The 56,967-nt window shown below is 70.1% G+C and carries 43 protein-coding genes and 2 pseudogenes; 29 read left to right on the plus strand and 16 right to left on the minus strand.

What is annotated here, in order from left to right; genetic code table 11:
• Positions 1-49: 49 nt before the first annotated feature.
• Positions 50-2,293 carry a transglycosylase domain-containing protein gene (locus ACFCV8_RS08725; protein ID WP_376684569.1) on the minus strand — a complete coding sequence of 748 codons (2,244 nt, stop codon included), beginning with the start codon at positions 2,291-2,293 and terminating at the stop codon, positions 50-52.
• A 331-nt stretch (positions 2,294-2,624) separates the two neighbouring features.
• Here ACFCV8_RS08725 and ACFCV8_RS08730 point away from each other — a divergent pair.
• Positions 2,625-3,164, plus strand: a pseudogene (locus ACFCV8_RS08730) (IS110 family transposase); the annotation flags it as partial.
• On the opposite strand, the gene ACFCV8_RS08735 reads toward ACFCV8_RS08730, so the two are convergent.
• On the minus strand, positions 3,151-3,504 hold the full coding sequence (locus tag ACFCV8_RS08735) for a hypothetical protein (RefSeq protein WP_376684570.1): 354 nt from the start codon (positions 3,502-3,504) through the stop codon (positions 3,151-3,153). The pseudogene ACFCV8_RS08730 and the gene ACFCV8_RS08735 sit on opposite strands and share 14 nt — an antisense overlap.
• 456 nt (positions 3,505-3,960) lie before the next feature.
• On the opposite strand from ACFCV8_RS08735, the gene ACFCV8_RS08740 reads away from it, so the two are divergent.
• Positions 3,961-4,311, plus strand: coding sequence for a WhiB family transcriptional regulator (locus tag ACFCV8_RS08740; RefSeq protein WP_366299087.1), 351 nt, complete (start codon positions 3,961-3,963; stop codon positions 4,309-4,311).
• A gap of 13 nt (positions 4,312-4,324) precedes the next feature.
• Here ACFCV8_RS08740 and ACFCV8_RS08745 read toward each other — a convergent pair whose 3' ends face one another.
• Both ACFCV8_RS08745 and ACFCV8_RS08750 read right to left on the minus strand, forming a co-directional pair.
• Positions 4,325-5,797 carry an ArsA family ATPase gene (locus ACFCV8_RS08745; RefSeq protein ID WP_376684571.1) on the minus strand — a complete coding sequence of 491 codons (1,473 nt, stop codon included), beginning with the start codon at positions 5,795-5,797 and terminating at the stop codon, positions 4,325-4,327.
• Positions 5,794-6,780, minus strand: coding sequence for an ArsA family ATPase (locus ACFCV8_RS08750; RefSeq protein ID WP_376684572.1), 987 nt, complete (start codon positions 6,778-6,780; stop codon positions 5,794-5,796). The genes ACFCV8_RS08745 and ACFCV8_RS08750 overlap by 4 nt, the downstream gene beginning before the upstream one ends.
• Positions 6,781-6,851: 71 nt before the next feature.
• Here ACFCV8_RS08750 and ACFCV8_RS08755 point away from each other — a divergent pair, with 71 nt between their 5' ends.
• The 4 genes from ACFCV8_RS08755 (at position 6,852) to ACFCV8_RS08770 (ending at position 9,396) form a co-directional block, all read left to right on the plus strand.
• Positions 6,852-7,010 carry a DUF4177 domain-containing protein gene (locus ACFCV8_RS08755; protein WP_003967454.1) on the plus strand — a complete coding sequence of 53 codons (159 nt, stop codon included), beginning with the start codon at positions 6,852-6,854 and terminating at the stop codon, positions 7,008-7,010.
• On the plus strand, positions 7,010-7,480 hold the full coding sequence (locus ACFCV8_RS08760; RefSeq protein ID WP_376684573.1) for a RidA family protein: 471 nt from the start codon (positions 7,010-7,012) through the stop codon (positions 7,478-7,480). The genes ACFCV8_RS08755 and ACFCV8_RS08760 overlap by 1 nt, the downstream gene beginning before the upstream one ends.
• Positions 7,481-7,621: 141 nt before the next feature.
• A complete protein-coding gene (locus ACFCV8_RS08765) occupies positions 7,622-8,569 on the plus strand; it encodes an NUDIX hydrolase (protein ID WP_376684574.1) in 948 nt (315 codons plus the stop codon).
• Positions 8,566-9,396: an MBL fold metallo-hydrolase gene (locus tag ACFCV8_RS08770; protein WP_376684575.1), complete on the plus strand. Its 831-nt coding sequence runs from the start codon at positions 8,566-8,568 to the stop codon at positions 9,394-9,396. The genes ACFCV8_RS08765 and ACFCV8_RS08770 overlap by 4 nt, the downstream gene beginning before the upstream one ends.
• Before the next feature lie 129 nt (positions 9,397-9,525).
• Here the strand turns inward: ACFCV8_RS08770 and ACFCV8_RS08775 are convergent, their stop codons facing one another.
• A complete protein-coding gene (locus ACFCV8_RS08775) occupies positions 9,526-10,200 on the minus strand; it encodes a Crp/Fnr family transcriptional regulator (protein ID WP_014046869.1) in 675 nt (224 codons plus the stop codon).
• Positions 10,201-10,453: 253 nt separating this feature from the next.
• On the opposite strand from ACFCV8_RS08775, the gene nth reads away from it, so the two are divergent.
• From nth to ACFCV8_RS08790, 3 genes are all read left to right on the plus strand, one after another.
• Complete coding sequence (gene nth, locus ACFCV8_RS08780) at positions 10,454-11,434, plus strand: endonuclease III (protein ID WP_376684576.1); 981 nt, start codon at positions 10,454-10,456, stop codon at positions 11,432-11,434.
• Positions 11,435-11,530: 96 nt separating this feature from the next.
• Positions 11,531-12,286, plus strand: coding sequence for an NUDIX hydrolase (locus tag ACFCV8_RS08785; RefSeq protein WP_376684577.1), 756 nt, complete (start codon positions 11,531-11,533; stop codon positions 12,284-12,286).
• A gap of 88 nt (positions 12,287-12,374) precedes the next feature.
• The gene (locus ACFCV8_RS08790; protein ID WP_376684578.1) at positions 12,375-13,580 is read left to right on the plus strand and encodes a MarP family serine protease; all 1,206 of its coding nucleotides are present in this window, start codon (positions 12,375-12,377) and stop codon (positions 13,578-13,580) included.
• A gap of 87 nt (positions 13,581-13,667) precedes the next feature.
• Here the strand turns inward: ACFCV8_RS08790 and ACFCV8_RS08795 are convergent, their stop codons facing one another.
• The 6 genes from ACFCV8_RS08795 to ACFCV8_RS08820 form a co-directional block, all read right to left on the minus strand.
• Complete coding sequence (locus ACFCV8_RS08795) at positions 13,668-13,871, minus strand: hypothetical protein (RefSeq protein ID WP_376684579.1); 204 nt, start codon at positions 13,869-13,871, stop codon at positions 13,668-13,670.
• A 106-nt stretch (positions 13,872-13,977) separates the two neighbouring features.
• The gene (locus ACFCV8_RS08800; protein WP_376684580.1) at positions 13,978-15,030 is read right to left on the minus strand and encodes an alpha/beta fold hydrolase; all 1,053 of its coding nucleotides are present in this window, start codon (positions 15,028-15,030) and stop codon (positions 13,978-13,980) included.
• Complete coding sequence (locus ACFCV8_RS08805) at positions 15,027-15,560, minus strand: phage holin family protein (protein ID WP_376684581.1); 534 nt, start codon at positions 15,558-15,560, stop codon at positions 15,027-15,029. The genes ACFCV8_RS08800 and ACFCV8_RS08805 overlap by 4 nt, the downstream gene beginning before the upstream one ends.
• 47 nt (positions 15,561-15,607) lie before the next feature.
• Entirely contained in the window at positions 15,608-17,002 is a 1,395-nt protein-coding gene (gene nhaA, locus ACFCV8_RS08810; RefSeq protein ID WP_376684582.1) for a Na+/H+ antiporter NhaA, read from the minus strand.
• 330 nt (positions 17,003-17,332) lie between these two features.
• Entirely contained in the window at positions 17,333-19,297 is a 1,965-nt protein-coding gene (acs, locus tag ACFCV8_RS08815; protein WP_376684583.1) for an acetate--CoA ligase, read from the minus strand.
• A 261-nt stretch (positions 19,298-19,558) separates the two neighbouring features.
• The gene (locus tag ACFCV8_RS08820) at positions 19,559-22,426 is read right to left on the minus strand and encodes a SulP family inorganic anion transporter (RefSeq protein ID WP_376684584.1); all 2,868 of its coding nucleotides are present in this window, start codon (positions 22,424-22,426) and stop codon (positions 19,559-19,561) included.
• A gap of 281 nt (positions 22,427-22,707) precedes the next feature.
• Here ACFCV8_RS08820 and ACFCV8_RS08825 point away from each other — a divergent pair, with 281 nt between their 5' ends.
• Positions 22,708-24,042, plus strand: coding sequence for a hypothetical protein (locus tag ACFCV8_RS08825; protein ID WP_376684585.1), 1,335 nt, complete (start codon positions 22,708-22,710; stop codon positions 24,040-24,042).
• Positions 24,043-24,192: 150 nt separating this feature from the next.
• Here the strand turns inward: ACFCV8_RS08825 and ACFCV8_RS08830 are convergent, their stop codons facing one another.
• Positions 24,193-25,188: an ATP-binding protein gene (locus tag ACFCV8_RS08830; RefSeq protein ID WP_376684586.1), complete on the minus strand. Its 996-nt coding sequence runs from the start codon at positions 25,186-25,188 to the stop codon at positions 24,193-24,195.
• A 102-nt stretch (positions 25,189-25,290) separates the two neighbouring features.
• Here ACFCV8_RS08830 and ACFCV8_RS08835 point away from each other — a divergent pair, with 102 nt between their 5' ends.
• Positions 25,291-26,115 (plus strand): oxidoreductase, encoded by an 825-nt coding sequence (locus ACFCV8_RS08835; RefSeq protein ID WP_376684587.1) that lies wholly within the window; start codon positions 25,291-25,293, stop codon positions 26,113-26,115.
• 727 nt (positions 26,116-26,842) lie between these two features.
• Here ACFCV8_RS08835 and ACFCV8_RS08840 read toward each other — a convergent pair.
• Positions 26,843-27,682 (minus strand): HAD family hydrolase, encoded by an 840-nt coding sequence (locus ACFCV8_RS08840; protein ID WP_376684588.1) that lies wholly within the window; start codon positions 27,680-27,682, stop codon positions 26,843-26,845.
• A gap of 564 nt (positions 27,683-28,246) precedes the next feature.
• Between ACFCV8_RS08840 and ssd the strand changes: the two genes are divergently transcribed.
• The 7 genes from ssd to ACFCV8_RS08875 all read left to right on the plus strand — a co-directional run bounded on the left by ssd (position 28,247) and on the right by ACFCV8_RS08875 (position 36,671).
• The gene (gene ssd / locus ACFCV8_RS08845; protein ID WP_376684589.1) at positions 28,247-29,308 is read left to right on the plus strand and encodes a septum site-determining protein Ssd; all 1,062 of its coding nucleotides are present in this window, start codon (positions 28,247-28,249) and stop codon (positions 29,306-29,308) included.
• On the plus strand, positions 29,305-30,453 hold the full coding sequence (locus tag ACFCV8_RS08850) for a TadA family conjugal transfer-associated ATPase (protein ID WP_376684590.1): 1,149 nt from the start codon (positions 29,305-29,307) through the stop codon (positions 30,451-30,453). Before ssd ends, ACFCV8_RS08850 begins: the two co-directional genes overlap by 4 nt.
• Complete coding sequence (locus tag ACFCV8_RS08855) at positions 30,450-31,325, plus strand: type II secretion system F family protein (protein WP_376684591.1); 876 nt, start codon at positions 30,450-30,452, stop codon at positions 31,323-31,325. Before ACFCV8_RS08850 ends, ACFCV8_RS08855 begins: the two co-directional genes overlap by 4 nt.
• Positions 31,322-32,137 carry a type II secretion system F family protein gene (locus ACFCV8_RS08860; protein ID WP_376684592.1) on the plus strand — a complete coding sequence of 272 codons (816 nt, stop codon included), beginning with the start codon at positions 31,322-31,324 and terminating at the stop codon, positions 32,135-32,137. The genes ACFCV8_RS08855 and ACFCV8_RS08860 overlap by 4 nt, the downstream gene beginning before the upstream one ends.
• 327 nt (positions 32,138-32,464) lie before the next feature.
• On the plus strand, positions 32,465-33,556 hold the full coding sequence (locus ACFCV8_RS08865) for a tyrosine-type recombinase/integrase (RefSeq protein WP_376684593.1): 1,092 nt from the start codon (positions 32,465-32,467) through the stop codon (positions 33,554-33,556).
• On the plus strand, positions 33,553-36,090 hold the full coding sequence (locus ACFCV8_RS08870; protein ID WP_376684594.1) for a tyrosine-type recombinase/integrase: 2,538 nt from the start codon (positions 33,553-33,555) through the stop codon (positions 36,088-36,090). Before ACFCV8_RS08865 ends, ACFCV8_RS08870 begins: the two co-directional genes overlap by 4 nt.
• Positions 36,087-36,671 carry a DUF6262 family protein gene (locus tag ACFCV8_RS08875; RefSeq protein WP_376684595.1) on the plus strand — a complete coding sequence of 195 codons (585 nt, stop codon included), beginning with the start codon at positions 36,087-36,089 and terminating at the stop codon, positions 36,669-36,671. Before ACFCV8_RS08870 ends, ACFCV8_RS08875 begins: the two co-directional genes overlap by 4 nt.
• Before the next feature lie 491 nt (positions 36,672-37,162).
• Here ACFCV8_RS08875 and ACFCV8_RS08880 read toward each other — a convergent pair whose 3' ends face one another.
• Positions 37,163-38,821 (minus strand): caspase family protein, encoded by a 1,659-nt coding sequence (locus ACFCV8_RS08880; RefSeq protein WP_376684596.1) that lies wholly within the window; start codon positions 38,819-38,821, stop codon positions 37,163-37,165.
• A complete protein-coding gene (locus tag ACFCV8_RS08885) occupies positions 38,818-39,204 on the minus strand; it encodes a hypothetical protein (RefSeq protein WP_376684597.1) in 387 nt (128 codons plus the stop codon). The genes ACFCV8_RS08880 and ACFCV8_RS08885 overlap by 4 nt, the downstream gene beginning before the upstream one ends.
• Before the next feature lie 364 nt (positions 39,205-39,568).
• Here ACFCV8_RS08885 and ACFCV8_RS08890 point away from each other — a divergent pair.
• The 3 genes and pseudogenes from ACFCV8_RS08890 to ACFCV8_RS08900 form a co-directional block, all read left to right on the plus strand.
• Positions 39,569-39,679 (plus strand): annotated as a pseudogene (locus tag ACFCV8_RS08890) (DUF4244 domain-containing protein); the annotation flags it as partial.
• Positions 39,666-40,025 (plus strand): TadE family type IV pilus minor pilin, encoded by a 360-nt coding sequence (locus tag ACFCV8_RS08895; RefSeq protein ID WP_376684598.1) that lies wholly within the window; start codon positions 39,666-39,668, stop codon positions 40,023-40,025. The pseudogene ACFCV8_RS08890 and the gene ACFCV8_RS08895, both read left to right, overlap by 14 nt.
• Before the next feature lie 269 nt (positions 40,026-40,294).
• A complete protein-coding gene (locus tag ACFCV8_RS08900; protein ID WP_376684607.1) occupies positions 40,295-40,672 on the plus strand; it encodes an Rv3654c family TadE-like protein in 378 nt (125 codons plus the stop codon).
• Here ACFCV8_RS08900 and ACFCV8_RS08905 read toward each other — a convergent pair.
• Positions 40,557-43,091 carry a DEAD/DEAH box helicase gene (locus tag ACFCV8_RS08905; protein WP_376684599.1) on the minus strand — a complete coding sequence of 845 codons (2,535 nt, stop codon included), beginning with the start codon at positions 43,089-43,091 and terminating at the stop codon, positions 40,557-40,559. The genes ACFCV8_RS08900 and ACFCV8_RS08905 overlap by 116 nt on opposite strands.
• 78 nt (positions 43,092-43,169) lie before the next feature.
• On the opposite strand from ACFCV8_RS08905, the gene ACFCV8_RS08910 reads away from it, so the two are divergent.
• From ACFCV8_RS08910 to tmk, 8 genes are all read left to right on the plus strand, one after another.
• Positions 43,170-43,523 (plus strand): STAS domain-containing protein, encoded by a 354-nt coding sequence (locus ACFCV8_RS08910; RefSeq protein WP_328318827.1) that lies wholly within the window; start codon positions 43,170-43,172, stop codon positions 43,521-43,523.
• 350 nt (positions 43,524-43,873) lie between these two features.
• Positions 43,874-44,353, plus strand: a complete 480-nt coding sequence (locus tag ACFCV8_RS08915; protein WP_376684600.1) for an ATP-binding protein — start codon at positions 43,874-43,876, stop codon at positions 44,351-44,353.
• 342 nt (positions 44,354-44,695) lie between these two features.
• Entirely contained in the window at positions 44,696-47,083 is a 2,388-nt protein-coding gene (locus ACFCV8_RS08920) for a sodium-translocating pyrophosphatase (protein WP_376684601.1), read from the plus strand.
• Positions 47,084-47,446: 363 nt separating this feature from the next.
• Positions 47,447-48,082 carry a small secreted protein gene (locus ACFCV8_RS08925; protein ID WP_376684602.1) on the plus strand — a complete coding sequence of 212 codons (636 nt, stop codon included), beginning with the start codon at positions 47,447-47,449 and terminating at the stop codon, positions 48,080-48,082.
• Positions 48,083-48,196: 114 nt separating this feature from the next.
• The gene (locus ACFCV8_RS08930) at positions 48,197-49,711 is read left to right on the plus strand and encodes a methyltransferase (protein WP_376684603.1); all 1,515 of its coding nucleotides are present in this window, start codon (positions 48,197-48,199) and stop codon (positions 49,709-49,711) included.
• 469 nt (positions 49,712-50,180) lie between these two features.
• Complete coding sequence (locus ACFCV8_RS08935; RefSeq protein WP_376684604.1) at positions 50,181-50,378, plus strand: hypothetical protein; 198 nt, start codon at positions 50,181-50,183, stop codon at positions 50,376-50,378.
• Between the two features lie 408 nt (positions 50,379-50,786).
• Positions 50,787-53,675 carry a type I DNA topoisomerase gene (gene topA / locus ACFCV8_RS08940; RefSeq protein WP_376684605.1) on the plus strand — a complete coding sequence of 963 codons (2,889 nt, stop codon included), beginning with the start codon at positions 50,787-50,789 and terminating at the stop codon, positions 53,673-53,675.
• Between the two features lie 156 nt (positions 53,676-53,831).
• On the plus strand, positions 53,832-56,967 hold a 3,136-nt coding region (gene tmk / locus ACFCV8_RS08945; RefSeq protein WP_376684606.1), incomplete at its 3' end, for a dTMP kinase.

The following is a 56,967-nucleotide window of genomic DNA, read 5'->3' on the forward strand; positions in this document are numbered from 1 at the left end:
CCGCCGGAAGGCCCCTGATTCCGTTCTACGGAGGTGCGGGCCGGGTGGCTCAGGGGCCCTGCGAGCCGCCGTCGGTCTGGCCGTGGCGGCCGCCGCCGTTGGCGCCGCCGTCCAGGTTCGGCGGGATGGTCATGCCCGGGAACGGATTCCCGTTGCCGGGCTTGCCGCCCCCGTTGCCGGGCCGGTTGTGGTCGCGGCCCCCGTTCCCGCCCTTGCCCTTGTCCGGGGTGTTCTTCTGCGGGTCGGGGATGTTCACCGTGTTGAAGGGCGGGGCGGCCACTCCGGAGAGGGCGCCCGTCATCGCGTCGCGCCAGATCGGTCCGGGGACCTGTCCGCCGTAGACCTTCTCCTGGTAGACGCCGCCGATGGTGATGTTCTCCATCCTGACGCCCTGGGTCGGGCTGCCGACCCAGACGGCGCCGGACATGTTCGGCGTGTACCCGACGAACCAGGCGTTCTTGCGGAAGTCGGTGGTACCCGTCTTGCCCGCGCTGTCGCGGCTCTGGAGCCCGGCCTGCTTACCCGTACCGGAGTCGATCACGCCGCGCAGCAGGGTGTTGACCGTGTCGGCGGTCGTCGGGGACATGGCCTGCGAGCAGGAGGTCTTGGGGACCGGGAGCGAGCGGCCGTTCGCCTTGCGGACCGACTGCACGGCGATCGGCGTGCAGTACGTGCCGCGGTTGGCGAACGTGGCGTACGCGCTGGCCATCGTCAGCGGGGACATGCCTTCCGTGCCGAGCGCGATGGCGGGGGTCTGCGGCAGCTTCGCGCCGTTGCCCTGGATCACGCCGAGCTTGTCCGTCAGCTGCGTCACCGGGCAGAGGCCGATGTCCTGCACCATCTGGATGAAGTAGGTGTTGACGGACTTCGCCATCGCCTCCTTCAGCGCGTACGGGCCGCGCTCCGACTCGTCCTCGTTCGGCACCGTCTCGCCGGTCGTGTTCACGTACGGCTTGTCGCAGGTCTGCACCGACGGGTACGGCATCTCGTACGGCGAGGAGTAGACCTGGGTGGCGGGCTTTCCCCGCTCGATGGCGGCCGCGGCGACGAACGGCTTGAACGTCGAACCGCTCGGGAAGCCGTAGTTCGAACCGCCCATGTCCTTGTTGACCGAGTAGTTGTACTGGGTCTCGTCGTTCCCGAAGCCGTACGGCTTGGACTGGCCCATGCCCATGATCCGGCCGGTTCCCGGCTGGACCAGGGTCACGGCCGTGGCGACCTTGTCCGACTTGTAGACGTGCTGGGCGATCGAGTCCTGCACCGACTGCTGGGACTGCGGGTCGAGCGTCGTGCGGATCGTGAGACCGCCCTGGTTCCAGAGCTTGGCCCGTTCCTCCTTGGTCTTGCCGTAGACCGGGTCGGTGAGGAAGACGTGGCGTACGTAGTCGCAGAAGAAACCGGCGCCGCTGGTCGCGGTGATGCAGCCGTTCTTCGGCTTCTTGATGTGCAGCTTGATCGGGGTCGCCTTCGCCTTGTCGGCGGCCTTCTGCGAGATGTTCCCGACGTCGGCCATGCGCTGGAGCACGATGTTGCGACGCTTGGTCGCCTCGGCCGCGTCATTGACCGGGTCGAAACGGCTCGGCGACTGCACCACACCGGCCAGCAGCGCGGACTCCTCCAGCGTCAGGTCCTTCGCCTGCTTGGAGAAGTAGCGCTGGGAGGCGGCCTCGATGCCGTAGGCCTGCTGCCCGAAGAAGGTGATGTTGAGGTAGTTCTCCAGGATCTTCTTCTTGCCGAGCTCCTCCTCGACCTGGATCGCGTACTTCAGCTCCTGGATCTTGCGGCCCATCGTCTGCTGGGTGGCCTGCGCGACCTTGTCTGGGTCGTCGCCCGCCTCCTCGACGAAGACGTTCTTCACGTACTGCTGGGTCAGCGTCGACGCGCCCTGCGCGGTGCCGCCCGACTGCACGTTGCGGTTCATCGCGCGCAGGATGCCCTTGAGGTCCACGGCCCCGTGCTTGTAGAAACGGGCGTCCTCGATCGCGACGATCGCCTGCTGCATGTACGGCGAGATGTCCTTCAGCGGGACCACCGTGCGGTCGCGCGAGTACACCGAGGCGATCAGGCCGCCCTTGCTGTCCAGGATCGTGGTGCGCTGGCTCAGCGGCGGAGTCTTCAGATTGGAGGGGATCTCGTCGAATCCCTCGACCGTCCCCTTGGTCGCGAGACCGAGTGCTCCGGCGGCCGGCAGCGCGATGCCCGCGAGGACAACTCCGGAGAGTGCGGCGACACCGAGGAACTTGGCGGCCTGCTGGGTCGTAGAGAGACCCCCGCCCGAGCGCTTCTTTGGCATGGGGGCAGCCTAATCCGTAGTTATGAGCGTTCCGTAGGAGCGGGTGCTTCTTGGAGCGTTCGAGTACCAGACCGTGACATCCAGGTGCAGCCGGGCCGTGGAGGCCTCAACGTAGATCGGTGCGCGGTCTGGCGCGAGTGGTGGCGATCACATGGGCGCCGGGCGGATGCCTTTTGAACACCAGTCGTCGATGTCTCCATGTAGAGCGGTGGCGTCCGGTGTCTCCGTGGTCGCCACCACAAGCAGTGTTGGCGCCCGTCGGCGCTGGACGTATGCCCAAAACTCACCTGGCATCGATGCCCTATTAAGAGAGCGGCGGCGTCCAGGGCCGCCGCTGGTCGAGGACGCGCTCGGCAAGCAGATGCTCGCCCTCCTCATCCAACTGGACGCGGCCTGCACCGCCGCCGACCAGCTCGCCGAAGCGGTGGAAGAGGCCTTCCCTCAGTACCCGGACGCCGAGATCCTGCTGAGCTTCCCCGGCCTCGGCACCCAGCTCGCCGCTCGCGTCCTGGCCGAGATCGGCGACGACCGCACCCGCTTCGCCGACGCCTGCGGCCTGAAGGCCTACGCCGGCTCCTCACCCATCACCCGTGCCTCCGGCAAGAAGTCCGCCATCACCAGACGCTGGGTGAAGAACGACCGGCTCAACCATGCCGGCTGCCTCTGGGCCTTCGCCTCCCTACGGGCATCCACCGGGGCCAACGCCCACTACCGGCGCCGCCGCGAACAAGGCGACTGGCATGCAGCCGCCCGGCGCAACCTCTTCAACCGCATGATCGGACAGCTCTGCCACTGCCTTCAGCAGGGCGAGCTTTTCGACGAGGAATCCCCGTTCCCAGGACTGCCTGAGCTCGCGGTCAGCGCGGCTTGACCGGCAGCAGCTCGTTCACCCAGGACGGCAGCTCGGGGTCATCCCGCCAGGCTGCCGTGATCGTGAGGAGGGCATCCCAAGACGCATCGGCAATGGGGCCAGGAACGCCGTTCTCAAACTCGTCATACAGCCGTCGGCACAGGTGGGACGTCACTTCGTAGAGGGCGCCGTTGACCTCCGCCACACGCGCCAGATCGGAACCCGGAGCGTGAGGCGGCTCCCCATTGAGACGGATGGTCGGAGCCGCGGCCGCATACGTCCGTCCGTGGACGAAGTCCCACAGCGCGACTACCTGCTCCCACGTCGGCAAGAAGCGCTGGGCAGGAGCCGATTCAGTCATGCCGCAAAGGCTATCCGCGAGGTCGTCGTTGTTCGAGGCCCCGACCCCGTCGACTTGACGGCATAGCAACGTGAGGTGTCTACGTTCTCATTCGCCGGACACACGTATATGCCTTGGCCTAAGCTGCTCCCAACTGTCACAGCAGTCCGGTCCCGCATCAACCCCCGTGCACAGCCCGGCCACGAACCAAGGCGCACCCGAATTCGCCTTGTGTGTCACCGAACGTCCGTTCTGAACCGGTGGAAGTGTCCCGGTTCGATCGGAGTCTTCTTATATGCCCTCGCCTCACTCCTCTGGGTGATCTGCCGTATACGCATAGTCCGTTCGGGCCATTCAAGATTGGGCCCGAAGGGGGTGTTGTGCTGTCGCCACCTTCCGTAACGTCCTCAACTGGCAGCGGTGAATATGCCGCTGCCGCCGTGGGGGAGCCTCGATTCGGGAGAGGACGGCGCCGTGATGGGCTGGGTAACCGACTGGAGTGCGCAGGCAGCCTGCCGCACTACCGATCCGGATGAACTGTTCGTACAAGGGGCAGCGCAGAACAGGGCCAAGGCGGTGTGCACCGGATGCCCGGTGCGGACCGAGTGCCTGGCCGATGCGCTGGACAATCGCGTCGAATTCGGCGTGTGGGGCGGGATGACCGAGCGGGAGCGCCGCGCACTGCTGCGCAGGCGTCCCACCGTCACGTCCTGGCGCCGGCTGCTGGAGACCGCGCGCAGCGAGTACGAGCAGTCGACGGGCATCCTGCCCGTGGCGATCGGGCTGGACGACGACGAACTGCACGCGAGGTACGCCGCGGTGGGATAGGACGAGCGGGCGGTTAAACAGCTCCGGCCGACGCGGAAGCGGAACCGGTCGCGAGCCGGTCGCCCACGGCCCGGAGTCCCTCCAGGTCGTGTACATCACCGGGAAGCGCGGCGACGTGGACGACCGCGACCTCGGGGTGCAGTGCGGTGAAGCGGTCACGCGTACGTTGTTCGCGCGCGACCACCTGCATGCGCTCGGCGTGCAGGCGCAGCAGGCCCGCGGTCAACTCCTCGATGCTCTCCGTGGTGTCGACGTTCTCCGCGTTCTCGTCGTGCTCGCTGTTGTCGGCGTGCTGGGTGTTCTTGGTGTGTTTGCTGTGCTTGTGGTTCTTGGTGTTCGCGTGCTCGGCGGGCTCAGGGGTCTCGGACGTGACTGTGGGGGCGACGGCGGCTTCGGGGGAGTGGGCCGACCGATCAGCCCGGTCACGATGTCCAGCCTTCCCGGCCGTCTGATCCACAATGCCGAATCCGTCAAGATTTTCTGCGGCGGCGAGGGCCTGCTCCGCGGAGAGCCGGGAGGCTTCGCTGCCCTGGACCCGGTTGAGCACCAGGCCGGCCAGCGGCATCTCCTCCGCGGCCAGCCGTTCCACGAAGTACGCCGCCTCGCGCAGCGCGTCCCGCTCGGGCGTCGCGACGACCAGGAACGCCGTACCGGGCGCCTGGAGCAGTCGGTAGGTGGCATCGGCCCGGGTGCGGAATCCGCCGAACATGGTGTCCATCGCCGCGACGAAGGTCTGTACGTCACGCAGGAACTGCCCGCCGAGCAGCTTGCCCAGGGTGCCCGTCATCATCGACATGCCGACGTTCAGGAACTTCATCCCGGCCCGGCCGCCCATCTTCGCCGGGGCCATCAGCAGCTTGATGAACTTCCCGTCGAGGAACGAGCCCAACCGTTTCGGCGCGTCCAGGAAGTCCAGTGCGGAGCGCGACGGAGGGGTGTCGACGATGATCAGGTCCCACTCGTTGCGCGCGCGCAGCTGCCCGAGCTTCTCCATCGCCATGTACTCCTGGGTGCCCGCGAAGCCGGCCGACAGCGACTGGTAGAAGGGGTTCTCCAGGATCGCGCGGGCCCGCTCGGCGTCCGCGTGCGCCTCGACGATCTCGTCGAAGGTCCGCTTCATGTCGAGCATCATGGCGTGGAGCTCTCCGGGGCCCGCGTCCTCGTCTCCGCCCCCGCCCCCGCTTCCGCCCCTGCCCTCGCCCGCATCCTCGCCCTTGATGCCCGGCACCCGGCGCGGGACGTTGTCCAGCGAATCGATGCCCATGGACTGCGCGAGCCTGCGGGCCGGGTCGATGGTCAGGACGACGACCTTGCGGCCGCGCTCGGCCGCCCGTACGCCGAGGGCCGCGGCGGTCGTGGTCTTGCCGACGCCGCCCGAGCCGCAGCAGACGACGATCCGGATGTCCGGATCGTCGAGCAGCGCGTCGGTGTCCAGGGCGGGAGCGGGGACGGGGGCGGCGGTGTCCGTGTCCTCGTGCTGTGTCATGCGTCCACCGCCTGTGCCGATTCGTCGGCCACGCCCTGTTTGCGGAGCTCGATCGCCAGTTCGTAGAGACCGGCCGGGTCCATCCCCTCGCCGATCAGCGGGAGTTCGTACCCGGGCAGCCCCAGCTCCCTGAGCACGGCGCGTTGTTCGCGTTCCAGCTCCACGCGCTGGGCGTGCTCGGCGGCCTGCTCGACCAGGGGACGTACGAGCGCGGCGGAGCCGGTCACTCCGGCCCGCGTCAGCGCCTTGGCGATCTCCTTGCGGCGGCCGGCCGCGGCGGTGCGCAGGGTTTCCTCGTCCATCAGATGGGGCCGCACCATGTTCACGATGACCCGGCCCACCGGCAGCTCGGCGGCGCGCAGCTCGGCGATGCCGTCGGCGGTCTCCTGGACCGGCATCTCCTCCAGCAGCGTCACCAGGTGGACGGCGGTCTCGGGGGACTTCAGCACCCGCATCACGGCCTGGGCCTGGTTGTGTATCGGGCCGATCCGGGCCAGCCCGGCCACCTCGTCGTTCACGTTGAGGAAGCGGGTGACGCGGCCGGTGGGCGGGGCGTCCATGATCACGTGGTCGTAGACGTACCGGTTCTGCTTGTCCTTGCGGCGTACGGCTTCGCAGGCCTTGCCGGTCAGCAGCACGTCGCGCACGCCGGGCGCGATCGTGGTGGCGAAGTCGATCGCGCCGAGCTTCTTGAGCGCCCGGCCCGCGCTGCCCAGCTTGTAGAACATCTGGAGGTAGTCGAGCAGGGCGCGCTCGGCGTCGATGGCGAGGGCGTACACCTCGCCGCCGCCCGGCGCGACGGCGATCTTGCGCTCCTCGTACGGAAGGGACTCCGTCTCGAAGAGCTGGGCGATGCCCTGCCTGCCCTCGACCTCCACGAGGAGGGTCCGCTTGCCCTCGGTCGCGAGGGCGAGCGCGAGGGCGGCGGCGACCGTGGTCTTACCGGTACCGCCCTTGCCGCTGACGACCTGGAACCTGCTCACGTATTCGAGCCTAACCAGTCGTGCCGCACGCTACGCACGAGGCCGTGCGTGCCAGGTATTACAGTCGGGCCATGACCAAGTGGGAATACGCGACCGTGCCCCTTCTCGTGCACGCGACCAAGCAGATTCTGGACACCTGGGGCGAGGACGGCTGGGAGCTGGTCCAGGTCGTTCCCGGCCCGAACAACCCCGAGCAGCTCGTGGCCTACCTGAAGCGGGAGAAGGCGTAGTGGCGGGCGCGGTCGAGGCGAAGCTCGCCGAGCTCGGGCTGACGCTGCCGGACGTGGTGCCTCCGCTGGCCTCGTACCAGCCGGCCGTGCGGTCCGGGGTGTACGTGTACACCTCAGGCCAGCTGCCGATGGTGGGCGGCAAGCTCGCGGTCACCGGCAAGGTCGGTGCGGAGGTCACGCCCGACGAGGCCAAGGACCTGGCGCGGACCTGCGCGCTCAACGCGCTGGCCGCCGTGAAGTCCGTCGCGGGCGACCTGGACCGGATCGCCCGGGTGGTGAAGGTGGTGGGCTTCGTGGCCTCCGCCTCCGACTTCACCGGGCAGCCGGCCGTGATCAACGGCGCCAGCGAGCTGCTGGGCGAGGTGCTCGGCGAGAAGGGCGTGCACGCGCGGAGCGCGGTGGGCGTCGCGGTGCTGCCGCTGGATGCGCCGGTCGAGGTCGAGATCCAGGTCGAGCTGACCGGAGCCTGAGGTTCGGGCCTTCGCTCTCTGTCGTTCCTGATCCCGCTGTTGTTCTTCGATCCCGTCCGGTCCCGGCGACCGGGCGGGATCATTCGTCCACGGGTTCGTGCACCTCTCGAACATCGGCGCGGTTCCGGATAGCCTCCGGCCATGTCCAATGGTCAGTGGTACCCACCGGAATGGCCCGACCGGATCCGGGCACTTGCCGCGGGTGAGCTGAGGCCCGGCACCCCGAAGCGGGCCGCCACCGTGATGCTGCTCCGGGACTCCGCAGCCGGTACGGGCAACGGCCCCGCCGTCCACATGCTGCGCCGCCGCACCTCCATGGCCTTCGCCGGAGGCGCCTACGCCTATCCGGGTGGCGGGGTCGACCCGCGCGACGACGACCGCCTGGTCGCCTGGGCCGGACCCGCGCTGGAGAGCTGGGCGGAGCGGCTGGGCGTCGAGACCCCGGCCGAGGCCCAGGCCATCGTGTGCGCCGCGGTCCGCGAGACCTACGAGGAAGCGGGCGTCCTGCTCGCCGGGGAGAGCGCCGGCACGGTGGTGGGCGACACCACGGGCGCCGACTGGGAGGCCGACCGGGCGGCGCTGGTCGCCCGGGAGCTGTCCTTCGCCGAGTTCCTCGACCGGCGGGGGCTGGTGCTCCGTTCCGACCTGCTGGGTGCCTGGGCGCGCTGGATCACCCCCGAATTCGAGCCCCGCCGCTACGACACGTGGTTCTTCGTCGCCGCGCTCCCCGAGGGCCAGCGCACCCGCAACGCCTCCACGGAGGCCGACCGCACGGTGTGGATCGCCCCGGGCGAGGCGGCCGACGGGTACGACCGGGGCGAGCTGCTGATGATGCCGCCGACCGTGGCCACGCTGCGGACGCTGAGGCCGTACGGGACGGCCGACGAGGCCCTGAGGGCCGCGGAGTCCCAGGACCTCACCCCCGTACTGGCACGGGCGAGGCTGGAGGGGGACGAGCTGGTGCTGAGCTGGCCGGGACACGACGAGTTCACCAAGCACATCAAGCACACCGAGCACAGCGGGCCCGCTGAGCACATCGGGCCCGCCGGGCACATACCGGGCGGCGGCGCGAGCGGTGGGGCCGGATGAGCGAGGCCGCGGCCCTTCCCGGGCAGCCGCGCGGCGGGGTCCTGTCCGGCCCCGCCACCAGCCGTACCGTGAACGTCCTCGCTCCCAACGCCTCGGCGATGACGCTGGACGGCACGAACACCTGGATCGTCGCGGAGCCCGATTCCGACCTGGCCGTCGTCATCGACCCGGGCCCGCTGGACGACGGGCACCTGCGGGCCGTGATCGACGCCGCCGAGCGATCCGGCCGCCGGGTCGCACTCACCCTGCTCACCCATGGGCACCCCGACCACGCGGAGGGCGCGGCGCGCTTCGCCGAGCTGACCCGGACCAAGGTGCGCGCCCTGGACCCGGCGCTGCGGCTGGGTGACGAGGGGCTGACCACCGGCGACGTGATCACGACCGGCGGCCTCGAGCTGCGGGTGGTACCGACCCCCGGCCACACCGCGGACTCGCTCTCCTTCCACCTGCCCGCCGACCGTGCGGTGCTGACCGGGGACACCGTCCTCGGTCGCGGTACGACGGTCGTCGCCCATCCGGACGGGCGGCTCGGCGACTACCTGGACTCGTTGCGGCGGCTGCGTTCGCTGACCGTCGACGACGGTGTGTGCACGGTGCTGCCGGGGCACGGGCCGGTGCTGGACGACGCGCAGGGCGCGATCGAGTTCTACCTCGCGCACCGCGCCCACCGGCTGGCTCAGGTGGAGTCGGCGGTCGAGGCCGGATACCGGACGGCGCCGGAGGTGGTGGCGCGGGTGTACGCGGATGTGGACCGCTCCCTGTGGCCCGCCGCGCAGCTCTCGGTGCTGGCACAGCTGGAGTACCTGGGCGAGCACGGGCTGGTCTGAGCCACGCGGGCCGGTGAGCCGGTGAGGCTGCCGGGGACCGCGGCGAGCGGACCGGGGCCGGCGGGCGGCCCGGAACACGCGTGAGGCCCCGCCGGGCGGCGGGGCCTCACGTACGGGCAGCGCGGGGTCCTAGCGGGACCGCTTCGCCAGGCGCTCCACGTCCAGCAGGATCACGGCACGGGCCTCCAGGCGCAGCCAGCCGCGTCCGGCGAAGTCGGCGAGTGCCTTGTTGACCGTCTCGCGGGAGGCACCGACCAGCTGGGCCAGCTCCTCCTGGGTCAGGTCGTGGACGACGTGGATGCCTTCCTCCGACTGGACGCCGAAGCGGCGCGACAGGTCGAGAAGGGCGCGGGCGACACGGCCCGGCACGTCGGAGAAGACCAGGTCGGACATCTGGTCGTTGGTCTTGCGCAGGCGGCGGGCGACGGCGCGCAGCAGGGCCGTGGCCACCTCGGGGCGGGCGTTCAGCCAGGGCTGCAGGTCACCGTGGCCGAGGCCGAGGAGCTTGACCTCGGTCAGCGCGGTGGCGGTGGCGGTACGCGGGCCCGGGTCGAAGAGCGACAGCTCACCGATCAGCTCGCCGGGGCCGAGGACCGCCAGCATGTTCTCGCGGCCGTCGGGGGAGGTGCGGTGGAGCTTCACCTTGCCCTCGGTGACCACGTAGAGGCGGTCGCCCGGGTCGCCCTCGTGGAAGAGCGCGTCACCGCGTGCGAGGGTCACCTCACTCATCGAGGCGCGGAGCTCCGCGGCCTGCTCATCATCGAGCGCCGCGAAAAGCGGGGCGCGCCGCAGAACGTCGTCCACGAATTCTCTCCTTGTCGGCCTGTACAGGGAACCGTGGTCCCCATCATGCCGGACGGTAAAACAGTGCGATCAATCACAAACCAGTTTGACGCACGGGCGTGCCGAACCGTGCGGCAGGGGGCCGATCGGGGGCGGATGCACGGTGACAGGGGCGGATGTCAGTGCGTGGCTCTAGGCTGGCCGGGTGTCCAAACCGCCGGTGAGAGCACAGGCCAAGGGGGCTGATGGGGTGTCGGGAGGACGTGATTCCGCTGTGGGCGAACAGGGCTCGATTCACCCGAGGAGAGCGATGAAAACCGGAGCGGGCAAGTCCGGAAGCGGAGCGGTGAAGGCTGGAGCGGTGAAGTCCACATCCGGCAGGGCGAAGTCCACAACCGGCACGGTGAAGGCCGGATCCGGAGCGGCGAAGAAGAACACCGGGACGTCCAAGGCCAGAACCGGGCAGGCCGCGGCAGGAGCCGGGCGGAAGCCGGAATCGCGGCTGGCAATGGTGCGCCGGGCCCGCCGCATCAACCGTGAGCTCGCCGAGCTCTACCCGTACGCCCACCCCGAGCTGGACTTCAGGAATCCCTTCGAGCTCCTGGTCGCCACGGTCCTCTCCGCCCAGACCACCGACCTGAGGGTCAACCAGACCACCCCCGCGCTCTTCGCCGCCTACCCCACCCCCGAGGACATGGCCGCCGCCGTCCCGGAGGAGATGGAGGAGCTGATCCGGCCGACCGGATTCTTCCGGGCCAAGACCAAGTCGCTGATAGGGCTCTCCGTGGCGCTCAGGGACCGCTTCGGAGGTGAGGTGCCGGGGCGGCTCGAAGATCTCGTCACGCTCCCCGGGGTCGGCCGCAAGACCGCCAATGTCGTGCTGGGCAATGCCTTCGGCGTTCCCGGGATCACCGTGGACACCCATTTCGGCAGGCTGGTCCGCCGCTGGCGGTGGACGGAGCAGGAGGATCCGGAGAAGGTCGAGGCCGAGATCGCCACGATCTTCCCCAAGAGCGAGTGGACGATGCTTTCGCACCGCGTCGTCTTCCACGGCCGCCGCATCTGCCACGCCCGCAAACCCGCCTGCGGTGCCTGCCCGATCGCCCCGCTCTGCCCCGCGTACGGCGAGGGCGAGACGGACCCCGAGAAGGCGCGGAAGCTGCTGAAGTACGAGATGGGCGGCCACCCGGGGCAGCGGCTCAGCCCGCCGGCCGACTACCCCGGCAAGCCCGCGCCGCCGCTCGGCGCCGGCTGACGGACGGGCCCCGGTCCCGCGCGTCTGGTTCCGGCCGGTGCGGGAGCGGCCGGAACGAAAAGCGTGACGACAGTCGTTGTGAGACGAGGGGTGCCTATGAAGACGCATGAACAGAGCACGGCGGCGAAGTCGGCCGCCGGCGGAGCCGCCGCCAACCGCGCCGCTGCCGCCGGTTCCGCCGCCGACGAGGTCACCGTCACGGCCGAGGGGCTGCCGGCCTGGCTCGATCCCGTCGCGCACGCGGCGCGGACGGTCCGGCCCGACGAGCTCAGCCGCTTCCTGCCGCCGGAGAGCGGTGTCGGGCGGCAGTCGGCCGTGCTCGTGCTCTTCGGCGAGGGCGAGCGCGGTCCGGAGCTGCTGCTCATGGAGCGCTCCGGCAGTCTGCGTTCGCACGCCGGGCAGCCGTCCTTCCCCGGCGGCTCCCTGGACCCGGAGGACGGTGACCAGACGACCACCGGGCCGCTCAGAGCTGCGCTGCGGGAGGCCAGGGAGGAGACCGGCCTCGATCCGCAGGGGGTCCAGATCTTCGGCGTACTGCCCCGGCTGTACATCCCGGTGAGCGGCTTCGTCGTGACGCCGGTCCTCGGCTGGTGGCGGTCGCCGAGCCCGGTCGGTGTCGTCGATCCGGGTGAGACCGCCCGGGTCTTCACCGTTCCCGTGGCAGATCTCACGGACCCGGCCAACCGGGCGACCGCGGTTCACCCGAGCGGGCACAGCGGCCCGGCGTTCCTGGTCGAATCAGCCCTGGTGTGGGGTTTCACGGCCGGGGTGATCGACCGCATCCTGCACTTCGCGGGCTGGGAGCGCCCCTGGGACGCGGCCAGGCAGGTGCCGCTCGACTGGCGTGCATGACAGGCTGACCCGTGCTGCGTCGTCCGGCCCCACCCGGACCCAGCCGAAGGGGAACGGGCCCGGTGACGAATCTGCGAGGCTATAGACGGTGAACGTGCTGGACATCCTGCTGCTGGCCGCCGCCGTATGGTTCGCGGTCATCGGCTACCGACAGGGTTTCGTCGTCGGCATCCTGTCGGTGATCGGCTTCCTGGGCGGCGGTCTCGTCGCCGTCTACCTGCTGCCGATCCTGTGGGACCAGTTGACGGACGGCTCCGAGGTCTCGTCGACGGCCGCCGTCGTCGCCGTCGTCATCGTGATCGTCTGCGCCTCGGTGGGCCAGGCGTTCACCACCCACCTGGGCAGCAAGCTGCGCCGGTACATCACCTGGTCGCCCGCGCGCGCACTCGACGCCACGGGCGGCGCCCTGGTCAACGTCGTCGCGATGCTGTTGGTCGCCTGGCTGATCGGCTCCGCGCTGGCCGGCACGTCCCTGCCGACGGTGGGCAAGGAGGTCCGCAGCTCATCGGTGCTGCTCGGGATCTCCCGGGTGGTGCCCAACCAGGCGTCCACCTGGTTCACGGACTTCTCCTCGGTCCTCGCGCAGAACGGCTTCCCGCAGGTCTTCAGCCCGTTCGCCAACGAACCGATCACCGAGGTCCGTGCCCCGGACCCGGCGCTGGTCGGCAGCCCCGTCGCGGCCCGTGCCCGGAAGTCCATCGTCAAGGTCGTCGGTACGGCCCCGAGCTGCGGCAAGGTCCTCGAAGGCACCGGCTTCGTCTTCTCCGACCGCCGGGTGATGACCAACGCCCATGTCGTCGGCGGCGTCGAGGAACCGACCGTCCAGATCGGCGGCCAGGGCCGGCTGTACGACGCGAAGGTCGTCCTGTACGACTGGCGCCGCGACATCGCCGTACTCGACGTACCGGACCTCGACGCGAAGCCGCTGAAGTTCGCCGACGCCGAGGGGGACGCCCGCAGCGGTGACAGCGCCATCGTCGCGGGCTTCCCGGAGAACGGCTCGTACGACGTACGGGCCGCACGCGTACGCGGCCGCATCGACGCCAAGGGTCCGGACATCTACCACCGCAGCACCGTCCGCCGCGATGTGTACTCCCTCTACGCGACGGTCCGTCAGGGCAACTCCGGCGGACCGCTGCTGACCCCCGAGGGTGATGTGTACGGCGTCGTCTTCGCCAAGTCGCTCGACGACCCCGAAACGGGCTACGCGCTGACGGCCGACGAGATCCGCCAGGACATCGAGCGCGGCCGGTCCGCCAACCAGCAGGTCGACAGCCAGGCGTGCGCACTCTGAGCCGCCTTCCCCCGCCGGGGCGGGGGAGAGAGCCGAGGTGACGTCCCGTCCGGCCGGTGAGCCCTCACCGGCCGGCCAGGACGGAGATCATCCGCGTGGATGGCGCAATCGCGCCGAGACCCAGCGGGCCCGACGGCGCAGAATGCGCGGAATGCCCAGCTGGGGATCGTGCAGACCATGCATATCGCGCACCCGGCCCTGCGGGCCGTCCCCCTCGTGAGTGCTCGGACCAGCCGTGGCGGTCGAGCGGCGGTTGCGTGCTGCATCACCGAATTCGTGCGTCCAGCCCATACCGGGACGTCTGCCCGTGCCCCATGGTCGGTAACCGCCCATCCGTCAGCCAATTGGCCTATGCGCCGGGCAATTGGCCGTTCGCCGGACAACTGCGCCCGTACGGCTACCGATCGGGCTCGGGATCCTTGAGCCAGCTGATGAGCTCCGCGGAGAAACCGATCGGGTCCTCCTCGTGCGGGAAGTGCCCGAGACCGTCGAAAAGTCGCCATCGGTACGGCGCTTCGACATACTCGCCGGAACCGGCCGAACTGCGCGTGCGGACCGCCGGATCGAGTGAGCCGTGCAGATGCAGCGTCGGTACCCGCACCGGAAGTTTCATCCGGCGGTTGAACTGGATCCCGTCCGGCCGGGCGAGGGACCGCACCATCCAGCGGTACGGCTCGATCGAGCAGTGCGCCGTCGACGGGATGCACATCGCGCGCCGGTAGACGTCCAGCGCCGCGTCGTCGGGAAAGTCCGGGGTGCGGGGACCGGCCCAGTCCCGGATCAGCCGGCCGACCAGGTCCGCGTCGTCCGCGACGAGCTGACGCTCCGGAACCCAGGGGCGCTGGAAGCCCCAGACGTACGAGCCGGCCCGCGTCTGCGCCGGGTCGGAGAGCATGGAGGAGCGCCAGCGGCGCGGGTGCGGCATCGACGAGACCACCAGACGGCGCACCAGCTTCGGGCGCATCACGGCGGCCGTCCAGGCGAGGTAGCCGCCCAGATCGTGGCCGACCAGGGCCGCGTCCGGCTCGCCGAGCGAGCGGATCACGCCGGTGACGTCGAGCGCCAGGTTGGCGGGGTCGTAACCCCTGGGAGTACGGTCGCTGCCGCCGACCCCGCGCAGGTCCATCGCCACGGCCCGGAAACCGGCGTCGGCCAGCGCGGTGAGCTGGTGGCGCCAGGTCCACCAGAACTGCGGGAAGCCGTGCAGCAGCAGCACCAGCGGCCCCTCGCCGAGCTCGGCGATGTGGAAACGGGCGCCATTGGCCGCCACGTCCCGGTGGGTCCAGGGGCCGTCGATCCGTACCGGCCCGCCGGAGCCGGCCGGCGCCGCCGGGGCGTCCGGGGCGTCCGGGGCGAAGGAGCCGGACGGGCCGTCGGGGCCGGGCGTGGCGCCGGGGCCCGGGCCGGGGCGGGGGCCGGGACCGGATGAGCTGGAATCGCGGACCGTCATGCAGACGAGCGTGCCACACCGGAGGGCTTGTCCTGGACCGGCGCCTTCTCCGTGCCGGTGCCCGTCAGCGTGCTGCCCGAGACGGCCGGACGGCGCGTACCGGCGGGCACGGCGGGCCGCGGGTGCGGCTTGACGCCCTGCAGCACGGCCGCCGTCTGCTTGGCCGAGGCGATGGACTTCTCCGGCGGCCTGACCTTCTTGAGCTTGGCGACGGCGAACAGCGCGAGCAGTACGGCCAAGAGGATGAAGACGCCCCACACGATCAGGAACGACCAGCCCAGCCCGGGCCCCAGGTGGTGGATTCCGTACGCCGCCGCGAAGCTCAGCACCGGGATCGAGAACAGGACGAGCACACCCGCGATGATGATCACCGCGCTGCCGGTGATGCCGCGCCTGACGTCCTGTCGTACCTCGGCCTTGGCCAGGGCGATCTCGTCGTGCACCAGTGCGGACATCTCGGCCGTCGCCGTGGCGACCAGCTGCCCGAGACTACGGTCGGTTTGGCCCGCGTTGTTGCCGGGGTCGCTCATCCCTGACTCCCTCTCCTGCTCTCCTGCTCAACACATCCGGTGTCAGATCATGCCGGACTGTCCGGCTTGCTGCTCGCTGCCCCCGCCAGTTCGGCAAGGCGCCGGTGCTCCGCCGCCTTCTTCTCGTGGATCGCGGCCATCCGCAGGTGGTACTCCGGGTCGTCCTGCTCGTACACGTCGGGTACCCCGTCCGCGTCCTCGTCGAGCTCCTCCGCCTCGTGGAGCATGCGGTACTTCCGTACCCGGAGTTTGAGCAGCACCGTGGCGAGGACGGCGGCCGTCAGCGAGCCGAACAGTACGGCGGCCTTGACCTCGTTGATGGTGTTCTGGTCCCCGGCGAAGGCCAGCTCGTCGATGAGCAGGGAGACGGTGAAGCCGATCCCCGCGAGGGTGGCGACCGCGAAGACGTCCGCCCAGGCCAGCTCCTTGTTCAGCTCCGCCTTGCTGAAGCGGGTGGCCAGCCACGTACCGCCGAAGATGCCCACGGTCTTGCCGACGACCAGGCCGAGGACGACCCCGAGCGTCTCGGGGCGGGTGAAGATGTGGGCCAGCGCGCCACCGGACAGGGCGACACCGGCGGAGAACAGCGCGAACAGCGGTACGGCGAGACCGGCCGACAGCGGGCGGATCAAATGCTCGATGCGCTCGCCGGGCGAGTGGGTCTCGCCGTCACGCGGGGTGCAGCGGAGCATCAGGCCCATGGCGACGCCGGCGATCGTGGCGTGGATGCCGCTGTTGTACATCAGGCCCCAGATCACCAGGGCGAGCGGCACGTAGACGTACCAGCCGCGCACGTTCCTGCGCAGCAGCAGGTAGAAGACGGCCAGGCCGGCGACGGCGCCGCCCAGGGCCATGAAGTTGATCTGCTCGGTGAAGAAGACCGCGATGATCAGGATCGCGAAGAGGTCGTCGACGACGGCGAGCGTCAGCAGGAAGGCACGCAGCGCGTTCGGCAGCGAGGTGCCGATGACCGCGAGCACGGCGAGTGCGAAGGCGATGTCGGTGGCGGTCGGCACGGCCCAGCCGCCCGTCGAACCTCCGCCGACCACGTTGACCAGGACGTATACGAGGGCCGGGACCGCCATTCCGCACAGTGCGGCGACGACCGGGAGGGCGGCCGCCTTGGGGTCGCGCAGTTCGCCCGCGACCAGCTCCCGCTTGAGCTCGACCCCCGCGACGAAGAAGAAGATCGCGAGCAGCCCGTCCGCCGCCCAGTGGGCCACGGAGAGGTTGAGGCCCAGCGATTCGGGCCCGAGGTGGAAATCGCTGACGGCGGAGTAACTGGAGCCGAAGGCGTTCGCCCACACCAGCGCGGCCACCGCGGCGACCAGGAGTATGACGCCGCCGACGGTCTCGGTGCGCAGGGCGTCGGCGAGGTAGTTCCGCTCAGGAAGGGAGAGCCGGCCGAGAAACGTACGGCGGCTGGGGGTGGGCGCGGCCACGGGCAAGGACCTCCGGGTCGGTTCGGCAGCGATGGCATGGCTGATGCACTTGCCGACCAGACTTCCCGGCACCCCTGTGGAGATTTTCTTATTCACTTGTTGGCGCGTCTGCCACTGTACCCGGGGTGCGCGGGGCTACACCCGATGATCTTCGCTTTGAGCGCCCGGGAAACGCCCGGGAAACGCCCGAGGGGCGTCCGGCGTGTCGCGGGACGCCCCTCGGGGAGGGCCGGGAGGGCGCGGTCGGTCCCTCGTCGGCTTCTCCGTGCTCGGAGCCGCTCAGTCCTTGGAGCCGCTCAGTGCTCGGAGCCGTTCAGTGCTCGGAGCCGTTCAGTCCTCGGAGGACGACGGCAGCTGGTTCTGGATGAGGTCCATGACCGAGGAGTCGGTGAGGGTCGTGACGTCCCCCAGCTCGCGGTTCTCGGCGACATCGCGCAGCAGACGCCGCATGATCTTGCCGGAGCGGGTCTTCGGCAGCTCGGCGACCGGCAGGATCCGCTTCGGCTTGGCGATCGGGCCGAGCGTGGCGCCGACGTGGTTGCGCAGCTCGGCGACGAGCTCGTCCGAGGATTCGGCCGAACCACGCAGTATCACGAAGGCCACGATGGACTGGCCGGTCGTCTCGTCGGCGGCGCCGACCACGGCAGCCTCGGCGACCGAGGGGTGCGAGACGAGCGCCGACTCGACCTCGGTGGTCGAGATGTTGTGCCCGGACACGAGCATCACGTCGTCGACCCGGCCGAGCAGCCAGATGTCGCCGTCCTCGTCCTTCTTGGCGCCGTCGCCCGCGAAGTACTTGCCCTCGAAGCGCGACCAGTAGGTGTCGATGAAGCGCTGGTCGTCGCCCCAGATGGTGCGGAGCATCGACGGCCACGGCTCGGTGAGGACGAGGTAGCCGCCCCCGCCGTTCGGAACCTCGTTGGCCTCGTCGTCGATGACGGTGGCCGCGATCCCGGGCAGGGCGCGCTGGGCGCTGCCCGGCTTGGTCTCCGTCACGCCCGGCAGCGGCGCGATCATCATCGCGCCGGTCTCGGTCTGCCACCAGGTGTCCACGATCGGGCACTTGTCGGCGCCGATGTGCTTGCGGTACCACATCCAGGCCTCGGGGTTGATCGGCTCACCGACCGAACCGAGAACCCGGAGGCTGCTCAGGTCGAACTTGGCGGGGATGTCGTCTCCCCACTTCATGAACGTGCGGATCGCGGTCGGCGCGGTGTAGAGGATCGTGACGCCGTACCTCTGCACGATCTCCCAGAAACGCCCCTGGTGCGGGGAGTCGGGAGTGCCCTCGTACATGACCTGCGTCGCGCCGTTGGCCAGCGGGCCGTAGACGATGTACGAGTGGCCGGTCACCCAGCCGATGTCGGCGGTGCACCAGAAGACATCGGTCTCCGGCTTGAGGTCGAAGACCGCGTTGTGGGTGTACGCGGCCTGGGTCAGGTAGCCGCCGGAGGTGTGCAGGATGCCCTTCGGCTTACCCGTGGTGCCGGAGGTGTAGAGGATGAAGAGCGGCTGCTCCGCCTCGAAGGCCTCGGGGGTGTGCTCGGCGGACTGGCGGCCGGTGATCTCGTGCCACCAGATGTCGCGGCCCTCGGTCCACGCGGTGTCCTGCCCGGTGCGCCGGACCACGACGACGTGCTCGACGCTGTCGATACGGGACACGGCGTCGTCCACGGCGGGCTTCAGCGCGGACGGCTTGCCGCGACGGTAGCCGCCGTCGGCGGTGATGACGACCTTGGCGTCCGCATCCTGGATACGGGCGGCGATGGCATCGGCGGAGAAGCCGCCGAAGACCACCGAGTGCGCGGCACCGATGCGGGCACAGGCCAGCATCGCGATGGCGGCCTCGGGGATCATCGGGAGGTAGACCGCGACCCGGTCGCCCTTGCCGACACCGAGCTCGGTGAGCGCGTTGGCGGCCCGGGAGACCTCTTCCTTGAGCTGTGCGTAGGTGATGGCGCGGCTGTCGCCGGGCTCGCCCTCGAAGTGGATGGCCACCCGGTCGCCGTTGCCGGCCTCGACGTGCCGGTCCACGCAGTTGTACGCGACGTTGAGCCTGCCGTCCGCGAACCACTTCGCGAAGGGCGGGTTGCTCCAGTCGAGCGTCTCGGTCGGCTCCGTGGCCCAGGTCAGGCGGCGGGCCTGCTCGGCCCAGAAGCCCAGCCGGTCCGCCTCGGCCTGCTCGTACGCCTCCGCCTTGACGTTGGCGTTCGCGGCCAGATCGGCAGGCGGTGCGAACCTCCGCTCCTCACGAAGCAGATTGGCCAGGCTTTCGTTGCTCACGACATCTCCCATTCCCAGGGTGTCCGTTGTGTCCCGGGCATAGCTCATCAGGCCAAAGGCCGGGTGACAAGGGGCTGCCCGGAAATGGTTTAGACCTGTGTCCCGTGAGATGCGTGCGTCGGACGCGCCTCATGTGCGGAGACATGGCCCTGCCGCCCGCGCTCCGTACGGCGTGATGCCGCGCGGTGTCACGTCGTACGGAGCGGCGCTACGTGGTGCGGTGCGATGCGGGGGCAGGACCACAAGGTCTCACGGACCGGAGGCGGTGGTGGTTCAGACGCCGCTGCGTTCTCGTTCGTCCGAACCGGTGGATCCGCCCGGCTTCATCGGCTTCGCCGGTTCTGCCGGTGCCGCCGGTCCCGCCGGCTCCACCGGGTCTGTCGGGCCCGTCGGGTCCACGCGGTCGAAGACCTCGTCGAGGTCCAGTCCGCTGCTCGCGCTCTCGGCCAGCAGGTACGCCTGTGCCTCGCCGACGTGGAAGTACATCCCGTGCAGCCGGAGCGTTCCCTCGGCGATCCGACGCGCCACCGATTCGTGTGCCCGCAAATGGTCCAGTTGCTGGACCACATTGGTGAGGCAGAGCTGCTCCAGCGCATCGGTCGGCAGCCGACCGGAGATCCTGGCCCAGGCGTGGTGTCGGGACGCCATCCGCTTCAGGCTCGGCAGCCCGTGTCTCAACCACCGCCACAGGGACGTGGGGGGAAGCTCCGCGTCGGGGCCCGCGCCGAGCAGCGCCTGCATCGCTCCGCAGCCGGAGTGCCCGCAGACGGTGATCGACTCCACCTTCAGCACGTCCACCGCGTACTCGATCGCCGCGCCCACCGAATGGTCGCCCGACCCGGCGTTCGGCAACGGCACCAGATTGCCGATGTTCCGCACGGTGAACAGATCACCGGGCCCGCTCGCCGTGATCATGCTGGTGACCAGGCGGGAGTCCGCACAGGTGATGAACAGCTGGGACGGACGCTGGCCCTCGACGGCCAGCCGGGCCAGCTCGTCGCGGACCAACGGAGCGGTGTTGCGCTGGAACGAACTGAGACCGCTGATCAGCCCATGGCCACCCGACCGGCGCTGAGCACCGGCCACGGTTTCGGCCTCGGCTACGACGCCGGTGCCGGAGCGGAGGTCGGCAGAGAGACCGACCTGGGCGGCGACGCGGGACGCGGCGTGGATATCGGCATCGGCATCGGTGGCGGTGGCGGCAGGGAGCGTGGGCGCTGGGCCGGCGGAGTGGTGGAGGGCGGTGAGAGCCGCGCCTTCGGCCGGGGCAGGGGGCGTCTCCGAGCCCCGGACCGGTCCGGGAGTCGTGCACGCGGCCGTGCCCGTCGTGGTGCCTGTCGTGGTGCCTGTCGTGGTGTCCGACGCGGTGGCCGGGTTGTGCAAGGGGACACCGGGGCCGTCGTGGCAGTGATGGTTGCGCCACGGCGTCCATGGGCGGCAACAGGAATGCGCCGCCGAGGTGGGCCCGGCGATCCGGCCACCGGACCGCCCGGTGAACACGACCCTGCCGCCATGGGCGGTCTGGGCGGTGCTCCAGTCCTGGATCGCCTCGTACGCCGCGTGGTCCATGAAGAAGCCGTCCAGCTCGACGACCACATCACCGTCCTGAGGCAGCCGCCCGAGCGTACGGCTGAGCCGGGGGACGGCGAGGAACGTGAGCTGCCCCCGTACGACGACCAGGTGCCGTTCGCCCTGATCGGTGACCGTGATCCGGGTTCTGCCCAACCGGTGCAGCGCGACCACGACCGCCACCGCGATGCCGATCGCCACCCCCTTGAGCACGCCGAAGAGGATCACGCCGGTGATCGTCGCCGCGTACACCAGGAATTCGCGGTGCCTATGGACGTTGCGGATATGGGCGAAGCTCACCATCTGGATGCCGACCATCATCACCAGCGCGGCGAGCGCGGCCAACGGGATCCACTCCAGCACCGTGACCAGCAACCCGGTGGCGAGCAGCACCCAGACGCCGTGCAGCACCGTGGAGGCCCGCGTCCTGGCCCCGGCGCGTACGTTCGCCGAGCTGCGCACCGCGCCACCGGACACGGCCAGCCCGCCCACCAGCCCGGACAGGACGTTGGCGATGCCCTGGGCGCGCAGCTCACGGTCCAGATCGGACCGTCTGACGGGCAACATGTGCGCGGTGGGCGGGGCAGGCGCACCGGGCGGGGCAGGCGCACCGGGCGAGGCGGAAGCGAGAGATGGGGCGGAACCGGCGGGCCGGGCGGAAGCGACGGGCCGGGCCGGTGATGAGGACGCGGCCGACAGCTTGTCCACCGCCACTGCCGCGAGCAGCGATTCCAGACTGGCCACCAGCATCATCGTGAACATGGCGGTGGCCAGAGCCAGCACCGGGCCCTGCGGCATCTCCGGCAGTGCGTGCGAGCGCCAGGACGGCAGGTCGACCCGGGCGACGCCGGGAGCGGCGACAGCGGCCACTGCCGTAGCTGTCACCACCGCGGCCAGGGCGGCCGGAGCCCGGCGTGCCCCTCTGCCGATCCGACCCGGAGCCCGGGGCCACAGCACCAGGACGGTGATGGTCAGCAGACCGATGAGCGGAGCGGCCGGGCTCACCCGGGCCAACTGATCGGGGAGCGCGAGGGCGTTGGCGACGGCCGAGCTCTGCGGTGAGCCGCCGAGCACGATGTGCAGTTGGGCCAGGGCGATCGCCACGCCGATGCCGGCGAGGGTGCCGTGGACGATGGCGGGGCTGACGGCGAGAGCGCTTCGCGCCGCCCGTAGCGAGCCCAGCAGGATCTGCAGGAGCCCGGCGCCGATGGTGATCGCGCAGGTGGTGCGCCAGCCGTAGATCTGGATCAGCTCGGCTGTGACGACCGTCAGGCCCGCGGACGGACCGCTGACCTGGAGAGGGGTGCCGCCGAGCAGTCCGGCGACGATGCCGCCGAGCGCGGCGGAGATGAGACCGGCCTCCAGTGGGGCGCCCATGGCGACGGCGAGGCCGAGCGACATGGGAACGGCGAGCAGGAAGACCGTGATCGACGCGGACAGATCGGAGCCCGCGATACGGAAGCGTCCGCCACCTGGTGGCGGCGGGCTGTGCGGTTGCTTGACTCCCGAGTCGCGTGGTGGGCGCGAGCTGCGGGACGTGCGGTCATGACGAGTGGGGACGCAAGCGGACATGTTCCCGTCTCCTCCGGGGCAGCGCGGTCGCGGAATGTGGGACGCGGCCGTGGGTCACGGCGTGCAGCGGCGGGATTTCTCAACTCTCAGTAAATAGATAGTAATGGAGAGTAAAGATCTGCGTCCATGCTTGAGCTCAAATATCCTATTCGATCACCCATTCGGGTGAATAAGCATCTTTTCATTCGGCCTGTCGTGCTGGTCTGCCGGAGTCATGTGCGAACTTGACCGCGCCGTGTCAGGACTTCGACGCAAATTACCTGCAGGGAAGAGGTGGGCTGATGATGGCCGCCACCACGGGAGCCGCCGCGAAGGAAACCGTTACGAGGAAGGGCTCCGCGAGGCGGATCGCCACCGGGCGGGTCGCGCTGGGCGCCGTGGCCGTCGCGCTGACCGCGGGCGTGGCCGGGTGCTCCGCCGGTACGGACGTCGGTCCCGGGGTGGGAGAACCCGGGGCGGGCGGACCTGAGGCGGCGAAGCAGGCCCCCGGCCCGAAGAAGCAGGCCCTGGGAGCCGCGCCCAACAGCGTGTTCCGGCTCATCGGTGACGGGTCCACCGCCTTCACCGGCGGCCAGCCGAAACAGCCCGCGGCCGTTCGCCTGGCACCCGGTCAGAAACCCCCGCAGTTCGTGGTGTTCTCCTGGGACGGCGCGGGTGAGGACAGTCAGAAACTGTTCTCCCGCTTCCGCGAGGTGGGCAAGAAATACCACGCGACCATGACGTATTTTCTCAGCGGCGTGTACATGCTCCCGAAGGGCAAACGAGAGCTGTACGACCCGCCGAAGCACAACGCGGGCAGCTCCGACATCGGTTTCAACGACACCGAGGGAATCCGCGACACGATCACCCAGGTCCGGGGGGCATGGGTCGACGGCAATGAGATCGGCACGCACTTCAACGGCCACTTCTGCGGCCCCGAAGGCGGCGGCACCTGGTCCGTCGATCAGTGGAGGAGCGAGATCAGCCAGGCCAAGTCCTTCGTGAAGAACTGGAAGTCCAACGACCCCGGTCTCACAGGTGAGAAACCACTCCCCTTCGACTACGACGAGGAACTCGTCGGCGGCCGCACCCCCTGCCTGGAAGGGCGGGAGAACATGGTGGCCGCAGCGCGGACGATGGGTTTCCGCTACGACTCCAGCGGGGTCGGCGATCAGGTCTGGCCGAAGAAGAGGGGCGGCGTCTGGGACCTCTCGATGCAGCTCGTCCCCGTACCGGGCCGCGCGTTCGAGACCCTCTCGATGGACTACAACTTCATGTTCAACCAGTCGGGCGTGACGCAGGGCGACCCGGGCATGCACGAATACTGGGGCAACCAGATGCGCGACGGCCTGCTCCAGGCATTCGACCGCGCCTACGACGGAAACCGCGCCCCGCTGATCATCGGCAACCACTTCGAGTCCTGGAACGGCGGGACCTACATGCGTGCCGCCGAGCAGACCATCGCAGCGGTCTGCACCAAGGAGGGCGTGCGCTGCGTGTCCTTCCGGCAACTGGCCGACTGGCTGGACGCGCAGGACCCGGCGACGCTGGCGAAGCTCGGCATGCTCGGCGTCGGTCAGGCCCCCGAGCGCGGATGGGCCGCGTTCCTCGGGGGTACGGAAAAGACCGGCCGCTAGCACGGGCAGCCAGCAGCCAGCAGCCAGCAGCCAGCAGCCAGCAGCCAGCAGCCAGAAGCCGGAAGTCAGAAGCCGGAAGTCAGAGGCCGGGAGTCAGGAGCCGGGCCCGCCGGCAGGCGGCTCGGGCGGACGCCGGCTCCCCTGCGGAACTCAGGCGGGCTGAGCGGCACCGTCCTGCGCGTATCGCTCGTCGAGGACGAAGGCGGGATCGACCTGGGCGGCCAGGTCGGCGCCCGTCTTCTCGTTCCCCCAGCTCTCCGCGTTCTTCAGGTGGAAGTGCACCATCTGCCGCGTGTAGCGCCCCCAGTCCCGCTGCCCGTACGAGTCCTCCGCGGCGTTCTGCAAGGCCTGGAGCGCCATCCGGTTCTCCGCCTCCAACAGTTCGAAACGGGAGGGGCGGCCCTTCTCCATCGCCCGTACCCAGTCGGAGTGTCCGACGGTGACCAGCAGGTCGTCGCCCACCTCGGAGCGGAGGAACTCCAGGTCGTCCTCGCCCTGCACCTTGTTGCCGATGACCTTCAGCGCGACCCCGAAGTCCCGCGCGTACTCCTTGTACTGGCGGTAGACGGAGACGCCCTTGCGGGTCGGTTCGGCGACCAGGAACGTCATGTCGAAGCGGGTGAACATCCCCGAGGCGAAGGAGTCCGAACCGGCTGTCATGTCGACGACCACGTAGTCGTCGGGGCCGTCGACGAGATGGTTGAGGCAGAGCTCGACCGCGCCGACCTTGGAGTGGTAGCACGCCACGCCCAGATCCGATTCGGTGAACGGGCCGGTGACCATCAGCCGGATCTCCCCGTCGTCCAGCCCGACCGTGCGCGCGCAGGCGTCGTAGACCGGGTTGTCCTCGCGGACCCGCAGGAGCCGTGAGCCCTCACCGGGTGGCGTCGTCTTGATCATCGTCTCGCTGGAGGCGATACGGGGATTGGTGCCGCGCAGGTAGTCCTTGATCAGCGGCAGATGCGCCCCCATGGCGGGCAGCGCGGTGGCCTCCTGGTCGTCGAGGCCGAGCGCGGCCCCGAGATGCTGGTTGATGTCGGCGTCCACTGCGACGACATGGGCCTCATTGGCTGCGAGATGGCGGATGAAGAGCGAGGACAGCGTCGTCTTGCCGCTGCCGCCCTTCCCGACGAAAGCGATCTTCATGTTCACCTAGGGTAGCGGGACAATCGCGGTCCGCTGTTGCGCTTCGTGAAGAAGGCCACTCCCGGGCGGTATCGGGACGGGGGACGCGTAGCCTCCCTACTTATGAGTACGACTGCCTCTGATCCGCTCGCCGCCCTCGGCGCCCTGCCGGGTGTCGCCGACGCGGTGGACTCCGTACGCAAGGCCGTCGACCGGGTTTACGGTCACCGCGTCATGCGGCGCCGCAGCAATGAGGTCACCGCCGAAGCCGCGCTGCGCGGCGCCCGCGGTTCGGCGGCGCTCTCCGGTGCCGACTGGAACCTGGAAGAGGTGCGGCGGCGCGCCGACTTCAGCGGTGACAGTGAGGCGCAGGTGATCGGGGCGGCTCTGCGGCTGACGGCCGAAGCGGGTCAAATGCTGTCCATCTGGCGGCAGTCGCCGCTGCGGGTGCTGGCGAGGCTGCACCTGGTCGCCGCCGGCGGAGCGGTCCCCGACGACGCGGTCGGCCGGCCGCGACTGGCGGGCGAGCTGGTGGACGAGCCGCTGATCGAGGCGCCGCTGCCGTCGGCCGAGGAGGTGGCCGGGCGGCTGGAGGGGCTTTCCGGGCTGGTGCTCTCGGGGACGGCGGCGCCCGCGCTGGTGACGGCGGCGGTCGTCCACGGTGAGCTGCTGGCCCTGCGCCCCTTCGGCTCGTACAACGGTCTTGTCGCACGGACCGCCGAGCGGATCGTGCTGATCGGGAGTGGCCTCGATCCCAAGTCGATCTGCCCCTCCGAGGTGGGCCACGCCGAGCAGGGGAAGGCGGCGTACGTTGCGGCGTTCGACGGCTACCTGTCGGGGACGCCGGACGGGATGGCGGCCTGGATCGCGCACTGCGGGCGCTCGGTGGAGCTGGGTGTCAGGGAGTCGACGGCGGTGTGCGAGGCGTTGCAGCGCGGAGCCGCCTGACTGAACGGCCCGTACGGCTGCGTGGCTGTACGGCCGCGCTGCTGTACGGCGGCCCGTCGGCCGGTGGGCCGCCTGTGGCTGGTGGGTCCCGTCAGTCGGAAGGGTCGGCGGGTCGTGGAGTCGGTGGGCCGACGGATGCGGCGTCGGTAAATCCACCGAGGTAACTTCACCGAGGTGGTTCAAGAATTCCCCGCGAGGTAGTCGGTGCGAGGTGTCGACGCGAGAGCGCGGTGCCGGACTTTGGGCGACATTGAGCCGAGGTGTCGACGAGACGTCGCAACCGTGTGAAAAGGTTGCGGCGGTACCGTCCTCGGTACCGCCGCTGGCATGTCTACCCAGTTACCATGCGTCCTCGATATTTGCCCATCAGGTCGGGAGGCTTTGCCCGTTCCCTGGTGCGGCTGGCCCGTAATCGACGGGTCGACGTCGCGTGGGTGCTCGGTTTTCATGCTCGGTCCGTGGGGCCTTCTCTGCGTTACAGGTAATCCTCTCGGATGTCCTTGGTCTCGCGGGCCGTTGAGTCATTTGTACTCCAGAGCCGGGGTGAGCGGTAGTGGAGGCCCTACTTCTTTACTTTTAGGTTCAATTACGGGTGAGTTGGGTAATTCCGTGCCGGGTGTTCCGCTGCCCCGGTGTTTCACGGTTCCGGCCTGTCGTTCCGTCGTTCCGGTGTGCACCGGGACGACGGAACCTGATGATGGCGGAACCCGGGCACGCGGCCGGTGCGTCAGGCGGATCCCGGGGTGGCGCGCCGACGGGAGGTGTACCAGACGAGCCCGGCAGTGACGGCCGCCGCTCCCACCGCGGCCGCCGCGACCAGCGCCGGCCGAGGCGGCAGGGAGAACGTGGGCAGCCGCTGCTTGAGCCGGACCGGCCGGTTGAAGACGAGAATCGGCCACTCGCGCAGGGTCGCCTCGCGCCGCAGCGCGCGATCCGGGTTGACGGCGTGCGGATGGCCCACCGATTCCAGCATCGGTACGTCCGTGGCGGAGTCGCTGTACGCGTAGCAGCGCGAGAGGTCGTACCCCTCCGACACCGCGAGGGATCTGATCGCCTCGGCCTTGGTGGGGCCGTACGCGTAGTACTCGACCTCGCCGGTGAAGCAGCCGTCGTCCCCGACGACCATGCGGGTCGCCACGACGCGGTCGGCGCCGAGCAGCTCGCCGATCGGCTCGACGACCTCGGCGCCCGAGGTCGACACGATCACCACATCGCGTCCGGCGGTGTGGTGTTCCTCGATGAGAGTGGCGGCTTCGTCGTAGATGATGGGGTCGATCAGATCGTGGAGGGTCTCGGCAACGATTTCCTTCACCTGCTGGACGTTCCAGCCCTTGCAGAGCGCGGAGAGATATTCCCGCATCCGCTCCATCTGGTCGTGATCTGCACCCCCGGCAAGGAACACGAACTGTGCGTACGCAGTGCGCAGTACTGCGCGGCGGTTGATCAGCCCGCCTTGGTAGAAGGACTTGCTGAAGGTCAGCGTCGAAGACTTCGCAATGACCGTCTTGTCCAGGTCGAAGAAGGCGGCTGTGCGCGGCAAGAAGCGGTTTTCCACAAGGCAGAGCATAGGGGGACACCATTCGGCGTAAACCCCGGCGCGTGGGTTTGCTTGAGAAGGCTCTCGGGTACACCATGGAAGTCACGGATCGTTCGCGACCGTGCTAACCCGGTCCGGCTCCTCCCCCCCCGAGTCGGCCGTGGGGACGACCCCCGCTCTCCCCCCCGGCGGGGGTCGTCGCATGTCCGGACGCGTTTCTTCCGTTCGGGATCAAGCATTCCGCCTCCTTTTCAGCTGCGACGGCTCGCTGGCCGGTCCGCCTGGGTCCACCATGACTCGTAACTGTGCGTAGCGGAAGGGGTGCGCTCCGGGAGTCGCCGGTATGGGCGACGGAGTTATTCACAACGGCGGAGTTATCCACAGTTTTCAAGCAAGATCCACACGATTTTCCGCATCGCTGCACGGTGATTCCAGCCGCGAAGTCCGCGGGTTGTGGAATCGCCGGTCCCGGAACACTCCAGGGCACCGCGAACCACGACGGAGGTGCAGTGAGAAGGGGGAGAGATCGTGGTCGGGACCCTTGCGCGGGATCTTCTGCCTGCCGCCGGAGCGCGGCGGGGCGGACCGCTGATCGTGACCGAGGACGTGGAACTGCTCGACGACCTGCTGCGGCTGTGCGCCGCGGCGGGGGCGGAACCGGAAGTGCGCCCCTCGCCGCCCGAGGACAGGGGCGGCTGGGAGCGGGCCCCGATGGTCCTCGTGGGCGACGACGCCGCCCGGCGATGCAAAGGGACGGTACGCAGGCGGGGCGTGATGCTCGTCGGCCGGGGACAGGACGTTCCGGAGGTCTGGCGTCGCGCCGTGGAGATCGGGGCCGAGTACGTGCTGCGGCTGCCCGAATCGGAGAGCTGGCTGGTCGACCAGATCGCCAACGCGGCGGAGGGCGTGGGGCGGCCGGCACTCACCGTGGGGGTGATCGGCGGCCGGGGCGGCTCGGGCGCGTCCACGCTGGCCTGCGCCCTCGCGGTGACCGCGGCGGGAGCAGGGCGGCGGACGATGCTCGTCGACGGCGATCCGCTCGGCGGTGGCATCGACGTACTGCTCGGCGGCGAACGGGCCGAAGGCATGCGCTGGCCGGACTTCGCCCACTCCAAGGGGCGGGTAGGCGGGGGAGCGCTGGAGGAGTCGCTGCCCGAGCTGCACGGGCTGCGAGTGCTCAGCTGGGGCCGTGACGACTGGGTGGTCATTCCGCCGCAGGCCATACAGGCCGTGCTGGCCGCCGCGCGCCGGCTCGGCGGGGTCGTGGTGGTCGACCTGCCGCGCCGGTTCGACGACGCGGCGGCCGAGGCGCTCGCGCAGCTGGACCTCGGGCTGCTGGTGGTGCCTGGCGAGCTCCGTGCCGTCGCCGCGGCGAAGAGGGTCGCGTCGATGGCCGGGGCGATCCTCGATGACCTGCGGGTGGTGTCCCGCGGGCCGTACGCGGCGGGCCTCGACGCGCCGTGGGTGGCGCAGGCGCTGGGGCTGCCGCTCGCCGGTGAACTCCCGCTCGACACCGGGCTGCTGGCCGCCCAGGACGGCGGTGCGCCGCCGGGGAGCAGTGCCCGCGGCCCGCTGGCCAGGTTCTGCACGGCCTTCTGGGAGCGGGCCCTCGCGCCGGAGAGCGTGGCGGGAAGCGCCGGGGGAGGCGCGTCATGACGGAGACCTTGCTCGATGCCGTACGGCAGCGGCTCGCGCAGAGCGGTGCGGCGCCGACACCGGCTGGGGTGGCGGCCGCGCTGCGCGCCCAGGGAAGGCTGCTCGGTGATGCCGAAGTGCTCGGTGTGGCGGATGAATTGCGCGGGGAGCTGGTCGGTACGGGGCTGTTGGAGCCGCTGCTCGCCGATCCGGCGGTGACGGATGTGCTGGTGTCCGCTCCGGACCGGGTGTGGGTGGACCGGGGCGGTGGTCTCGAACTCACCGGGGTGACCTTCACGGACGCCGCCGCGGTGCGCAGGCTGGCGCAGCGGCTGGCCGCCGTGGCGGGGCGGCGGCTGGACGACGCCCGTCCCTGGGTGGACGCGCGACTGCCGGACGGAACGCGTATGCACGCAGTTCTGCCGCCGGTGTCCGTCGGCTCGACGTGTCTGTCACTGCGCGTCGTGCGGCCCAGGGCCTTCTCGCTGGCGGAGCTGGTGGCGGCGGGGACGGTCCCGCCGGGCGGCGACCGGGTGCTGCGAGCCCTGGTGGAGGCCAGGGTCTCGTACCTGATCAGCGGTGGTACGGGGGCCGGGAAGACGACCTTGCTGTCCAGCCTGCTGGGAGTGGTCGGGGAACGGGAGCGGATCGTGCTCGCCGAGGACTCTGCGGAACTGCGACCGGACCACCCTCACGTGGTGCGGCTGGAATCGCGCCCTGCCAACCAGGAAGGGGCGGGCCGGGTGACGCTCCGGGATCTGGTGCGGCAGGCGCTGCGGATGCGGCCTGACCGGCTGGTGGTCGGAGAGGTGCGGGGCGCCGAGGTCACCGAGCTCCTGGCCGCCCTGAATACCGGCCATGAGGGTGGCTGTGGAACGGTTCACGCCAATGCCGCCGAGCACGTACCGGCCCGTCTGGAGGCACTGGGGACGGCGGCGGGGCTGGACCGGACGGCGCTCCACAGTCAGTTGGCGGCGGCGCTGTCGGTGGTGGTCCATCTGGCGCGGGACCGGGCGGGGCAGCGGCGGATCGCCGAGGTGCAGGTTCTGGAGCGGGACGCGGCGGGGCTGGTGGTGACCGTGCCTGCGTTGCGCTGGGGTGCGGACGGATTTGTGCGGGAGCGGGGCTGGGAGCGGCTGCGATCGCTGATCGGGGGTGCTCGGTGACCGGGGAAGCGCCGTCGGGACTGTCGGTGGGCCTGAGCTGTGTGGTGGCTCTGTGCGCCGGGGTGGCGGCCTGGCTGGTGGTGGCGCGGGACCAGGGTCGGCGGCGGGCCGGTGCGCTGTTCACCGGCCGGGTGGAGGCCCGGACGGCGTGGTGGGAGCGGGCCGGGGCGCGGGTGCGGCAGCGGTTGGCGGGGCGGTGGGAGTGGCTCTGCCCCGTGGTGGCTTCGGCCGTAGCGGTGCTCGGGCAGTCGGTGCTGCCGTTGCCGGCCGGACTGGTGGCGGTGCCGTTGGTACGGAGATGGCTGCGGCGGCGGGCTCGGGACAAGGAACAGGAGCGCCGTGCGGCCGGAGTGGTGGCGCTGTGCGGCGCGGTCGTCGGCGAGCTGAGGGCTGGTCGCGAACCTGGGCAGGCGCTGCTCGTGGCCGTCCACGACACCGGGGCACTGGGGGCGGCGGAGGTCGGTGTGTCCGCCGCGGCACGGTTCGGCGGGGATGTTCCCGCGGCGCTCCGGCAGGCGGCGCGCGAGCCGGGGCTGGACGGGCTCGCCGGGGTGGCGGCCTGCTGGCGGGTGGCGGTGGACGGTGGGGCCGGGCTTGCTGCGGGACTGGATCGCCTGGAGGGCGCGTTACGGGCCGAACTGCGCGGCCGGGCGGAACTGCGGGCCCAGTTGGCGGGGGCCTGGTCGACGGTGACCGTACTGGCGCTGCTGCCGGTGCTGGGGATCGGGCTCGGAGCGGCGCTCGGGGCCGATCCGTTGCGGGTGCTGCTGCACACCCCGGCCGGGCTGGCCTGTCTGGTGACCGGCGGGCTGCTGGAGGCCGCCGGGCTCCGCTGGGCCGCCCGGATCGTGCGGGCGGGGGAGACGGGATGAGCGCGGCAACCGGTGGGGCGGTTCAGCAGCTGACGGCGATGTGCGCGATGTCGGGGGCGGTCATGGTGATGGCCCTTGCTCTGGCCGGGCTGCGACGCCAGCGGGCGGCGCGTCGTCGGGGCGAGGCTCTGATGGCGGTCGGCGGGCGGAAGAAGACCCGGATCCGGCTCGGGCGCGCAGGCGGAGGCGCGGTGTCCGGTTCCCGGGCGAAGGAGTGGGCCGCGCCGCTGGGAGTGGTGGCGGCGGGATGGGTCCTTGCAGGTGGACTGCTGGGGTGCCTGACCGGCCTGGCCGGGGCGTACGGAGCCCGGCGATGGCAGCGGGCCCGGCGAGGACGTGCAACGGCGCCCGGGCTTGCGCGGGAGGCCGAGGTACGGCGTCAGCTTCCGCTGGTGGCCGATCTGTTGGCTGCCTGCCTGTCCGCCGGGGCCGGGCCCCGGGAGGCGGCGGAGGCGGTGGGCGAGTCACTGGGCGGGCCGGTCGGCGCACGGCTGGCGCGGGTGGCCGCGGAGATCCGTCTGGGCGGCGACCCTTCGGCTGCCTGGGGGAGGTTCGGGGTGATACCGGGAGCCGGTCCGCTGGCCCGCTGCCTGGACCGTGCAGGAACGACCGGGGCGCCGGCGGCGGAGCCGGTGGCGCGGCTGGCCGAGGCGATGCGGGCGGAACGGGCGAGTGCGGCCGTGGCGCGGGCCCAGCGAGCGGGTGTGGAGGTCACCGCTCCGGTCGGGCTCTGCTTCCTCCCCGCCTTTCTGCTGGTCGGGGTGGCGCCGGTGGTGATCGGCCTGGCGACCGGACTACTGCTCACCGGGTGACCGAAAAGTATGCGTACAAAAACTTTCAGGATGAATCGATAGTTTCACGGGGGTTTGAAATGGTGCGGCGAATCAAGAGCTGGGTACGGGGCATGGCGCGCCGAGCCCGGTCGGACGACGGAATGACGACTTCCGAATACGCGGTGGGAACCATCGTTATCTTGGGGCTATCTATCTCTTAAGTCACATGAGTTATGTCTTCGTATCTCTATGTGCCTTAAAGCTATCCAAGGGGATTTAGTGACGTCTGTTGTAACTGTTCCATCGGCTCTCAGATTCATGGGCGAGAGAGCCGTATCGCCGAGGAACGGAACGACCTTCTGGGTCGTGGTTGACACCCGCTACGAGCTGCACCCCGCCGCCAGCGCGTTCATCGCATCCTTCCGGGACAAAGGCGCCTCGGTGAACACCCAACGCACCTACGCGATCCGGGTCGCCCAGTACCTCACGTGGTGCGCGGTCTTCGGGGTCGACTGGGGCGATCCGACGTTCCGCCAGCTCAGCTCATTCAAGTCGTGGCTGGTCGAGGAGCCTCTTCCGCCGCGAGGGCGGAAGCAGCCGACAAAGCGGCGCTATCGGACGAAGAGCACGGCGAACGCCATCTTGACGACCGTCTGCGGGTTTCTCCGCTTCTGCGGGCTCCGGGACTACGCTCCGGCCACCGTCGTCTCGAAGTTGACGCAGCCAAAGCTGCTGACCTTCGTGTCCCCCGGCCACGACCTGGGCGAGGACGGACAGTTCCGCTCGATCAACGCCCGCACGCTCAAGTACAAGGTCGCTGTCCCAGGATACGAGTGGCTCAATCGTGCGCAGGTGGATGCCATCATCGCTTCCGCTCAGCACGCACGCGACAGGTTCCTGGTGCAGCTGATGGCTGCCACGGGCGTGCGCATTGGCGAAGCACTCGGCATGCGGCGGCAGGACATGCATCTGCTGCCAGACTCGCGATCTGTCGGATGCTCCGTGGCGGGCCCACACGTTCATGTGGTGCGGCGCGAGGACAACGCGAACGGTGCAGTGGCGAAGGCCCGACAGCCGCGGTGGATCCCGGTGGACGAGGAGTTCGCCGGCGCCTATGCGGCCTACCAGCACGAGCGTGACGAGGTGGCGGAGGCAGGGGTGTCGGACTTCGTCTTCGTCAATCTCTTCCGCGCGCCGCTCGGGGCTCCGATGAAGTACCCCTCGACCTATGAGCTGTTCAAACGTCTCGCCAAGCTGGCCGGGTTCGAGGCGAATCCGCACATGTGTCGCCACCACGCAGCCACCGAGTGGATCCGCGCCGGGGTGGGACGGGATGTCGTGCAGGGCTTCATGGGGCACGTCTCGCCGGTCTCGATGAACCCCTATGTTCACGCCAGCGACGAGGAGAAGCGAAAGGCTGTCGAGATGGTCGCTGCACGCCGGGAGACCGTCAAGTGACCACCGTCGTTGCGCCTTCCCGACTCATAGAGGCCCGCCACCGCAGCCTCGCCGACCGCATGGATGAGTGGACCGCGTGGCTCTCCGCGCGCGTTGATCGCAACTGGCGCCCCAGCGAATGGCAGCACGAACTGATGCTGTTCCGGGGAGACCCAGCCAATCCCCTCACCGCAGTCCGCAAATGCACCGTCAAGGCCTGCCCCACTATCACCGTTGGCCGGACCTTCTGCAGTGACTGCTCGCGGGATTTCGAACGCCTCGGAAAGCCAGACCTCGCCGCGTTCCAGGCCAGCCATCAACCGGACCGCAACCGGGTCTACGGGTTCGCTGCGATCTGCTGGGCTGCAAACGGTCACTGCGGTCGCGACAGCTCCACGCATGGGCTTTGCGCTGCCCACTACTCCCGCTGGAAGACCAGTTCGGGCCGCAACCCCGAGCTGGAGCTCGCTTTCTGGGCAGAGAGCCAGAAGCCCTTCGCCGCGCTTGAGCCGTGCGAGGTCGGGGGATGTCTCTACCAGAGAACCGTGATCAACGAGCTTTGTCCGGATCACCGCAGGCAGTGGCGGAACCACTTCAAGGCCACGGGGACAGCCGACGGTAAGACCGTGAGGAAAGCGTGGGCGAGGACCATCGCCCCTTACCTACAAGCCCCGGATTTCTCGCTCGCTCCGCTGAGCGACCTGGCCCGACTGGAGCTTCTGTATGTCTTGCAGCGGGGAAGCCTGCGCGGCAAGAAGCTTGAACCAGCGCCGATCCGTTTCGCGGTCAGGCACCTGGCGGACCTGCCGAGCATCGCTCTGGCCGGCGAGTCCTTCCGTATGCCCAAGGCTGGCGAGACCAATCACAGCGGCAACCGCGGCGCCCTCCTGCGTGAAATTCAGAATCAACTGCGTTTCGCCCTTGAGGAGTTCCAGGGCATCAAGCCGACTGACCACCTTGTCTGGGACCTGACCGCCGTCGGAGTCGTTCGACGAGACTCCAATCCCAAAAAGAACCGTCGAAACCCCGGCACGATGGACTTCGGGAAGATCGAAGTGGTGTGGCTGCGTGACCTGCTCATGCAGTGGGCAACCGATACACATCCGGTCAGCCGGGACATCTGGTTCCACTACCGGGTCTGCGTTCTGGCGTCCCAAACGCTCGCCCAGCGTCCCGGCGGGGGTCGTGACCCTTCCATGCTGAAGTTCACCGACATGGCCGCTGTGATCAAGTCCATCGAAGCGATGACCAAAGCCGACGGCACGCCGCTGAAGTCGAAGAGCAAGGCGATCTACGCGACGAAGTTCTTCGACTTCCTGGAGTGGGGGCGCAACCATGACCTGCTGGAGGACCTGTCGCAGAAGTTCGGACGCCACAGGGACCACAACATCTCCTACCGGGATGAGGAGAACGAAGAGCAGATCGGGAAGAGCATCCCAGAGTCGGTGATCCGGCAGCTGGACGCGCACGTCGACCAGCTCGGAGATGGGATGCCCTACGGACCCATGGCCACCGAGGATGTGAAGGCCATGGCCAAAACCTTCTACTTCCTCCTGCGCGATACCGGCCGACGGCCCTACGAGATCGGCAGTCTGTTCCTGGACTGCCTTGAGAAGGACGGCGAGGACTGGCAACTCATCTGGGACAACCACAAGGCCGGCCGCTACCGACGGCGCCTGCCGATCACGCAGACCACGGTTGACATCGTCCTGACCTGGAAGAAGCGGCGACTGGGCATGAATGTCCCTGAGGGAAGCGGTGAGTACCTATTTCCGGCCCGTACCGCGGAGAGCGAGTACGACCATCCCATCAGCGTCGACATCTGGCAGTTCATCAGGACCTGGGCCGACGCCATCCCCGTACTGGACTCCGAGCTCCCCGGCCCCGACGGCGCCCCCGCACCCTTCGAGCGCAAGCGCGTATTCCCTTACGCCTTCCGGCACTCGTACTGCCAGCGCCACGCCGACGCCGATGTTCCCCAAGATGTCCTTCAGTCCCTCATGGATCACGTCAGCCCAACCACGACGTCCGGGTACTACAAGGTATCGCTCAAGCGGAAGCGGGAGGCGATCAAAGCCGTCCGGGCACATGTCACAGACCGCCTGGGCAACCCCGCACCCATGACCTCCAACCTCGCCTACGAACAGCGATCGGTGGCCGTGGCCTGGGGCAATTGCATCGAGCCGAACAACGTGAAGGCGGGCGGCGCCGCCTGCCCGATCCGTCACCAGTGCGCCGGCTGCCCGTCCTACCGGCCTGACCCGTCCTACCTGCCGGCTATCGAGGACCACATCCGGGCGCTCAAGGCCGACCGCGAGGCTGCCCGGGACGCTGGGGTCGCCCAATTCGTGGTCAACAACTTCAACGACCAGATCGAGGCATACCAGGGCGTGAGAGAAAATCAGAAACGCAGGCTGGAGGCCATGACACCCCAGGAGAGGCAGGAAGTAGAGGAGGCCGCAGCCGTTCTGCGCAAGGTCCGTGCTGGATCCAAGGCTCGAACCGTCACACTGGGGCTACCGACCCTGGGGCCGCCGAAGGAGACAGCCGAGTGAGCGCCGAAGCCAAGCGCAGGCCAGCCGACGTCCTGCGTGAAGCGCGCCGCAAGGACAGCCAGGTAAAGCGGGCCCGCGTCTTCGCCCGCGTCGATGAGATGAAGGCCGCCGGCCAGGCCATCACTTGTACCAGCGTCGCAAGAGCGGCCGAGGTGTCCGTCTGGCTCGTCTACCAGCCGGAGATCAAGCAATACATCGACAGAGCTCGAAACCAGCAGGAGCTCGCCCATGACCACAGTGCCGAGGCGGGCACGGTGGTGAGCCAGGGGAGTCTAGCGGTCGATCTCCAGCTCGCGAGGTCCGAGTTGAAGGCGGTACTGAAGGAGCGTGACGAACTCAGAGATGCGCTCCGGCGGAAGCTCGGTCAGCAACTGGAGGAATCCGCGACGGAAGACGTCGTCGTCCGCGTCAACACGCTGGAGGAGACGCTTCGCCGCCGCGAAGAGGAGTTTGGGGTGTTGCAGGCCGAGCGAGACCGGCTCCAGGAGGAATTGAGCGAGCTTCAGGACGACTTGATCGCGTCCCAGGACGCGAGGAGGCGGCTGATGCAGCAGGTCAATCGTTCTCAAGCTTCGGAGTAGTCCCGTCGGTGGCAAGCAGCCTTCTGGTACTGGACAGCCAAGCCGAGCGCCGCCAGGTCCAGCAGGTGGAGCGCCGCCCAACTCGTGCTCAAGATGATGCCGAGCCGGTCGTAGTCCGTGAAGACGAGCGATCACCCATTCCAGTGCGGTGATGACGTGTTCGGGCTACAGGCCGGTGCGCGGGGTGGGCTCGACCAGCAGCGTCGGGCATTGAGCGACGGCGCGGTCGGCGGCCCACCGGTGATCGAACCTGCGGTTGGCGAAGTGCGAGCTGGAAACCCGGGGGTGGAGGAGCTGGAAGACGGCCCGCAGCAGCGGCGTTTATCCGGACTGAGAACAGCGACCCGGCCCCAATCTGAGTCCGACATCCGTACGCGATGGTGCACGAGGCAGCCGTACGCCGTCTGCGTGGCAGCCTCAACTCGCTCCAGCGGCCACCTGAGCGCGTGTGCTTTCCCCTCCTGGAAGGAAGGAAGTATCGGCGAACGTACTCAACCGCGGCAGGACAATTCCTTGATTCGGATCGCACTGGGTTGAATTTCGTCCGCACTCCGGCCTGCGTTCGGCAGGCGGTCCCGAAATGCTTTTAGCCACTTACCGCTGCTTACGTACTTCATCAGGGCGTCACGAAGGCGTGTGCAATCCTCATGGTGACCCTTGGGGAGGGCGATGCCGTATTGGCTGGGCCCACCGATGCTGAGGTCCGGGACGACCTTGAACTGGTCGTCTTCTAGCGCCCACGCAGAGAGCGACAGAGTGTCCGCGGCGATCGCGCTGAATTCCCCTCGCTGTAAGGCTTCGACGCAGGAACGGAAGCCTGGCTTTTCTCTCACGTCGATTTCCTTATCTGCGAAATTTTTCATGATCACCGCGGCTATTGAATCCTCCTGCACGCAGATGGTCCCGTGGTTAAAGTCTTCGAGCCTAATGATTTTCTGCGTCGTTTCATTGGCCTGTACTAGGAAGCCTAGCCTGCCAGAAGCGATGGGCCCCACGAAGTCAACTTTTTCCATGCGCTCCCCCGTCATGGCGAGCGCGGAATTTAGGTCCACCTCACGTTTCTGTAAAGAGCGCATCTGGTCTTGCCTCGGAATATCGACGCGGATCGGCCTCGATTTGATATTTGCCTCTTTCAGTAGCTCCCCTACCACATCCAGACTAAAGGCCGAGAAGCTGCCCCACGTGGGGCTTAGCATAACAGAATTATCTGATTCGCTCTCCAATCCGACCAGCACTTTGTCGTCGCTGAAAAGACTTGAATTGGAATTTGTCAGTAGGTCACCCAGCAGTGGGGGGAGTAGAGCCACAGCGGATAACACTATTGTGGCTGTAATATTTCTCGCCCTCATGCGGCGGAGTGAGGCTGAATCTGTTTTCGCAGCCGGTGCCGGTGTGCCAGCCGTGGACGGTGCCTCCGGCTCTCTGGCCGGCCCTCGAACCAGAGAGAGCTCGCCGACTGCACCGACAGAGCGCCGCTGCGGACGTGGGAGGCCGAGCCCGTCTAGCTCTTTGTCGACGTGGCGGTGCACCTCGTCCAGGGTGAGTGGACCAGGAACTGTCAGGGCTTGGAGCATCGACCCGGTGAACGCCGTATGGGCGGCGCCGGGCGGGGCATGGGAGGGGGCAGTGGCCGTAGTGGAGGTCAGCGTGTAGGTACCAGTCAGGTTCAACTGTCCCAGGGCCAGTCCCCTTGGTCCGGCCATAGCTGAGATCGCCTTGCCGGCAAAGCAGCAATCCAGCACGAGCACCCGGGCCTTGGCGCGAGCTCCACCGACCATCCGTTTCACGAGGTCGAGCTGGATGGCGGACCAACTGACGTTCTGGTTGTCGGTTCCGGTGAGGGCGAAGTGCAGCAGCCCGGCTTCGTCGAGCAGGCCGTGCCCGCAGTAGTAGACCAGCAGCAGGTCCTCGCACTCACGAACGGCTTGCGACAGCGCCGCGCCGACAGTGGCCTGGTCCTTCGGGTCGGCCACCACCACGCAGTGTTCGGGCGCGAACACACCATGAACCGGGTGAGTGAGGGTTCGCCGCAATGCGTCCAGGTTCGCCTGCACGGCGGGGATATCAGGCAACTCGGGGTCGTGGAACGTACCAGTCCCGATGAGTACCGCCCGGCTGGTCGCACGCGCAGGGAAGCGTGTGCCAGTCACCGGGACTGTGAACCTGGCGCCGGAAACTGTTCCGCGATCTCCCGTAGGAGGGCCTGAGGGTCGGCTGCGCGCTGAACGTCCACCTCGATCCGGCGCCCGTCCTCAGCACTGATTGTGATCTTCATGTCGGTGCCGCGAGAGGTGAGCCAGGTGCACACCGATTGGATGAGCACGGCCAGGATGCCGCCGGAGCCGAGCGCCACCGTCAGGAGCTCCACGGCGGAACCCATGTGGCCAGGGAGGGGAGGCTGTCGTTGGAGCCGCACCCGGCCGCGCAGATCATCCTCAGACACCAGCCAGTCACGCAGCGCGATCACATGCGGCTCGGCTCCCGACTCTCCTAAGCCCTCGACAGCCACTCTCAGTTCCGCTCCGGCGGGCATTCCTGACACCGCAACCCCCTAAAAATGAAGGCACTTGATCGAGTCATCATGGCACGCAGGAGTCGCGCCGAACCCGAGAAACCCCACTACCGGATGCTGGCGATCGTGGGGACCACCCATCTTCAGGCCCGGGACCTGGACCACGGCCACGAGCTGGGCAACCGGTGCGTCGACACCCTTGCCCTGCGTCCAGTCCTCCCGGGCGAAGGACTACGTTCGCGAGTTCAACACCACCCTCGGATCCAGGCGGCGCGAGCCGACCGCGCGCCTGGCCAGCATCAAGGAGTCCAGCTGGGTATGTCCCTCACGTGACTTAGATCGGCCTGGGCATCTGATCTGCGCGTTCGCTTGACACCCCTAGATAACGGCCTCGGCCTGCGCTTTCGCGGCGGTGCTCTACAAGGTGGTCACCAGCCAGCCGGTCATGGCCGCGTTGCAGTCGCTGCTGAAGGAAGCGCTCGATGCGAAGTTCTGACAGGGACCGGGGCGCGGTGACGGCGGAGGCGGCCATGGCGATTCCGGTGCTGGTGGTGTTCGCGCTGACGCTGGTCTGGGCGCTGATGGCCGCCTCCGCCCAGATCCGGTGCGTGGACGCGGCGCGGGCCGGGGCAAGGGCGGCGGCCCGTTCGGAGCCGGAGCCCCAGGCCCTGGAGGCCGCCCGCTCGGCGGCCCCGGACGGGGCAGAAGTAGCACTGGAGCGGACGGGGGAGCTGTGGCGGGTACGCGTGGCGGCGCCGATGCCGGGACCGGGGCCGCTGGCCCTGACACTGCACGCGGAGGCGGCCGCGCTGGCCGAGGACACGGTGGGGGCGTCGCCATGACTCCGACGGGCGGGCGGGGACGGGCCGTGGTTTCCGTGCGGACGCGCGCTGCAGGACCGGTCGGGCTCCGCGCGGTGGGCCCGGTGCGGCTCGATGCGGCGGTTCTGGTTCGGGGTACGGAGGCCGTCCTGGTCCGGCTCCGTGAGGCTTTCCTCGCCCGGTCGGCCGAGGCTGTCCTGGTCCGGGTGCGCGGGGCTGTCCCGGTCCGGGTGCGCGGGGGTGGACGGCCGGTGGGCGGGGACCGGGGGCTGGCCACGGTGTGGGTGGCGATGACGACGGCCACGTTGTGCGCGGTGTTCGCGGTGGTGCTGGCCCTCGGCCAGATGGTGGTCGTCCGGCACCGGGCGGGCGGTGCCGCGGATCTGGCGGCCCTGGCCGCGGCCGACCGCTCCCTGAGGGGGCCCGAGGAGGCGTGCGCGGCTGCCGGGAAGGTGGCCGCGGCGCAGGGAGCGGCGGTGGTCCGGTGCACGGTGAGCGGGGAGATCGCCGATGTGACGGCCCGGGTCGCCCTCGGGCCGTACGCACCGGAGGTCAGGTCCCGGGCCGGTCCTCCGGCGGCCGCTCCCGTCGCCCGTGGGGCCGCTCCCCCGGTCCGGCCGCTTCCGGTTCCCCGGGGGTCGGAGGGGCGGACCGCAGCAGCTCGGTGAGGAGGCGCACGGCGCCGCGTTTGTGCAGCGGTTCATTGCCGTTGCCGCACTTGGGGGACTGCACGCAGGACGGGCAGCCCGCCTCGCACTCGCAGGAGGAGATCGCCTGACGGGTCGCGGTCAGCCAGGCACGGGCGGTGTGGAAGGCCCGCTCGGCGAACCCGGCACCGCCCGGGTGGCCGTCGTAGACGAAGACCGTGGGCAGCAGGGTGTCGGGGTGCAGCGGTACGGAGACGCCGCCGATGTCCCATCGGTCGCAGGTGGCGAAGAGCGGCAGCATCCCGATCGACGCGTGCTCCGCGGCGTGCAGGGCACCGCCGAGGATCTCCGGGTTGATGCGGGCGGCGTCGAGCTGGTCCTCGGTGACCGTCCACCAGACGGCGCGGGTGCGCAGGGTGCGGGGTGGCAGGTCCAGTTTGGTCTCGCCGAGAACCTCGCCGGTGATCAGCCGGCGCCGCAGGAAGGAGACGACCTGGCTGGTGACCTCCACCGAGCCGTAGCAGAGCCGCCCGTCACCCCACGGGATCTCGGTGTCGGTCTCCAGGACGGCGATCGAGGTGGTGTCGCGTGCGGTGGTCGAGTACGGCGGGACGGCCTCCTCGACCAGGGCCACCGCGTCCTCCAGGTCGAGCTTGCGGACCAGGTAGGTGCGGCCCTGGTGGAGGTGGACGGCGCCTTCGTGGACGGAGGTGTGCGCGGCCGATTCGTCGACGGTGCCCAGCAGCCGGCCGGTGCCCTCTTCGACGATCTGGACGGGGCGGCCGCCCCCGCCGCGGATGTCGGTGAGGTCGGCGGCGCGTTCACGGCGGGTCCAGTGCCAGCCCGACGCCCGCTTCCGCAGCAGCTTCGCGGCCTCCAGCTGCGGCAGCAGCCCGGCCGCGGCAGGGCTGAAGAGTTCCAAGTCGGGTTCGGTGAGCGGAAGCTCCGAGGCGGCGGCGCACAGATGGGGGGCGAGTACGTACGGGTTGTCGGGATCGAGGACGGTCGACTCCACGGGCTGCTGGAACAGCGCCTCGGGGTGGTGGACGAGATAGGTGTCCAGCGGGTCGTCGCGGGCCACCAGGACGGCCAGGGCGCCCTCGCCGGAGCGTCCGGCGCGGCCCGCCTGCTGCCACAGCGACGCCCTGGTGCCGGGATAGCCCGCGATGACGACGGCGTCGAGGCCGGAGACGTCGATGCCGAGTTCGAGGGCGGTGGTGGCGGCCAGCCCGAGCAGCTGCCCGGAGTGCAGGGCGCGCTCCAGGGCCCGGCGCTCCTCGGGGAGGTAGCCCCCGCGATAGGCGGCGACCCGGTCCGGCAGGGAGCGGTCCACCTCGGCGAGGCGCTCCTTGGCGATGACGGAGATCAGCTCGGCTCCGCGCCGGGAGCGTACGAAGGCGACGGAGCGGACGCCCTGGACGGTGAGATCGGTGAGGAGGTCCGCGGTCTCGGCGGTGGCGGTACGCCGGACGGGGGCGCCCTTCTCGCCGTTCAGCTCGGTCAGGGGCGGCTCCCACAGCGCGAAGACCAGCTCACCGCGGGGCGAGGAGTCGTCGGCGACCTCCTGGACCGGCAGACCGGTGAGGCGGCCCGCCGCCACGGAGGGTTCCGCCGCGGTGGCGGAGGCGAGGAGGAAGACGGGATCGGCGCCGTAGCGGGCGCACAGGCGACGCAGGCGGCGTATCACCTGGGCGACGTGGGAGCCGAAGACCCCGCGGTAGGTGTGGCACTCGTCGATCACGACGAAGCGCAGCGCGCGCAGGAAGGAGGACCAGCGGGGATGGGACGGGAGTATTCCGCGGTGCAGCATGTCGGGGTTGGTCAGGACGTAGTTGGCGTACTGCCGCACCCACTCGCGTTCCTCGACCGGGGTGTCGCCGTCGTAGACCGCGGGCCGGACGGCGTTGCCGAGCGGCGCCGCGAGCCGTTTCACGGCTCGCAGCTGATCGGCGGCCAGGGCCTTGGTGGGGGCCAGGTACAGGGCGGTGGCGCCGCGGCCGTTCGGGGCCTCGGAGCCGTCGAGCAGGGCGCTGAGGACCGGGGCCAGGTAGGCGAGCGACTTGCCGGAGGCCGTGCCTGTGGCGATCACCACGGATTCGCCGTCCAGGGCGTGCTCGGCGGCGGCCGACTGGTGCGCCCACGGGTGATCGATTCCGGCCTTCGTGATCGCGGCGACGACTTCCGGCCGGATGCGATCGGGCCATGTGGCATGGGTCCCCTCGCGCGGGGGCAATTGCTCCGTATGAGTGATGCGCGCGGACCGGCCCGCCACGGCGGCGAGCCGGTCCAGGACCATGGCGGGAGAGGGTCTGGGGTCGCTGTTCCCGGGTGGTCGACCGGGGCGGTGATTCTTGGCCATCGACACCGAGTGTGTCACCGGCGTGACGGACAATGGCCCCAAGGCGTCGTGCATGGCTGCTGGTAAGTGATTGAATGCCATCGCGGCTGGCGATCCGTTCCCCGGCTCCGCCGGGGAGACCGAGGGGCGACCGCTCGATAGCAAGGTGCTGGAGGATCCGTGGACCTGTCCTTGTCGACTCGCAATGTGTCCGGCCCTGGTGGCGACCGTACGGTCGTCGAGGTCGGTGGCGAGATTGATGTGTATACCGCGCCCAAGCTGCGCGAGCAGTTGGTCGAGTTGGTGAATGACGGCAGCTACCACTTGGTTGTCGACATGGAAGGCGTCGATTTCCTCGACTCCACCGGCCTCGGCGTGCTCGTGGGCGGCCTGAAGCGTGTCCGGGCCCATGAGGGCTCGCTGCGCCTGGTCTGCAACCAGGAGCGCATTCTCAAGATCTTCCGGATCACCGGTCTGACCAAGGTGTTCCCGATCCACACCACGGTCGACGACGCCGTGGCGGCCACCGACTGACCGTCGGTCCGCAGCTGGATCACCGGCCGGATGGCGGGGCGCTCGTAGGAGCGTCGGCCAGTCGGCCGGTGAGGCGTTGGCCGGTGACCCGGCCGGTCCGCGGCCCGGCCGGCCTCCGGGCGGGCCGGTGTTCGGCCGTGCCGGGCCGGGTCGGGTCGGGTCGGGTCGGCCTCTGGCCGGTTCGGTGGTGGTCGATCGCCTGCGGCGAGCCGGTGGGCTACGACGCGACCGCCGTACCGCCGGTGCTTCAGGATGGAAGCCCGGAAGATGGAACCCGGAAGTAGGAACAGGGACGCCGGGCCGTGCGCCCGGGGCCCCGGATGCACGCCCGTACGTCTGAGGGGGATCGCATGACCACCGTTGAACTCCGCTTCAGTGCCCAGCCCGAACACGTCAGGACGGCCCGCCTCGTGGCAGCCGCCGTGGCACGCCGGGCGGGGATCGACGAAGCCGTGCTCGACGAGGTCAGGCTCGCCGTCGGCGAGGCCTGCAGCCGCGCGGTCGGGCTGCACCGCAGCCATGGCATCACCGCCCCCGTGTCCGTCGCCCTGATCGAGGAGGAGAAGTCCTTCTCCGTCGAGGTCAGCGACGGAGTACCGGGGCCGGGGGCGGATTCCGTCTCCGGCGGGCCGGGTGGCGCCGCACGCGGTGCCACGGCGGGCCCGGTGGGGCTCGACGAGCCGGATCGCGAGAGCGAAGCGGACGGCGAGGACGAGATGGGGCTCGCGGTCATCAGCGGCCTCGTCGACGACGTGGAGGTGTGGTCGGGGGCCGACGGCGGAGTGATCCGTATGAGCTGGCCGAAGACGCCCGCGCCCGTACTGCCGTAGCCGTCATGCCGTAACCGCACCGCCGTAACCGCACTGCCGTAATGCCGCCGGACTTTCTTGATCCGGCGCTGATCCGGTGCCCGTCCGGTGCTGATCCGGTGCCCGTTCCGTAGTGATCCGGTTTTTCGAGGCCCTGCTGAGCAGGGCCTCTTTCGTTCATTCCTGATCAACGATCCGGGTAAAATGCGTCTGCTCCATTACTGCATTCGGGTCGATCCCGGGGTGCGATCATTTATCGGTCGGTCGGTCGAGGGTAATGACATTTACCCGCACGCTGTTTTGATCGGCTCCCGCTCCCTACAATTCGTCCACGTCTTGAGCGCTGAGCTTCAAGGAGGACGTATGGCGGAGTTCTTCAACACCCCACTGGCCGTACTGGCGCAAGAATCCTCATTCTCAGCACCCTCCGGCCGGTCCGTTTCCACGGCGGCCGTGGTCCTCACCGACAGCAATCGGGTCATCGTGGTCGGTGTCGCGGTCGTCGCCCTTGCCGCGCTGGTGGTTGCCGGGCTGCTGGCGCGCCAGGTGCTGGCGGCCGGCGAGGGAACCGACCGCATGAAGTCGATCGCGGCTGCCGTCCAGGAAGGCGCGAACGCCTATCTGGCCCGGCAGCTGCGTACGGTCGGTGTCTTTGCCGTAGTGGTTTTCTTCCTGCTTCTGCTGCTCCCGGCCGACAGCTGGTCGCAGCGTGCGGGCCGTTCGTTGTTCTTCCTGGTGGGTGCGATTTTCTCGGCGGCCACCGGATACATCGGTATGAGACTCGCCGTGCGCAGCAATGTCCGAGTGGCGGCTGCTGCGCGTGAGGCGACTCCCGCGGAGGGAGAGCCGGAAAAGGATCTCACCGCCGTTTCGCACCGGGCAATGAAGATCGCATTTCGTACCGGCGGCGTGGTCGGCATGATCACCGTGGGTCTCGGTCTGTTCGGCGCGTCCTGTGTCGTGCTCGTCTACGCGGCCGACGCCCCGAAGGTGCTGGAGGGCTTCGGCCTCGGTGCCGCCCTGATCGCCATGTTCATGAGGGTCGGCGGCGGCATCTTCACCAAGGCGGCGGACGTCGGGGCCGACCTCGTCGGCAAGGTCGAGCAGGGCATCCCGGAGGACGATCCGCGCAACGCGGCGACCATCGCCGACAACGTGGGCGACAACGTCGGCGACTGTGCGGGCATGGCGGCCGACCTCTTCGAGTCGTACGCCGTGACGCTCGTCGCCGCGCTCATCCTCGGCAAGGCGGCCTTCGGCGACTCCGGGCTGGCCTTTCCGCTGATCGTTCCGGCGGTCGGAGTGATCACCGCCATGATCGGGATCTTCGCGGTCGCCCCGCGGCGCGCCGACCGCAGCGGAATGACCGCGATCAACCGCGGATTCTTCGTCTCCGCAGTGGTCTCGCTGGCGCTGGTCGCCGTGAGCGCCTACGTCTACCTGCCGTCCTCGTACGCGGAGCTGGACGGCGTCACCGACCCCGCGATCACCTCACACGGCGGCGATCCGCGGATCTTCGCCCTGGTCGCCGTCGCCATCGGCATCGTGCTGGCCGCTCTGATCCAGCAGCTGACCGGCTATTTCACCGAGACCGACCGGCGTCCGGTCAGGGACATCGGCAAGTCCTCGCTGACCGGCCCGGCCACCGTCGTCCTCGCCGGTGTCTCCATCGGGCTGGAGTCCGCCGTCTACACGGCGCTGCTGATCGGCCTGGGCGTGTACGGGGCGTTCCTGCTGGGCGGTACGTCGATCATGCTCGCGCTCTTCGCCGTGGCCCTGGCGGGGACCGGGCTGCTCACCACCGTCGGTGTCATCGTCGCCATGGACACCTTCGGCCCGGTCTCGGACAACGCGCAGGGCATCGCCGAGATGTCCGGCGACGTGACGGGGGCCGGTGCGCAGGTCCTCACCGATCTGGACGCGGTCGGCAACACCACCAAGGCCATCACCAAGGGCATCGCCATCGCCACCGCCGTGCTGGCGGCGTCGGCGCTGTTCGGCTCGTACCGCGACGCGATCGCCACCGCGGTCGACGGCGTGGGGGCCAGGGCCGGGGAGCTGACGCTCAGCCTGGACATCTCGCAGCCCAACAACCTGGTGGGCCTGATCCTCGGGGCGGCGGTCGTCTTCCTCTTCTCCGGCCTCGCGATCAACGCGGTGTCGAGGTCGGCGGGGGCCGTCGTGTACGAGGTGCGGCGGCAGTTCCGCGAGCACCCCGGGATCATGGACCACACGGAGAAGCCGGAGTACGGGCGGGTGGTCGACATCTGCACCAAGGACGCCCTGCGCGAGCTCGCCACGCCCGGACTGCTGGCCGTCATGGCGCCCGTCGCCGTCGGCTTCACGCTCGGGGTCGGGGCGCTGGGCTCCTATCTCGCGGGCGCCATCGGCACCGGCACTCTGATGGCGGTCTTCCTCGCCAACTCCGGCGGCGCGTGGGACAACGCGAAGAAGCTCGTCGAGGACGGCCGTTACGGCGGGAAGGGCAGCGAGGCGCATGCCGCGACCGTCATCGGCGACACGGTGGGCGACCCGTTCAAGGACACGGCGGGTCCGGCGATCAACCCGCTGCTCAAGGTGATGAACCTGGTCGCCCTGCTCATCGCCCCGGCGGTGGTGCAGTTCAGCTACGGGCAGGACGCGAGCGCCGGTGTGCGGGCGGTGGCCGCGGTGGTCGCCGTCGCGGTCATCGTCGGCGCGGTCTACGTCTCCAAGCGGCGCGGGATCGCGGTGGGCGCCGAGGACGCGTAGCCGGGCACGGGCCACGGGCCACGGGCGCCGGATGGCCGGCGAACGGTGGTCGGCGGTCGGCGGTCGGTGGTCGGTGGTCGGTGGTCGGTCAACGGTCGGGTGGGCCGGGCATGTTGAGGTGCCGTCCACCCGGCCGTGTCTCCCGTGGCCTTCCGCTCCGGAGGCCGGCGGCCCATCCACCGCACGGGTGGAGGTTCGCGCATGTGTTCCTGAGCCTCGGGGGCCGCGCGGGTGAGTTGTATCTCCTTCGTTTCCCTTGGTGCAAATGGCTGCAAAAGCACATTCATCGGACACTCGGCATCCGGGTACCGGGTGCTCGCCGTGTAAGTTCCGGGGCCGAGAGTCTTGGAAGGGACCGATCCGGTGAACAAGAAGCTTGCGGCCGCGCTGTCCTGCGGCGCGGTACTGGTACTGACGCTGTCGGGGTGCGGCGGCGACGACAACAGCGCCAAGGTGAACGACTGGTCCAAGCAGGTCTGCGACAAGGTCCAGCCGCAGCTCCAGAAGATCGCGAACGCCAACGCCGCCATCCAGCAGCAGACCGCGGACAACAGCAAGCCCGCCGACGTCCAGAAGACCGACTCGGCCGCCTTCCAGCAGATTTCGCAGGCGTACAAGGCGCTGGGCGCGGCGGTCGACGCCGCCGGGCCGCCGCCGGTCGACGACGGCGAGACCACGCAGAAGGAGGCCGTGAAGGAGCTCAACGCCTCCTCCGCGGCCTACGCGAACCTGCAGAAGAAGGTCGACGCGCTGGACACGAAGGACCAGGCGAAGTTCGCCGACGGACTCAAGGGCATCGCCGACGAACTCACCAAGATCAGCAGCACTGGTGACGAGTCGTTGAAGAAGCTCCAGTCCGGCGATGTCGGTGCCGCGATGGCCAAGCAGAAGGGCTGCCAGAAGCCGAAGGCCTCGGTGCCGTCGAAGGACACCGCACCGGCGGAGGGCGCCGACAAGCCGTCCGAGCCCGCCTCCGGCTCGCCCGCCAAGAAGGGGTGACGCACCGGCGGAGGTACCCGGAGTGACGCGGCGCCCGGGTGGTCCGGGCGGTCCGGGGAGCCCGCCGGGCGGCGGGCCGCTGCCGTTGTCGGTGGGAGCGGCCACAATGGGTGGGTGAGTACGACCAGCCTCCCCGTGCCCGACCGTTCGCCCCGGCTCCGCGAAGCCCTGCTCGCCGCCGCCTTCACCGCCGACGGGCTCCTCGACCTGCTCGGTGCGCCCGCCTACGCCGCGCTCGCCCGCAGCGAGACGGTTCCGGCGCTCCGCGCCACCCGGGGCGGGGCGCCGCTCGACACACTGGTGCGGCTCTTCCTGCTCCAGCAGCCCGTGGCGTACGAGCGTGCCCGCGCGGCGCTCCCGCTGGCGGAGTGCGTCGAGGACGGCTGGGTGACCCGCGACGGCGACGAGGTGCGGGCCACCGTCGACGTACGGCCGTACGGCGGCCCCGAGGGGCAGGACTGGTACATCGTCTCCGACCTGGGCTGCGCGGTCGGCGGCGCGGGCGGCATCGGCTCGCGCGAGGAGGGCGTGGTCCTGGGCGTCGGCGGGGCGTCCACCACGCTCGCCGGGATCACCGTCCGCAGAGCCGTGGCCTCCGCGCTCGACATCGGCACGGGCTCCGGCATCCAGGCGCTGCACGCCGCGCAGCACGCCACCCGGGTCACGGCCACCGACCTCAACCCGCGGGCGCTGCGGTTCACCCGGCTGACCCTCGCCCTGTCCGGTGCCGCCCCGGCCGAGCTGCACCAGGGTTCGCTGTACGAGCCGGTCGGCGCCGCGACGTACGACCTGATCGTCTCCAACCCCCCGTTCGTCATCTCGCCCGGCGCCCGGCTCACCTACCGCGACGGCGGGATGGGCGGCGACGACCTGTGCCGGACGCTGGTGCAGCAGACGGGCGAGCGGCTGAACGAAGGAGGGTACGCCCACTTCCTCGCCAACTGGCAGCACGTCGAGGGCGAGGAGTGGCAGCACCGGCTGAGCTCCTGGGTGCCGCACGGCTGCGACGCCTGGATCGTGCAGCGCGAGGTCCAGGACGTCACGCAGTACGCGGAGCTGTGGCTGCGCGACAGCGGCGACCACCGCACGGACCCCGCGGAGTACGCCGCCCGGTACGACGCCTGGCTGGACGAGTTCGAGGCTCGCGGGACCAAGGGCGTCGGCTTCGGCTGGATCACCCTGCGCAAGTCCGCCGCGGCCGCCGCCGGCCGCCCGTCCGTCGTGATCGAGGAGTGGCCGCACGCGGTGGAGCAGCCGCTCGGCCCGGCCGTCGAGGCCCACTTCGCCCGTCAGGACTACCTCCGTGAGCAGGACGACGCGGCGCTCCTGGCCGGGCACTTCACCCTGGCCGCCGAGGTCGTGCAGGAGCAGGTCGGGCTGCCCGGCGCGGAGGACCCGGAGCATGTGGTGCTCCGTCAGAACCGCGGGATGCGGCGCGCGACGAAGGTCGACGCGGTCGGTGCCGGGTTCGCCGGAGTCTGCGACGGGACGCTGCCCGCGGGGCGGATCCTGGACGCGATCGCCCAGCTGATGAACGAGGACCCGGTGCTGCTGCGCGACCGGACGCCGCAGGCGATCCGGCTGCTGGTCGAGGAGGGCTTCCTGGAGCCGGTTCCCGCAGCGGACTGATCACCTCGCGGCGCGCCAGGGATGTGCCCGGGAGGGGCCGGGACGAGGGCCCGATCCGGCGCCGGGCCGGGTGCGGGGCCGGGGCGCGGTCGGGCTGCGCCGAGGGTCGGCCGGGGTGCCCGTCCGGGGTGCGTCCGGGTGCGTCCGGCGGGTTCCGGGGCGCGGCCGGAGTGTGCGCCGGTGCGTGTGGTGCGGGCGCTCCGTTCCTGTCCGGGCGTACGCCGTCGTGCGTACGAGAAGTCCCCTGCACCAGCGCTTTCGGGTGCGTCGGTGCCGACGCACGTCGGCGCTTGCGGATTCCGGATAAAGGGGCGCCGTACGGAGGCGGACAGGGCGCGGAAGGCGGGGCGAGGCAGGCGGATCCGGCCATTCACCCGGGGTTCGCATCAACGACGTCCGGGGGTGGCAGCCTCCTTCCGGCCGGGACGGGGACCCGCCCCGGCCGGGCCCGGACCGGGAGGCGTACGGCATGGAGAGTGGACCCGCGGTCCTCGCCGGAGCGGCGTTCGCACTGTTCGGCGCCGCGCTGCTGCTGTGGACGGGAACACGCGTACTGCACCGCGCGCCGGTGGCGCACGGAGTGAGTCCTGCCGCCTCCGCAGCACTCGCCACCGTGTTCGGCGTACTTTTTCTCGTTCTCGGCGTGTGGTGCTTCACTCGGATCTGAGTCCGGGCCCGGTCCCCGCGCGAGCGAGTGCCCCGGGCCGGGCCGTGTGCCGGTGCGGCGGCGGGAAGCGGTGCGCCGGCGGGAAGCGGTGAGGAAGCGGCTGTCGGTGGGGAAGCGGGACGAAAGCGGCGGGGAACACGCCCGGACCGCCCCCGGCCACTCGTCCGCGCCCGCACTGCCCCGACCACCCCCGTGAACCCGCGGCCGACGACCGTGCACCGGGCGTATCGGACGGTCCGGGCGGCAGGAATGCCGGAAGTCGGGTTACCGTTCGAGTGGCCGTTGCGGGCTTTTGCCGTTTGACACGGGGGCGGGTTGTACCGTCACACTCCGCAGCGACAGCACCATCGGCAGCGCCGCCGCGTTGCCCGGATGCCCACCGAGCGTCGACCGGAGAGAAGAGCGAAGTTGTCCCCGACCAGCGAGACCGCACAGGGCGGCCGCCGACTCGTCATCGTCGAGTCGCCTGCCAAGGCGAAGACGATCAAGGGCTACCTCGGCCCCGGATACGTCGTCGAGGCGAGCGTCGGGCACATCCGCGACCTGCCGAACGGAGCCGCCGAGGTCCCGGACGAGTACACCGGCGAGGTCCGTCGGCTCGGCGTCGACGTCGAGCACGACTTCCAGCCCGTCTACGTCGTCAACGCGGACAAGAAGGCCCAGGTCAGGAAGCTCAAGCAGCTGCTGGCCGAGTCCGACGAGCTCTTCCTCGCCACCGATGAGGACCGCGAGGGCGAGGCCATCGCGTGGCACCTCCAGGAAGTCCTGAGGCCCAAGGTCCCGGTCCACCGGATGGTCTTCCACGAGATCACCAAGGACGCGATCCGGGCCGCCGTCGCCAACCCGCGCGAGCTCAACCAGCGCATGGTCGACGCCCAGGAGACCCGCCGCATCCTCGACCGGCTGTACGGCTACGAGGTCTCGCCGGTCCTGTGGAAGAAGGTCATGCCGCGGCTGTCGGCCGGCCGCGTCCAGTCCGTGGCGACCCGGCTCGTCGTCGAGCGGGAGCGCGAGCGCATCGCCTTCCGCTCCGCCGAGTACTGGGACCTCACCGGCACCTTCGCCACCGGCCGCGCCGGTGACGCCTCCGACCCGTCGACGCTCACCGCCCGCCTCAGCACGGTCGACGGCCGACGCATCGCGCAGGGCCGCGACTTCGGCCCGGACGGACAGCTGAAGCCCGGTTCCGGCCAGGTGCTGCACCTGGACGAGACGAACGCCCGCGCCCTGGCCGCCGCGCTCGCCGGGTCCTCCTTCGCCGTACGGTCCGTCGAGTCGAAGCCGTACCGCCGCTCCCCGTACGCGCCGTTCCGGACGACGACCCTCCAGCAGGAGGCGAGCCGGAAGCTGGGCTTCGGGGCCAAGGCCACCATGCAGGTCGCGCAGAAGCTGTACGAGAACGGCTTCATCACCTACATGCGTACCGACTCCACGACCCTCTCGGACACCGCGATCGCCGCCGCCCGCGCCCAGGTCACCCAGCTCTACGGCGCCGACTACCTGCCGGAGAAGCCGCGTACGTACGCCGGGAAGGTCAAGAACGCGCAGGAGGCGCACGAGGCGATCCGCCCCTCCGGCGACCGTTTCCGCACCCCGGCCGAGACCGGCCTGACCGGCGACCAGTTCCGGCTGTACGAGCTGATCTGGAAGCGGACCGTCGCCTCCCAGATGAAGGACGCGGTCGGCAACTCCGTCACCGTCAAGATCGGCGGCCGGGCGAGCGACGGCCGGGACGCCGAGTTCTCCGCGTCCGGCAAGACGATCACCTTCCACGGCTTCATGAAGGCCTACGTCGAGGGCGCCGACGACCCGAACGCCGAGCTGGACGACCGGGAGCGCCGTCTGCCGCAGGTCACCGAGGGCGACGCGCTGTCCGCCGAGGAGATCACGGCCGACGGCCACGCCACCAAGCCGCCCGCCCGCTACACCGAGGCCTCGCTGGTCAAGGAGCTGGAGGAGCGCGAGATCGGCCGTCCGTCGACGTACGCGTCGATCATCGGCACGATCCTGGACCGCGGGTACGTCTTCAAGAAGGGCACCGCGCTCGTCCCGTCGTTCCTGTCGTTCGCCGTGGTGAACCTGCTGGAGAAGCACTTCGGCCGGCTCGTCGACTACGACTTCACCGCGAAGATGGAGGACGACCTCGACCGGATCGCGCGCGGCGAGGCCCAGTCCGTCCCGTGGCTCAAGCGCTTCTACTTCGGCGCGGGCGACGACACGGCCGGTGCGGGCGCGGCCTCCGACGCGGGCAACGGCGACGGCGACCACCTCGGCGGTCTGAAGGAGCTGGTCACCGACCTCGGCGCGATCGACGCCCGGGAGATCTCCTCCTTCCCCGTCGGCAACGACATCAAGCTGCGGGTCGGCCGCTACGGGCCGTACATCGAGCGCGGCGAGAAGGACGCGGAGGGCCATCAGCGCGCGGACGTGCCGGAGGACCTGGCGCCCGACGAGCTGTCCGTGGAGTACGCGGAGGAACTGCTGGCCAAGCCCAGCGGCGACTTCGAGCTCGGTGCGGACCCGGTCACCGGTCACCAGATCATCGCGAAGGACGGGCGTTACGGCCCGTACGTCACGGAGGTGCTGCCCGAGGGCACGCCGAAGACCGGGAAGAACGCGGTGAAGCCGCGGACCGCCTCGCTCTTCAAGTCCATGTCCCTGGACACGGTGACGCTGGCCGACGCGCTCAGGCTGATGTCGCTGCCGCGCGTCGTCGGCGAGGACGCCGACGGCGTCGAGATCACCGCGCAGAACGGCCGCTACGGCCCGTACCTGAAGAAGGGCACGGACTCGCGCTCGCTCACCTCCGAGGAGCAGCTCTTCGACATCACCCTCGAAGAGGCGCTCGCGATCTACGCACAGCCCAAGCAGCGCGGCCGGGCCGCCGCCAAGCCGCCGCTGAAGGAGCTGGGCACGGACCCGGTCAGCGGGGCCCCGGTCGTGGTCAAGGACGGCCGCTTCGGCGCGTACGTCACCGACGGCGAGACGAACGCGACGCTGCGCACCGGCGACAGCGTCGAGGAGATCACGCCGGAGCGCGGCTACGAGCTGCTCGCCGAGAAGCGTGCCAAGGCACCCGCCAAGAAGAAGACGGCGAAGAAGGCCCCGGCGAAGAAGTCCGCGACGGCCGCCAAGAAGACGGCCGCGAAGACGACGACGGCCAAGAAGACGACGGCCAAGAAGACCACGGCCGCCAAGAAGACCACGGCCGCGAAGACGACGACGGCGAAGAAGACCACGGCCGCCAAGAAGACCGCCGCGAAGAAGGCGACGGCCTCGGCGTCCGTGGAGGACTGAGCCGACAGGCCGGTCCTCCACGGAGGATCGCGCTCGGGAGGGGGTCCGGGGTTTCCCGGCCCCCTCTCTGCCGTGGAGGCGGGGAACGGGTGCCTCGGGCGGGCGTATGTTCGGGCGGGCCTCCGGGGACCCCGCCGCTCCGGATAGGCTGGGCGGATGACGCGAGCCGAGCAGCCAACGGTCGTGAGCCCCACCTCCGACACACTTGCCGCAGACTCACGGGAGCGCGCCGTACGAGCGCTGTTGCGTATTCCCCCGCTGAAGCGGCTGTGGAGCGCACAGCTCATCGGCAGTACCGGCGATGCCCTCGCCCTTCTCGTGCTGGTGCTGATGTCGCTGCAGGCGGCGGTCCTGGAGGGCTCCTTCGGAACCGGTTACCGGGGCGCGGCGTTCGCCGTGGCCGCGGTCTTCGGTGCCCGGATCCTGGCCACCTTGATCTTCGGAGCCGTACTTCTCGGTCCGCTGACGACGCTCACCGCACCCGGCGGGCCGCTGGACCGGCGGTGGCTGATGATCGGGGCGGACGGGCTGCGGCTCGCGCTGTTGGTCGTCGCGCCGCTGTGGATCGACTGGACACCCGGCAAGGCGCTGATGATGATCCTCATCACCGTCTTCGTCACCGGCGCCGCCGAACGCCTGTGGACGGTCGCCAAGGACGGCGCCGCCCCCGCGCTGCTGCCCGCCCCGCCCATCGAGGGCGCCGCGGTGCGCCCGCTGCCCGACCGGATGGACGCGCTGCGCCGGCTCTCGATCCGTACCGACTTCGCCGCGATCCCCGTCGCGGCGGTCGTCCTGCTGATCGCCACGTTCGTCGGTGAGCTGCTGGGCTCGGGCCTGGAGTGGTTCTCGCTCCATCAGGCGGCCCTCGGTTCGTACGTCGCGGCCGGGCTCTTCTCGGCGTCGGTCTCCACCCTTTACTTCCTGGAGCTGCCCGGTACGCAGACCCCGCGCCCGCGCTCTCCGCTGGAGGGCCTGCGCCGCCCGTCGGCCGGGAGCGGGCCCGACCGGGGCCGTACCGGGGCCGTCCCGCTGATCGTCGGCGCGTCGGCCGCGGTCGCCGGGGCGATCGCCGCGGCCGCCGCCGTCTCGGTGCTGCACGCCGCCGACCTGGGCGGCGGGCCCGCGACCTTCGCCCTGCTGGTCCTCGCCCTGACCGGGGCCACCGGCGTCGGCGTCCGGACCGCGGAGAAGGTGCTGCCGGCGCTGTCGCGGCGCCGTCTGTTCGCCCTGGCCATCGCCGTCACCGGGATCGCGCTGCTGGCCATGGGGCTGGTGCCGGACACCGCGACCGTGCTGATGCTCGCCGTGCTCGCCGGTTACGCCGCCGGGGTCGCCGCCCACACCGGGCACGCCCTGGCCGACCAGGAGACCGAGGAGTCCCGCCGGGCCCGGGCCACCGAGCACCTCCAGGCCGTCGTACGGGTCCTGATCGCGCTCGGCGCGCTGGCCGGTCCGCTGCTGGCCGCCGCGATCGGCACCCACCGGCTGGGCTCCGGCGACTTCGTCTTCGAGCACGGCGGCGCGGCCTTCGCGCTGATGCTCATCGGCGCGCTGCTGCTGCCGGTCGCCGCGATCGTGCTCGCGAAGACCGACGACCGCTCCGGCGTACCGCTCCGCCGCGACCTGCGCGAGGCGGTGCGCGGCGGCGAACCGGCCGTCGCCCCCGCCGCGACCGGCTTCTTCATCGCCCTGGAGGGCGGTGACGGGGCGGGCAAGTCCACCCAGGCCGAGGCGCTCGCCGACTGGATCCGCGCCAAGGGCCACGAGGTCGTCGTCACCCGCGAGCCGGGCGCCACCCCGGTCGGCAAGCGGCTGCGCTCGATCCTGCTGGACGTCTCCTCGGCCGGGCTGTCCAACCGGGCCGAGGCCCTGCTGTACGCCGCCGACCGCGCCGAGCACGTCGACTCGGTCGTCCGCCCGGCACTGGAGCGCGGCGCGATCGTCATCTCCGACCGCTACATCGACTCGTCCGTGGCCTACCAGGGCGCGGGCCGCGACTTCTCGCCGACCGAGATCGCCCGGATCTCGCGCTGGGCGACGGACGGTCTCGTTCCGCACCTGACGGTGCTGCTGGACGTCGCTCCGGAGACCGCGAGGGAACGGTTCACCGAGGCTCCCGACCGGCTGGAGTCCGAGCCGCCGGAGTTCCACGCCCGGGTGCGGTCCGCCTTCCTGACGCTGTCCGCCGCCGACCCGACCCGCTACCTGGTCGTGGACGCGGGCCAGGAGCCCGAGGCGATCACCACCGTCGTACGTCACCGGCTCGACCAGCTCCTGCCGCTCTCCGAGGCCGAGATCAAGGCCCAGGAGGAGGCGCGCCGGGCCGCCGAGGAGGAGGCCAGGCGCAAGGCCGAGGAAGAGGCGGCCCGCAAGGCCGAGGAGGAGCGGCTGGAGCGCGAGCGGGAGGCCCAGCTCGCCAAGCTCCGCGCCGAGGAGGAGGAGCGCAAGGCCCGCGAGCTGGAGGAGGCCCGCCGCCGCGAGGCCGAACGCCAGGCGGAGGAGGCCCGGCAGCGCGCCGAGGAGGCCCGCCGGGTCGCCGAGGAGGAGCGGGTCAGGCGGGAGGCCGAGGAGGCGGCCCGCGAGGCCGAGCAGGCCCGGCTGCGCCGGAAGGCCGAGGAGGACGCGCGGCTGCGCAAGGAGGCCGAGGCGCAGCGGCTGGAGAAGCAGCGGAAGGCCGAGGAGGCGCTGCTGCGTGCCGAGGAGGCCCGCAGGCGGGCGCAGGCCGAGGCCGCCGAGGCGGCGGAGCGGGCCCGCGCGGAGGCCGCCGCGGCCGCGTCCGTGCCGGAGAACGAGATCACGGTGCCGACGCCGATCATCGACCCGAACGACGTGACGCAGCAGGTGCCGGCACCGGAGGGCCGGGCCGCGCGGGCCGACGAGGCCGAGACGACGATGATCCCGAAGATCCACGACGGGTCGGACCGCTCCGACCACTCCGGGTGGTCCGGTGCCTCGGACGAGACGACGGTCCTTCCGTCGGTACGGGACGTCCCGGAGAGCCGGGACACCGATCCGGCGGACCGGGTTCCGCGCGGCATCTTCCGCGACGAGCGTCCGGGGCGCTCCGCGGCGGAGAGCGAGAACGAGCGGACCCGGGAGCTGCCGCAGGTCGGCGACGTCCAGCCGGACCGGAACGGGGGCGGCTCGGGGCGCGGCCGCCGCCCGCGCCCCGACTGGGCCGAGGAGACCCCGCTGGACGATCTGCCGTCGCTGGCGGACGAGCTGCTGGGCGAGCACCGCGAGGAACCGCACGACGACGAGGGGCAGGGCCGCTCGGGCCGAGGCCGTCGCC

Source organism: Streptomyces sp. NPDC056347, assembly GCF_042262625.1.
Taxonomy (GTDB): domain Bacteria; phylum Actinomycetota; class Actinomycetes; order Streptomycetales; family Streptomycetaceae; genus Streptomyces.

Bases quoted from the DNA above. Each gene is read 5' to 3' on its own strand.
- ACFCV8_RS08765 (WP_376684574.1), top strand. From the start codon at position 7,622: ATGTCCAATGGTCAGTGGTACCCACCGGAATGGCCCGACCGGATCCGG.
- ACFCV8_RS08840 (WP_376684588.1), bottom strand. From the start codon at position 27,682: ATGCTCTGCCTTGTGGAAAACCGCTTCTTGCCGCGCACAGCCGCCTTC.
- ACFCV8_RS08885 (WP_376684597.1), bottom strand. From the start codon at position 39,204: ATGCCCGCCGGAGCGGAACTGAGAGTGGCTGTCGAGGGCTTAGGAGAG.
- ACFCV8_RS08895 (WP_376684598.1), top strand. From the start codon at position 39,666: ATGCGAAGTTCTGACAGGGACCGGGGCGCGGTGACGGCGGAGGCGGCC.
- ACFCV8_RS08825 (WP_376684585.1), top strand. From the start codon at position 22,708: ATGATGGCCGCCACCACGGGAGCCGCCGCGAAGGAAACCGTTACGAGG.
- ACFCV8_RS08795 (WP_376684579.1), bottom strand. From the start codon at position 13,871: ATGGGCTGGACGCACGAATTCGGTGATGCAGCACGCAACCGCCGCTCG.
- ACFCV8_RS08800 (WP_376684580.1), bottom strand. From the start codon at position 15,030: ATGACGGTCCGCGATTCCAGCTCATCCGGTCCCGGCCCCCGCCCCGGC.
- ACFCV8_RS08860 (WP_376684592.1), top strand. From the start codon at position 31,322: ATGAGCGCGGCAACCGGTGGGGCGGTTCAGCAGCTGACGGCGATGTGC.
- acs (WP_376684583.1), bottom strand. From the start codon at position 19,297: ATGGGAGATGTCGTGAGCAACGAAAGCCTGGCCAATCTGCTTCGTGAG.
- ACFCV8_RS08900 (WP_376684607.1), top strand. From the start codon at position 40,295: ATGACGACGGCCACGTTGTGCGCGGTGTTCGCGGTGGTGCTGGCCCTC.
- ACFCV8_RS08740 (WP_366299087.1), top strand. From the start codon at position 3,961: ATGGGCTGGGTAACCGACTGGAGTGCGCAGGCAGCCTGCCGCACTACC.
- ACFCV8_RS08755 (WP_003967454.1), top strand. From the start codon at position 6,852: ATGACCAAGTGGGAATACGCGACCGTGCCCCTTCTCGTGCACGCGACC.
- ACFCV8_RS08785 (WP_376684577.1), top strand. From the start codon at position 11,531: ATGAAGACGCATGAACAGAGCACGGCGGCGAAGTCGGCCGCCGGCGGA.
- ACFCV8_RS08830 (WP_376684586.1), bottom strand. From the start codon at position 25,188: ATGAAGATCGCTTTCGTCGGGAAGGGCGGCAGCGGCAAGACGACGCTG.
- ACFCV8_RS08735 (WP_376684570.1), bottom strand. From the start codon at position 3,504: ATGACTGAATCGGCTCCTGCCCAGCGCTTCTTGCCGACGTGGGAGCAG.
- ACFCV8_RS08935 (WP_376684604.1), top strand. From the start codon at position 50,181: ATGGAGAGTGGACCCGCGGTCCTCGCCGGAGCGGCGTTCGCACTGTTC.
- ACFCV8_RS08820 (WP_376684584.1), bottom strand. From the start codon at position 22,426: ATGTCCGCTTGCGTCCCCACTCGTCATGACCGCACGTCCCGCAGCTCG.
- ACFCV8_RS08850 (WP_376684590.1), top strand. From the start codon at position 29,305: ATGACGGAGACCTTGCTCGATGCCGTACGGCAGCGGCTCGCGCAGAGC.
- ACFCV8_RS08805 (WP_376684581.1), bottom strand. From the start codon at position 15,560: ATGAGCGACCCCGGCAACAACGCGGGCCAAACCGACCGTAGTCTCGGG.
- ACFCV8_RS08905 (WP_376684599.1), bottom strand. From the start codon at position 43,091: ATGGCATTCAATCACTTACCAGCAGCCATGCACGACGCCTTGGGGCCA.
- ACFCV8_RS08915 (WP_376684600.1), top strand. From the start codon at position 43,874: ATGACCACCGTTGAACTCCGCTTCAGTGCCCAGCCCGAACACGTCAGG.
- ACFCV8_RS08725 (WP_376684569.1), bottom strand. From the start codon at position 2,293: ATGCCAAAGAAGCGCTCGGGCGGGGGTCTCTCTACGACCCAGCAGGCC.
- ACFCV8_RS08745 (WP_376684571.1), bottom strand. From the start codon at position 5,797: ATGACACAGCACGAGGACACGGACACCGCCGCCCCCGTCCCCGCTCCC.
- ACFCV8_RS08920 (WP_376684601.1), top strand. From the start codon at position 44,696: ATGGCGGAGTTCTTCAACACCCCACTGGCCGTACTGGCGCAAGAATCC.
- ACFCV8_RS08835 (WP_376684587.1), top strand. From the start codon at position 25,291: ATGAGTACGACTGCCTCTGATCCGCTCGCCGCCCTCGGCGCCCTGCCG.
- ACFCV8_RS08770 (WP_376684575.1), top strand. From the start codon at position 8,566: ATGAGCGAGGCCGCGGCCCTTCCCGGGCAGCCGCGCGGCGGGGTCCTG.